Origin of the sequence: Lysinibacillus sp. 54212, assembly GCF_036662795.1 — a bacterium.
In the GTDB taxonomy this organism is placed as follows: Bacteria; Bacillota; Bacilli; order Bacillales_A; family Planococcaceae; genus Lysinibacillus_B.
This window is the reverse complement of record NZ_JBAFWZ010000005.1, coordinates 1-57,671: the sequence shown is the minus strand read 5'-3', so window position 1 is coordinate 57,671 and position 57,671 is coordinate 1. Positions and strand designations below refer to the sequence as shown.

The 57,671-nt window shown below is 35.9% G+C and carries 53 protein-coding genes and 2 pseudogenes (1 of these 55 running past the window's edge); 10 read left to right on the top strand and 45 right to left on the bottom strand.

The genetic code is table 11. The annotated features are described in order from the left end of the window. The 25 genes and pseudogenes from V4T18_RS04920 to V4T18_RS04800 all read right to left on the bottom strand — a co-directional run. Positions 1 to 536, bottom strand: the 5' portion of a protein-coding gene (locus V4T18_RS04920; RefSeq protein WP_332647137.1) for a BRCT domain-containing protein. Its footprint begins 610 nt before the window's first position; 536 of the gene's 1,146 nt are visible here — the first part of the coding sequence; its start codon is at positions 534 to 536; its stop codon lies off the left edge, out of view. Further along, positions 514 to 1,038, bottom strand: a complete 525-nt coding sequence (locus tag V4T18_RS04915; protein WP_332647134.1) for a hypothetical protein — start codon at positions 1,036 to 1,038, stop codon at positions 514 to 516. Before V4T18_RS04915 ends, V4T18_RS04920 begins: the two co-directional genes overlap by 23 nt. 574 nt (positions 1,039 to 1,612) lie before the next feature. Beyond that, entirely contained in the window at positions 1,613 to 2,362 is a 750-nt protein-coding gene (locus V4T18_RS04910; RefSeq protein WP_332647131.1) for a hypothetical protein, read from the bottom strand. A gap of 62 nt (positions 2,363 to 2,424) precedes the next feature. Continuing rightward, positions 2,425 to 3,297, bottom strand: a complete 873-nt coding sequence (locus V4T18_RS04905; RefSeq protein WP_332647128.1) for a tyrosine-type recombinase/integrase — start codon at positions 3,295 to 3,297, stop codon at positions 2,425 to 2,427. 1,006 nt (positions 3,298 to 4,303) lie between these two features. After that, positions 4,304 to 4,498: a hypothetical protein gene (locus V4T18_RS04900; RefSeq protein WP_332647126.1), complete on the bottom strand. Its 195-nt coding sequence runs from the start codon at positions 4,496 to 4,498 to the stop codon at positions 4,304 to 4,306. A gap of 606 nt (positions 4,499 to 5,104) precedes the next feature. Continuing rightward, on the bottom strand, positions 5,105 to 6,295 hold the full coding sequence (locus tag V4T18_RS04895) for a hypothetical protein (RefSeq protein WP_332647124.1): 1,191 nt from the start codon (positions 6,293 to 6,295) through the stop codon (positions 5,105 to 5,107). 172 nt (positions 6,296 to 6,467) lie between these two features. Beyond that, positions 6,468 to 7,247: a hypothetical protein gene (locus V4T18_RS04890; RefSeq protein ID WP_332647122.1), complete on the bottom strand. Its 780-nt coding sequence runs from the start codon at positions 7,245 to 7,247 to the stop codon at positions 6,468 to 6,470. Between the two features lie 29 nt (positions 7,248 to 7,276). Continuing rightward, on the bottom strand, positions 7,277 to 7,807 hold the full coding sequence (locus V4T18_RS04885; RefSeq protein WP_332647121.1) for a hypothetical protein: 531 nt from the start codon (positions 7,805 to 7,807) through the stop codon (positions 7,277 to 7,279). Positions 7,808 to 7,880: 73 nt separating this feature from the next. Next, positions 7,881 to 8,024, bottom strand: a pseudogene (locus tag V4T18_RS04880) (tyrosine-type recombinase/integrase); the annotation flags it as partial. Positions 8,025 to 8,162: 138 nt separating this feature from the next. After that, complete coding sequence (locus V4T18_RS04875) at positions 8,163 to 9,074, bottom strand: tyrosine-type recombinase/integrase (RefSeq protein WP_332647118.1); 912 nt, start codon at positions 9,072 to 9,074, stop codon at positions 8,163 to 8,165. Between the two features lie 111 nt (positions 9,075 to 9,185). Next, positions 9,186 to 10,475 (bottom strand): glutamate-1-semialdehyde 2,1-aminomutase, encoded by a 1,290-nt coding sequence (gene hemL, locus V4T18_RS04870; RefSeq protein WP_332647116.1) that lies wholly within the window; start codon positions 10,473 to 10,475, stop codon positions 9,186 to 9,188. Position 10,476: 1 nt separating this feature from the next. Then, positions 10,477 to 11,457, bottom strand: a complete 981-nt coding sequence (gene hemB, locus V4T18_RS04865; protein ID WP_332647113.1) for a porphobilinogen synthase — start codon at positions 11,455 to 11,457, stop codon at positions 10,477 to 10,479. Continuing rightward, the gene (locus tag V4T18_RS04860; RefSeq protein ID WP_332647110.1) at positions 11,454 to 12,197 is read right to left on the bottom strand and encodes a uroporphyrinogen-III synthase; all 744 of its coding nucleotides are present in this window, start codon (positions 12,195 to 12,197) and stop codon (positions 11,454 to 11,456) included. The genes hemB and V4T18_RS04860 overlap by 4 nt, the downstream gene beginning before the upstream one ends. After that, positions 12,190 to 13,119, bottom strand: a complete 930-nt coding sequence (gene hemC, locus V4T18_RS04855) for a hydroxymethylbilane synthase (protein WP_332647108.1) — start codon at positions 13,117 to 13,119, stop codon at positions 12,190 to 12,192. Before hemC ends, V4T18_RS04860 begins: the two co-directional genes overlap by 8 nt. A 21-nt stretch (positions 13,120 to 13,140) precedes the next feature. After that, a complete protein-coding gene (gene ccsA / locus V4T18_RS04850; protein WP_332647105.1) occupies positions 13,141 to 13,965 on the bottom strand; it encodes a cytochrome c biogenesis protein CcsA in 825 nt (274 codons plus the stop codon). Between the two features lie 127 nt (positions 13,966 to 14,092). Further along, the gene (gene hemA / locus V4T18_RS04845; RefSeq protein ID WP_332647103.1) at positions 14,093 to 15,454 is read right to left on the bottom strand and encodes a glutamyl-tRNA reductase; all 1,362 of its coding nucleotides are present in this window, start codon (positions 15,452 to 15,454) and stop codon (positions 14,093 to 14,095) included. A 236-nt stretch (positions 15,455 to 15,690) separates the two neighbouring features. Then, a complete protein-coding gene (locus tag V4T18_RS04840) occupies positions 15,691 to 18,630 on the bottom strand; it encodes a VWA domain-containing protein (protein ID WP_332647102.1) in 2,940 nt (979 codons plus the stop codon). A 12-nt stretch (positions 18,631 to 18,642) separates the two neighbouring features. Further along, positions 18,643 to 20,076 (bottom strand): S-layer homology domain-containing protein, encoded by a 1,434-nt coding sequence (locus V4T18_RS04835; RefSeq protein ID WP_332647099.1) that lies wholly within the window; start codon positions 20,074 to 20,076, stop codon positions 18,643 to 18,645. Positions 20,077 to 20,141: 65 nt separating this feature from the next. Then, complete coding sequence (locus V4T18_RS04830; RefSeq protein ID WP_332647097.1) at positions 20,142 to 21,788, bottom strand: hypothetical protein; 1,647 nt, start codon at positions 21,786 to 21,788, stop codon at positions 20,142 to 20,144. 190 nt (positions 21,789 to 21,978) lie between these two features. Then, on the bottom strand, positions 21,979 to 22,155 hold the full coding sequence (locus V4T18_RS04825; RefSeq protein WP_332647095.1) for a YjfB family protein: 177 nt from the start codon (positions 22,153 to 22,155) through the stop codon (positions 21,979 to 21,981). A 113-nt stretch (positions 22,156 to 22,268) separates the two neighbouring features. Beyond that, a complete protein-coding gene (yihA, locus tag V4T18_RS04820; protein WP_332647093.1) occupies positions 22,269 to 22,850 on the bottom strand; it encodes a ribosome biogenesis GTP-binding protein YihA/YsxC in 582 nt (193 codons plus the stop codon). 5 nt (positions 22,851 to 22,855) lie between these two features. Further along, positions 22,856 to 25,192 (bottom strand): endopeptidase La, encoded by a 2,337-nt coding sequence (gene lon / locus V4T18_RS04815; protein WP_332647090.1) that lies wholly within the window; start codon positions 25,190 to 25,192, stop codon positions 22,856 to 22,858. A gap of 193 nt (positions 25,193 to 25,385) precedes the next feature. Then, entirely contained in the window at positions 25,386 to 26,651 is a 1,266-nt protein-coding gene (gene clpX / locus V4T18_RS04810) for an ATP-dependent protease ATP-binding subunit ClpX (protein ID WP_332647088.1), read from the bottom strand. A gap of 272 nt (positions 26,652 to 26,923) precedes the next feature. Continuing rightward, positions 26,924 to 28,213, bottom strand: a complete 1,290-nt coding sequence (tig, locus tag V4T18_RS04805; RefSeq protein ID WP_332647086.1) for a trigger factor — start codon at positions 28,211 to 28,213, stop codon at positions 26,924 to 26,926. Positions 28,214 to 28,320: 107 nt separating this feature from the next. Next, on the bottom strand, positions 28,321 to 29,319 hold the full coding sequence (locus tag V4T18_RS04800; RefSeq protein WP_332647083.1) for a tetratricopeptide repeat protein: 999 nt from the start codon (positions 29,317 to 29,319) through the stop codon (positions 28,321 to 28,323). 210 nt (positions 29,320 to 29,529) lie between these two features. Between V4T18_RS04800 and proC the strand changes: the two genes are divergently transcribed. Then, complete coding sequence (gene proC / locus V4T18_RS04795) at positions 29,530 to 30,327, top strand: pyrroline-5-carboxylate reductase (protein WP_332647082.1); 798 nt, start codon at positions 29,530 to 29,532, stop codon at positions 30,325 to 30,327. 197 nt (positions 30,328 to 30,524) lie between these two features. Then, positions 30,525 to 32,177 (top strand): sensor domain-containing diguanylate cyclase, encoded by a 1,653-nt coding sequence (locus V4T18_RS04790; protein ID WP_332647080.1) that lies wholly within the window; start codon positions 30,525 to 30,527, stop codon positions 32,175 to 32,177. Positions 32,178 to 32,223: 46 nt separating this feature from the next. On the opposite strand, the gene V4T18_RS04785 is transcribed toward V4T18_RS04790, so the two are convergent. Then, positions 32,224 to 32,649, bottom strand: a complete 426-nt coding sequence (locus tag V4T18_RS04785; RefSeq protein ID WP_332647078.1) for a hypothetical protein — start codon at positions 32,647 to 32,649, stop codon at positions 32,224 to 32,226. Between the two features lie 134 nt (positions 32,650 to 32,783). Continuing rightward, positions 32,784 to 33,302: a hypothetical protein gene (locus V4T18_RS04780; RefSeq protein WP_332647076.1), complete on the bottom strand. Its 519-nt coding sequence runs from the start codon at positions 33,300 to 33,302 to the stop codon at positions 32,784 to 32,786. Between the two features lie 477 nt (positions 33,303 to 33,779). On the opposite strand from V4T18_RS04780, the gene V4T18_RS04775 reads away from it, so the two are divergent. Then, complete coding sequence (locus V4T18_RS04775) at positions 33,780 to 35,006, top strand: saccharopine dehydrogenase family protein (protein WP_332647074.1); 1,227 nt, start codon at positions 33,780 to 33,782, stop codon at positions 35,004 to 35,006. 1 nt (position 35,007) lies between these two features. Beyond that, complete coding sequence (gene nspC / locus V4T18_RS04770) at positions 35,008 to 36,147, top strand: carboxynorspermidine decarboxylase (RefSeq protein ID WP_332647072.1); 1,140 nt, start codon at positions 35,008 to 35,010, stop codon at positions 36,145 to 36,147. Positions 36,148 to 36,185: 38 nt separating this feature from the next. On the opposite strand, the gene V4T18_RS04765 is transcribed toward nspC, so the two are convergent. Continuing rightward, positions 36,186 to 36,698, bottom strand: coding sequence for a hypothetical protein (locus V4T18_RS04765; RefSeq protein ID WP_332647071.1), 513 nt, complete (start codon positions 36,696 to 36,698; stop codon positions 36,186 to 36,188). A gap of 257 nt (positions 36,699 to 36,955) precedes the next feature. Between V4T18_RS04765 and V4T18_RS04760 the strand changes: the two genes are divergently transcribed. Then, the gene (locus tag V4T18_RS04760) at positions 36,956 to 38,200 is read left to right on the top strand and encodes a polysaccharide deacetylase family protein (RefSeq protein ID WP_332647068.1); all 1,245 of its coding nucleotides are present in this window, start codon (positions 36,956 to 36,958) and stop codon (positions 38,198 to 38,200) included. A 58-nt stretch (positions 38,201 to 38,258) separates the two neighbouring features. Here the strand turns inward: V4T18_RS04760 and V4T18_RS04755 are convergent, their stop codons facing one another. From V4T18_RS04755 to V4T18_RS04740, 4 genes are all read right to left on the bottom strand, one after another. Further along, entirely contained in the window at positions 38,259 to 39,404 is a 1,146-nt protein-coding gene (locus tag V4T18_RS04755; protein WP_332647066.1) for a Ger(x)C family spore germination protein, read from the bottom strand. Between the two features lie 72 nt (positions 39,405 to 39,476). After that, positions 39,477 to 40,628, bottom strand: a complete 1,152-nt coding sequence (locus V4T18_RS04750; protein WP_332647065.1) for a Ger(x)C family spore germination protein — start codon at positions 40,626 to 40,628, stop codon at positions 39,477 to 39,479. Continuing rightward, entirely contained in the window at positions 40,625 to 42,169 is a 1,545-nt protein-coding gene (locus V4T18_RS04745; RefSeq protein ID WP_332647063.1) for a spore germination protein, read from the bottom strand. The genes V4T18_RS04750 and V4T18_RS04745 overlap by 4 nt, the downstream gene beginning before the upstream one ends. After that, a complete protein-coding gene (locus tag V4T18_RS04740; RefSeq protein ID WP_332647060.1) occupies positions 42,159 to 43,259 on the bottom strand; it encodes an endospore germination permease in 1,101 nt (366 codons plus the stop codon). The genes V4T18_RS04745 and V4T18_RS04740 overlap by 11 nt, the downstream gene beginning before the upstream one ends. Before the next feature lie 378 nt (positions 43,260 to 43,637). Here V4T18_RS04740 and V4T18_RS04735 point away from each other — a divergent pair, with 378 nt between their 5' ends. After that, the gene (locus tag V4T18_RS04735) at positions 43,638 to 44,021 is read left to right on the top strand and encodes a CotD family spore coat protein (protein WP_442916900.1); all 384 of its coding nucleotides are present in this window, start codon (positions 43,638 to 43,640) and stop codon (positions 44,019 to 44,021) included. An 88-nt stretch (positions 44,022 to 44,109) separates the two neighbouring features. On the opposite strand, the gene V4T18_RS04730 is transcribed toward V4T18_RS04735, so the two are convergent. The 5 genes from V4T18_RS04730 to V4T18_RS04710 all read right to left on the bottom strand — a co-directional run bounded on the left by V4T18_RS04730 (position 44,110) and on the right by V4T18_RS04710 (position 48,711). Next, a complete protein-coding gene (locus tag V4T18_RS04730; protein ID WP_332647058.1) occupies positions 44,110 to 44,301 on the bottom strand; it encodes a nucleic acid-binding protein in 192 nt (63 codons plus the stop codon). Between the two features lie 187 nt (positions 44,302 to 44,488). After that, positions 44,489 to 45,928, bottom strand: coding sequence for an SLC13 family permease (locus tag V4T18_RS04725; protein WP_332647056.1), 1,440 nt, complete (start codon positions 45,926 to 45,928; stop codon positions 44,489 to 44,491). 4 nt (positions 45,929 to 45,932) lie between these two features. After that, positions 45,933 to 47,111: a glycerate kinase family protein gene (locus V4T18_RS04720; protein ID WP_332647053.1), complete on the bottom strand. Its 1,179-nt coding sequence runs from the start codon at positions 47,109 to 47,111 to the stop codon at positions 45,933 to 45,935. A gap of 173 nt (positions 47,112 to 47,284) precedes the next feature. After that, entirely contained in the window at positions 47,285 to 48,067 is a 783-nt protein-coding gene (locus V4T18_RS04715; RefSeq protein WP_332647051.1) for an MBL fold metallo-hydrolase, read from the bottom strand. A 209-nt stretch (positions 48,068 to 48,276) separates the two neighbouring features. Continuing rightward, a complete protein-coding gene (locus V4T18_RS04710; protein WP_332647050.1) occupies positions 48,277 to 48,711 on the bottom strand; it encodes a hypothetical protein in 435 nt (144 codons plus the stop codon). Positions 48,712 to 49,036: 325 nt separating this feature from the next. Between V4T18_RS04710 and V4T18_RS04705 the strand changes: the two genes are divergently transcribed. Continuing rightward, the gene (locus V4T18_RS04705) at positions 49,037 to 49,414 is read left to right on the top strand and encodes a hypothetical protein (protein WP_332647049.1); all 378 of its coding nucleotides are present in this window, start codon (positions 49,037 to 49,039) and stop codon (positions 49,412 to 49,414) included. Positions 49,415 to 49,670: 256 nt separating this feature from the next. Here the strand turns inward: V4T18_RS04705 and V4T18_RS04700 are convergent, their stop codons facing one another. From V4T18_RS04700 to V4T18_RS04685, 4 genes and pseudogenes are all read right to left on the bottom strand, one after another. Next, positions 49,671 to 49,895 carry a hypothetical protein gene (locus tag V4T18_RS04700; protein WP_332647047.1) on the bottom strand — a complete coding sequence of 75 codons (225 nt, stop codon included), beginning with the start codon at positions 49,893 to 49,895 and terminating at the stop codon, positions 49,671 to 49,673. A 104-nt stretch (positions 49,896 to 49,999) separates the two neighbouring features. Beyond that, positions 50,000 to 50,238: pseudogene (locus V4T18_RS04695) on the bottom strand (DJ-1/PfpI family protein); the annotation flags it as partial. A 501-nt stretch (positions 50,239 to 50,739) separates the two neighbouring features. Next, positions 50,740 to 51,960, bottom strand: coding sequence for an amidohydrolase (locus V4T18_RS04690; RefSeq protein ID WP_332647044.1), 1,221 nt, complete (start codon positions 51,958 to 51,960; stop codon positions 50,740 to 50,742). Continuing rightward, positions 51,957 to 53,204, bottom strand: coding sequence for an amidohydrolase (locus V4T18_RS04685; RefSeq protein ID WP_332647042.1), 1,248 nt, complete (start codon positions 53,202 to 53,204; stop codon positions 51,957 to 51,959). Before V4T18_RS04685 ends, V4T18_RS04690 begins: the two co-directional genes overlap by 4 nt. Before the next feature lie 513 nt (positions 53,205 to 53,717). On the opposite strand from V4T18_RS04685, the gene V4T18_RS04680 reads away from it, so the two are divergent. Both V4T18_RS04680 and V4T18_RS04675 read left to right on the top strand, forming a co-directional pair. Continuing rightward, positions 53,718 to 54,191, top strand: a complete 474-nt coding sequence (locus V4T18_RS04680) for a DUF4279 domain-containing protein (RefSeq protein WP_332647039.1) — start codon at positions 53,718 to 53,720, stop codon at positions 54,189 to 54,191. A gap of 734 nt (positions 54,192 to 54,925) precedes the next feature. Then, positions 54,926 to 55,474: a hypothetical protein gene (locus tag V4T18_RS04675; RefSeq protein ID WP_332647037.1), complete on the top strand. Its 549-nt coding sequence runs from the start codon at positions 54,926 to 54,928 to the stop codon at positions 55,472 to 55,474. 61 nt (positions 55,475 to 55,535) lie between these two features. Here the strand turns inward: V4T18_RS04675 and V4T18_RS04670 are convergent, their stop codons facing one another. The 3 genes from V4T18_RS04670 to V4T18_RS04660 form a co-directional block, all read right to left on the bottom strand. Then, entirely contained in the window at positions 55,536 to 55,868 is a 333-nt protein-coding gene (locus V4T18_RS04670) for a hypothetical protein (protein WP_332647034.1), read from the bottom strand. Between the two features lie 7 nt (positions 55,869 to 55,875). Further along, positions 55,876 to 56,211 carry a DUF1827 family protein gene (locus V4T18_RS04665; RefSeq protein WP_332647031.1) on the bottom strand — a complete coding sequence of 112 codons (336 nt, stop codon included), beginning with the start codon at positions 56,209 to 56,211 and terminating at the stop codon, positions 55,876 to 55,878. Positions 56,212 to 56,353: 142 nt separating this feature from the next. Further along, positions 56,354 to 56,641: a hypothetical protein gene (locus tag V4T18_RS04660; RefSeq protein ID WP_332647029.1), complete on the bottom strand. Its 288-nt coding sequence runs from the start codon at positions 56,639 to 56,641 to the stop codon at positions 56,354 to 56,356. A gap of 179 nt (positions 56,642 to 56,820) precedes the next feature. Between V4T18_RS04660 and V4T18_RS04655 the strand changes: the two genes are divergently transcribed. Then, complete coding sequence (locus tag V4T18_RS04655) at positions 56,821 to 57,213, top strand: helix-turn-helix domain-containing protein (protein WP_332647027.1); 393 nt, start codon at positions 56,821 to 56,823, stop codon at positions 57,211 to 57,213. A gap of 41 nt (positions 57,214 to 57,254) precedes the next feature. Here the strand turns inward: V4T18_RS04655 and V4T18_RS04650 are convergent. After that, a partial coding sequence (locus tag V4T18_RS04650) for a peptidoglycan recognition protein family protein (protein ID WP_442916899.1) occupies positions 57,255 to 57,671 on the bottom strand: 417 nt, incomplete at its 5' end.

Below are 57,671 nucleotides of genomic sequence, written 5' to 3'. Positions count from 1 at the left end.
TCTAAGAAACTCTTAGCTGAAGATTTAAACGCTTTAGGTGATGCTTTATATAAAGGCAACCAATGATTAGGTTGAGCTGCTTCTAATACCTTAAACAATACATGTACATCATCTATTGCTGTATGAGCATTACCTCTTTCTATACCAAAGTAGTTCACCAAGTATTCAAGTGAATAACCAAATAGATATGGACATTCTCTTTTAATCGCTCTTACTGAATCATAGAAAGTAGCTTCTTCACTTATCCAACCAAAATGAACTAAGAATTTTCTATCGAATGAAGCATTATGAGCTATAAAGGGATAAGGATACTTTGTAACAAAGCTTTGAAATTTGGAGATATAGTGTTCATTTTCACTAATACACGCATAACCTGCTCCCATGCCTTGGTGAATCTCATTTTCATCTTCAATTTCCCCTAAGTGAAGTGAAGCCACTATTTCACCATTCTCAATTGCTAAAACTGCTACCTCAAAGATTTCATCCTCTACTTGGAAGCCACCTGTTTCAATATCAAGAAGTAACTTTCTCTCCATCTGATAACTCCTCTCCAATGTCATAATGATAAGTAGTCAATACATGATTCTGCATATCCTTCCATGTTTCAAACACTAGCGAATTATCAGCAAATCTTAAATTCCACGTTGAACTAAACACTTCTTTCCTAATCTCATATACCGCTGTAGCTTTCCCTGACTTATTTTGCCGATTTTCATACATCAAACTTCCATTTTTAACTTTTATATATTTATATCGAGTAGTTTCAACTCCATCTTGTTGCAAGATGATTGTTGCATTTGTTTTAATGTTATGGAACTCTAACTCTTCAAAAGGATACCTACCTGTTGAACTCCAATTCTTCTTTCCTTCTTCTAGGTAAGACATTAATCTATCAGTATGATAAAACCCCATAGTATTAACCAAATCACCTACAACATTCACAATAGCACTATCCAATTCATTGATTCTATCCTGTAACATTCCCATTCCCATATCACCACCAAGAAATATTTGTAAATTAACTATAACATTTTCCATAAAAAAAAGGATATAAACATGTAGTTTATACCCCCTAATTATCGAAGGTTACACTCATGCGAATTTCTTCTAAAGTATAAAACCTTCCATTATATTTTTAATTTCATCATCAATGATTCCAATGCGCCTCAACTTCACAAGGTTGTTCTCGTGTCGCTTCTTTTCCCTTTTGGTGTGCGTGTTGCTGGTAGCCAAGATTCTTCACTCAACATCATCAAAATATCGGAAAATACTCCCTACCTGAGAATTGCCATGTAGCTCTTGAAATAGCTCTGTGACAAGCTTCCTACCTCCACTGTTCAAATTGTATCAACTCGACTTCTAAGAGCTAGCTACGCCACTACGCCCTTCTGACAAGTCTCCTATCACTCTGTATCACAAATAAAACGATGATTTTACCTGTATTTTCAATTTTGAATGAGCTGATTCAAAATCCCAATAAACCGCTCTTTTTTCACTAAATCTCCTATCCGTAACCTTCGCTATTTCAAGCTCCCCCTAATAAACACACAAAAGGAGCATATCAATTTCTGTATGCCCCTCCCTACTTTAACTTATTTAAAAGAATGATTTATCAATAGTTAAATAAAATATCTTGAATTAGTGAAACTTTATTTGAATCCTCAAATTTGGCTTCCCCTATAATTTCATTAGGTAATAAATCAATAGGCTCTTTACTATACACTTTAGAAACCCATCTATCATCTACACCATCAATAAGCCCTAAGACTACTCCAAAAGTGTTTTCTAAAGGCTCTTCGTATACAAATTCAGGAGGTATCTTACCTCTAATAATGAAAATATCTTTTTGATATATGTATTCTAATGTAAACCAACTTGAATCATCCCTCTCTTTATCCTCATCAAATACAATATTATATCTTTCAATTTGAACAATAAAATCAGTGGATTTCAGAAAATACCAAATTACATCTAATAATTCTAAGCATCTCTCTTTAGAAGGTGGTTTATTATCCCTATGTTCAATATCATTTCTAATAACAAGCAATTGTTTCATAAGGAAAGGTCTAACAATACCTAAAATCTCCAGCATTTCCATATATCCTTTTGGTTTGTTTTTAATCTTGATTGCCTTAAAACAATAGATTTCTTCAATAGTATTCAATCGGTGATTTAGCGCCCTTTTTAAATTTGTAATTCCATCAGCTAAATGAAAATCTGATTCATTATTTTCTATAAGCTGTTTCGAATGTTCCCAAATAGCATATGCTCTCTCGCCTTTGTCTTTATCGAGTATTCTCGCACTATCCGAATAACTATACCAATTAAGAACTTCATTACTTACCCACTTTTTCCTTTTCAAGATAGTTTCCTCCTTGTCCTTGAACCACTTCTAAATGTACTTTAGTTCGATACCTTTTATTATTAAAGGTACTTATCAATCGTTCTATCATTAACAGATAGGTAGTGTTTATTGATTGTTTCAAGGTTCTTGTGACCACTTTGTTTAGCTATTGTCGCAAGGTCTGCCCCTGCTTCATGCATTGCTGAAACTTGTGTTTTGCGTAAAGTGTAAGGTGCAAAGCCCAACCACTTGTGAATTGATTTCCTATAGGCAATATCCGATACCTGTGCATTTGTATAGTTGTTGTGCTTGTCCACTTTTCCTACTAGGTAACTATCGGAATCTAATCCATAAGCGTTGATATAATCCTTGATAGCATTGACAACCTCTAGCGTTAATCGCTTTGTATGCCATTCCTTCTGCTTCTTCAAGTAAACATTTACTGAACGATTCTTTAGGTCAATATGCTTCAATTGGATAGCAATCATTTCAGAAGGTCTACAAGCAGTTATCAAATTGAACAAGGCAATTGCTTTGCCTCTTGTATCAAGTTTATCAATCATAGCCACAACCTCATCTTTAGGTTGCGCTACTTGACCACTTACTTGCTTCTGTTCTGCAAACTGAATATCATTGTATTTCTGACGCAATAACGCTACGTTCTTGTTGTTGTCCTCTGTTTCCACTTGACCGAGTTCATTGACTAAGAAGTGTTTAACACTTGCTGACCTACGATTAAAGGTATTTAGTTTAAGACCTATTTTAACTGTATGTAGCAAATATGCTTCAAGTGTTTCAAAGGACAATTCTAAGCCTTCTTGTTCTGCATACCTTTGAAATCGCTTGAAGTCACTCTCATACATTTTAGTCTTTTTATCTATTTGCTCTTGTACCGCTTCATTAACTTCATGTTTCTTGATTGCTTGGTTAAAGTTAATTACTTTTTGTTCCATGTACTTCACAACCTGTCTGTAATTTTTATCTAATTTTAGTATGAATTATAAAGTTATGAAAAGCAACATTTTCAATATTTGAAGAGCATTTCTAGCATCTTCTTCAAAAATATTTTGGCAGTAAAATACAACAATAACGCCACAGCTATTAGGGTTATACATTCTATTGCCTTAACTCAAAAGTTGAGGTACCACACAATTAAAAAAGTCCATCTCGTATGAGATGGATACCTCTTCCTTACACCAATATTTGTGAATATGCTACACTATACAGAACGACCAATTATTCAGTCATTCAACTAACAAGCCAGATAGTAGAGTAAACAATAGTATGATAGTCCAGTCTAGGCAGTTAACAAAGGAGGGATTTTATTTCTAAAACAAAGAGTGTTGAATCCAAGGTCGAGGATATACAACAAGGAATTGCAGTTTCGATTACTTTTTTTATTATAGGAGGATTACTTTATTTTAACCCCTACTATACTGGTTCCATGATTCTTTCGTATTTATTAACCATAGTATCTTTATTTATAGGAATAATTGGTCTTGGAATCGAGTTAAATAAGTTAGGAGACCAAACAGTCAAACTTGGTTTTGAGGAATTAGGGATAGGTTTAGGTCTATTAATTGTTTGGGCAACTATTTATTATTTTTTCCCTATATGGTGGGTTAACTTAATCACTATTTTTTTACTTTTTTTCGGTACCTATGGAACAACAGTAGGAGCTGTTAAAATTTTGAGGAATTTGTTCTCGTCTAAAAAAAGTTTTTTATTTAAACTTCCTATAGTCATTGTTCAGTTTACCGCCTTCGTTGCGGCTATATTTACCATACTTAATATTCTCAAATTTATTTAAATTAGGACTATGTGTAAAAATATCGTTCTATTAATGGACTCTTTAGTTGAAGAGAAACAGGACTTGCCTGCAAGATTAGACTTCATGTATACAAGTCCTTTCGTTATTCTCTCACAGGCTAATGGACAGCCCTAGCCCTGCAACACCAATCATACAACTTGTGTAAATAATGTCTCTACTCTACTATCTAAGCTCACAAGCACGATAAACGCTTCTAAGAAGTTGCTACGATTAGTGTTGTAAGCTAACTCAAAGTTAAACCTGTTGAGCTTTGCTACACGCTTGATTTCAGTTAGTAGCTTGTTCTTGCTCTTACGCTTGTTATATTCATTAATCTTATTCATATCACGCTGTATAGCTTTGAATGACCGCATGAGCAATAGAATAGCTATTGAATCTAAGTCTAGAGGAACAGCAGGGCTTCTAAAACACTCTCACACGCATCGAGAATCGAACAAACGGTCAATCGCTGCTCATCTCGATTGCGTTGGCACTGTACGCAGAACAGGTATCCACAATGTGGTGCTTCCTTAATAGTTGTTTAATGTAATTACAACTTATCCCCAATCATATCAGCTATCGTTAAAACTCTAAGTTCTCTATGAAAATGTCTGTCCCACTCACACGCTTTAGATGATGATACATTTCCCCTTATATATTGTGACTATTTAGCTTATCAATCGAACAAATCGTTTTATTGATATTTTCCCACGAATAGCTGCGCTTTATTGTTCATAAAACTTCTAAACAACTTTGACCTGCTCGTCTCGCTGTTTGGTAACAGCAATGCTTTTCTTTTAGACCTTACACCATTAGAACTGACCTATGACCTATGAGAACAATCCATGCAACCAAGTATGCACCTAGTTGATTCTCGATTCCTCTGAGAGCTGTTTTAAGAAGGCGGTATAGAAAAAGCACACCACGTCATTGTGATGTGCTAATTATCTTTAAAATGGCATCTGTACTTCAAGTTCCTCTTCGCTATAAGGAGAGATTGAGATTAAACCTATTGCTCTTTTTTCTTCTTCTGAAAGTAAGTCTTCATGAAAAGTTACTTGACCAAATCCACTCGAATATCTTTTAAAATAATCCAAACACCAATCAGGAAGCGCCACATCATAACCTTCAATCACTTTTGCAAGGATGAAGCTCCTATATCGCTCAAAAAAACTACCATCCAATGTTGATGAAACTTCAATATAATGCGCTTTTACACGCTTCAAAAGAATATCTGAATAGACCTGTGTAGACAATTTTGGTGGAACTTTAACACTCTCTTTATTAAGAATACGAATAACATTTTTCTTATAGACAAGAATGTCACATTTCTTTTCCATATGCTCCAAAAAATCTCTTTCTTTTTCCTTGAGAAAACGCTTTTCTTTGGCTCTCATCTTCTGATAGGCGTTCAATGTGTATCTAGTATTATTTCTATAATTGAAGTCATCTATTTCAGACTCTATTTGTGCCTTCATAGCAGTATAACCAAATTCATCAACTTCATTGTTTCCTGTTTTGTCAGCAACAAAGTAACGAAATGATAATATTATTCTGTCGCTTTTCTCAAGTGCATTAAGAGAACTTGTTAAAATGTTACGATTCGTATCTCGAATATAAGCTCGAATATACTCAGTGATTTGATGTGCGTAGACTAGCTTCGATTCACCAAAAATGTTATCATGGATTATTTTCAATATTTTTTTATGCTCAATTTCATTTGGATTTATCATAGCATAATGTTGAATAAGCTCTGTTGTTGTGATTTCAACAGTATCTTTTTCATAATTCCAGTATTTTGGTTCTAGCATGACAATTGTTCTAAAGATATGTTCGTCAAGAAGATTTCTGTCTCCTTCTCTGTTAGCCCCATTGCTTCTCCGACCATCTAAACGGTCTGCTCGTTCACTACGTTTCTCACCTAAAATGAATCTACGCTTTTTACCTTTTAAATTCTCGCCTTCTTCATCTTTTTTTAGTTCACAAGTTACATGAATTGTAAGGAGGTCTTTTATCAAAGCTTCTAGAACACTTAAATTATCAATTCTCCCTCTTCGTTCATAGCTTTGTAACCTTTTCTCTGCTCCCTCAATACCTTCATCAATACAATATTGAATAGCTTCTAATGTTGTTAATTCCAATTTAATCTGCTCCTTTTAGCTAATAGTCATTTTTCGAGATGTTCAACTACTAATAGTCTTTCTTTATATTAGTAATTGATTTGCTCGCTAATTCACTAGGCACAAGAGATTCATTAGTCCCTTATTATTTGCTGTAAATGCCTAAAACTAAGCTAAAAGGAGAAATCAAATATTAGCCTACATATTTATCCAGAATATTCAAAGTAGCAGATACACTACCTGTATTATTATAGTTGGTGTTCATTCCACTTTTCTTACCGAATGTATAGTACAGTACATCTCCATAGTGGGTGATAAGTAAATTAATTATATATCTAGGAGCATCAATTATAAACCTAGTCTTTTCGAGTGAATAACTATTTATTAAATCATTTGATTTATAATATTTTAATGCTTGGATAATTGCACTTTTTTGTTCCATTACCTTTTTCATGTCTAATTCAAAGCTAGAATAAATGTTAGTTTTCCCTTTATTAAACTCAGAGTACAAAAGCTCTCGTTGTTCAATAGGAAAATACTCTTCTGCTAAAGGAGCATATTCTTCATTACTATTCAGTCTTTCACTTTCTCTTTGCAAATCTCTCTCATAAATAAATGTTTCAAATATATTTCCTTTTTTAAAAAGACCAAAGCTATTAAGGGCATCATAAATAGCCTCTGGATAATATCTCATCCCATAACTTGTCATCTCTCCACTTTTTTTGTCCTCTTTGTAGAAAGCTACATTTCCTGTGGGTAATGCTACTATATGAATAACAAGATGTTTTTTTATTATTTCAAAAAACTCTTCTTCTTGGTTATAGATATTACCTTCAACTAGACATTGCTCAAATAACATTGTTAGTAACTTGATATGATTTTGTTGAGTAGTATGTTCAGTTGGTAAGCAATTAAAAGAATGCAATGCACTTTCATCTTTAAAAAAACGATTGTACTTCTCATCATAACGCATAATCTATCCATCCCTTCATTTTTTGAGAACTAAAACTCCATAAAGAACAATTCACTTGCCTTCAATTTAAAATCCTCATTAGAGAATTTATTTAATAGTAATGTCGCTAATTCATCATCCGATAAGTGTTTATATTCATTCTCTACTACTTCCATTATTCTCAAAAATGTTACAGGTAATTCTCTACTTTTAAACCTAATTAATTGAGCAACTGCAATTGGATTTTCCATATCATACAACTTGGCTATTTCTTCTGTTTCTTCTTGAAGCAACTCCTCATAAACTTGTTCTAGTTCGCCCAAGAATTTCTCTAGTTCACCTGAATTATAGTCATCTTGCTTCAAGAAAGTAGTTATGACATAAGCTTTTACTACTTCAAAAACATCTTCTGTATCAGATAGACCTTTCCCATAATTGTCATAAAGAAAATCTACTGCTGTTCTGAGTATTAAAGCATTACTTACTTCTCTACCTTCGAAAACACGCTCTTTAATTTTCTCCATTTTTTGTGTCGTTATTTCATCTGTCCTAAAGCTAATAGTTTTTGGGATACTTTCCATAACTAAACCTCCTCGTATTAAAAAATAATACTTATTGTATTAAATATTAATACAAAGTTTTTTGAAAGTCAATCTAAAGAAACTCCCTCAAATCCTTTGCTACTTCCTCTACGTCTAAATCTGAATGTCCCAGAGCTTTACTGATTAAAGCTACACTAGCTCCATTGTTGTGTAGGTTCTTAGCATAGGCTCTCCTAATTGCATGAGCATTGATATTTGCATCAAGCATCGACAACTGCTTGGTGCAATAATGACTGCTTACACCATAGAATCAATTAATCTGATTCTATGACATAGACAGCTGAAGCTATCATTTAAATTATCGCTCTACGTGCTGTCACGTACTCCCCCATCCCTATACGTCTAAATCGTTTAATGGATTATGCTTATCATTTTCTTTTTTTAACTCGTTACCCCACATAGCAACATAGCGCATTGTTGTTGAAATGTCGCTATGACGCATTAACTTTTGGATAGCAAATACTGACGTGCCACTCATTGCAAGTCTGTGACAGAAAGTATGCCTAAACGTATGAGGGCTTACTCTTACATCTTTAAAATTCATCTTATCTTTTAAGTTTCTGAACACTAGCGTAATAGAGTTTGAAGTCATTGGTGTGTTATCACGATTGAGAAAGACATACTCATTGTCATGTCCAAAATGTTGGATGCAAAATGAACGATAAATGCTTAATTCTTTTACTAATTTTTCAGTCAAGAAGACCGTTTCATATCTACGGTTCTTACCATATACATTCATGGTCAAATTTTTAAAATCAATATCAGACCATTTCAACATGATAACCTCTTTTTTGCGTATTCCTGTTCCAAGTAATAATAGTATAAGCATATACCCACGGTAACTAGAGTAAGATAAGTCTCTCCTCCGCAAGCTGCGATAATAAGCGAGCATTTGATAAATCTGTTCATCCGTAAAAACATCAATTTTAACGTCTGTTTTTTGCAATTTAACTTTTTTGGTAATACTTTCATTTACTACTTTTTCATCAACTAAATAGTTGTAAAAGGCTCTTATACGCAAAATGATTGAGTTGATTGTATTAGGTTTATTACCTTTCTCTTGGCATTGCATAAGATAATCACGCAAATGTACATGAGTTACGTCCTCAACATTAATTACACCCTTTTCAAGGCAATATTCAATAAATGGATAGAGTAAATACTTATAATTTTGCACATTTGCCTTAGATGTGTTATTAAATCGTCTATCTGCAATAAAGTCCTCATAAGCAAATTTTAAAAGCATACAAAAAACCACCTCTTATCAAATTTTAGAATTGATAAGAAGTGGTTACTAATTTGTTAATTGATTGAGAATTACACTACTTCATAAAAAGAACGTATTTTCGCTATCACTTTAACGTGCTAATTTTGCAAATACTGTGTGGAATGCTTGTACTGTTTTAGCAATATGCTCTTCTGTATGAGCTGTCGAAATAAACATTCCTTCGAATTGAGATGGTGGAAGGAAAATCCCCTCTTCAGCCATTAGTTTAAAGTACTCGGCAAATAACTCTAAATCAGACGTTTTCGCTGATTCAAAATCAATAACATCTTCATTCGTGAAGAAGAAGCCAATCATTGAGCCTGCACGATTTACTGTATGTGGAATATTGTATTTCGTTGCAGCTTCACGGAAGCCAGCCTCAAGTTGATCTCCTAGCTTTTTAAAGTACTCATAAGAATCGCGGTCTAAGCGTGATAATGTTTCATAGCCAGCAGTCATTGCAAGTGGGTTTCCTGATAGAGTACCCGCCTGATAAATCGGTCCTGCTGGTGCAACACGCTCCATAATCTCACGTTTCCCACCAAATGCACCTACTGGTAAGCCGCCACCAATAACTTTACCTAGGCAAGTTAGGTCTGGCGTAATGCCAAAGTAACCTTGTGCACAGCCGTAATCTACACGGAATCCAGTCATTACCTCATCAAAAATTAACACGGTACCATTGTCCTCTGTTAATTTACGCAGGCCTTCTAGGAAACCTGGCTGCGGTGGAACAACACCCATATTCCCTGCAACTGGCTCTAAAATAACAGCGGCTAAATCATCACCAAATTTTTCAAAAACAAGCTTGGCTGATTCTAAATCATTATACGCAACCGTTAACGTATTTTTCGCAATATCCTCAGGTACACCTGGGCTATCTGGAAGACCTAGCGTTGCAACACCAGAACCCGCTTTAATTAAAAGAGAATCCCCATGCCCATGGTAGGAGCCCTCGAATTTCAATATTTTATTGCGACCTGTATAACCGCGCGCTACACGAAGTGCAGACATAGTCGCTTCTGTACCGCTTGATACGAAACGAATCAGTTCAATGGATGGTAAACGATCCATCACTAGCTCGGCTAATTTGTTTTCCGATAGGGTTGGTGCTCCGAAAGATGATCCTTTTGCAGCTTGTTTAGCAATTGCTTCCACAACCTCTGGATGCGTATGACCTAAAATTAGTGGTCCCCACGATAACACGTAGTCAATATAATCATTACCATCAATGTCTTTCACGATAGCGCCGTGGCCTGATTCCATAAAAATCGGATCCATATTAACAGATTTGAATGCACGAACAGGGCTATTTACACCACCTGGCATCCTATTTACCGCTTCAGCGAAAGCTTGTTTAGATTTTTCATATGAACGCATATTATTTCTCCCCTAACCAACGTGCCACATCTTTTGCATGGTACGTAATAATTAAATCCGATCCCGCACGTTTCATTCCAAGCAATGTTTCCATAACAACAGATTTTTCATCAATCCATCCGTTTATAGCAGCTGCCTTAACCATCGCATATTCACCAGAAACATTGTACGCTACAATCGGTAATGGAAAATTATTTTTCACATCGCGAATAATATCTAAATATGCAAGAGCTGGCTTCACGATTAAGAAATCAGCACCCTCTTCTACATCTGATGTTGCTTCACGAATAGCTTCCATACGATTGGATGGGTCCATTTGATATGTTTTACGATCACCAAACTTCGGTGCCCCGTCCGCCGCCTCACGGAATGGTCCATAATAGCCAGATGCATATTTAACGGCATAAGGCATAATCGGAATATGTTCAAAGCCAGCAGCATCTAGTCCTGCTCGAATAGCAGCAACAAAGCCGTCCATCATATTAGAAGGTGCAATAATATCCGCACCTGCCTCAGCTTGTGAAATCGCTGTTTGTGCTAATAGATTTAACGATGGATCATTTAAAATCTGATTGCCTTCTACAACACCACAGTGACCATGATCTGTATATTCACAAAGACAAGTATCTGCAATAACAATTAAATTCGGATAACGTTCTTTAATAAAACGTGTTGCCTTTTGAATAATCCCGTGATCGTGATAGGCACCAGAGCCCACTGCATCCTTTTCAGCTGGTAAACCGAATAGTATTACTGACGGTATACCTAAAGCAACAACCTCATCGATTTCTGTTCCTAGATAATCTAATGAGAACTGGAAAACACCAGGCATTGACTGTACTTCGTTTTTAACATTTTCGCCCTCTGCAACGAAAATTGGATAAATTAAATCTTCCTTGTGTAAGTATGTTTCCTTTACCATTGAACGTATGCCAGCGTTATGACGTAGGCGACGATGACGTTGAAAATATAATTCTGTCACGATGAAACTCCTCCAATTAATCTTTCAATTACAGCTTGCATTGTATAAACACTAGGCTGCACATCTACTCTTGCACCGTATTCTTTTAATACAGCTGTTGTAATATGACCGATTGATGCTACTGTTACATAACGCCAATGCAAGTCCGGTACTATGTACTTTGCGTATATTCTAACAGCTGATGGACTAGCAAAAATAACAACTGGCTCCTTTTCCTGCAATAAACTTTCGGCGAGTGCTCCAACATGTTCTGTTGTTTCAACCGTTTCATATACTGTCCATTCATCACAGAGAAGCGCATCTCGAATTGTACTTTTAGCTAGTGAGCCTCGTAAAAATAGGCAGTGTACATCTACTGCATTACCAGGGAATTCTTGAACAAATCTATCTGCACTAAAGATTGTTGGCATAAAATCTATATCGAACCCTTCATCCTGAAGTGCCTTCGCTGTTTTGATACCAACTGCAGCGATTTTACATGAAATTGCTGATGGCGATAGATTTGCACGCCGTAGCTTGTTCATATAATGCTCCACTGCATTTTGACTAGTAAAAATTAGCCAGTCATACTTTGCACTGTTACAAATTCTTTCCTCATCATCCCATGAGATTCTCTCTTGTATCGTGATGAGTGGAAAGGCCAATACCTTTCCTCCGTACTCCTCTACCTGCTCCGCAATCGTTTGGATCTTTTGTGTCCCAGTTAGAAAAATCGTTTTACCTGCTAGTGGCTTAGGCATGTTCCTCAGCCTTCACTTTTTGAATTAAATCATATGCACCTTGAGCAGTTAAAAGCTTGGCTACTTCTTTGCCCACTTCATCTGCATTCGTACCTGTAATCGTTTCTTTATAAATAACCGATGCATCAGGGGCCGCTACTAAGCCCGTTAACGTAATCTTTTCACCATTAACATTCGCATATCCAGCGATTGGGACTTGACAGCCACCATCCATTGCCGCCAAAAACGAACGTTCAGCATGTGCAGTTCTCCAAGTGTTTTCATCTGTTAACTTTGCGAGTTGAGCTAGTAGCTCCTCATCGTCGCCACGACATTCAATCCCTAAAGAGCCTTGTGCAACAGCAGGTAAACACACATCAATATCTAAATATTCCGTCACAACATCCGCACTCCAGCCAAGACGTTTTAGTCCAGCAGCGGCTAGAATAATCGCATCATATTCTTCCGTTTCTAGCTTAGCTAAACGTGTATCTACATTTCCACGAATCCATTTAATTTCTAAATCTGGACGAAGCGTTAGGAGCTGTGCACTACGACGAAGCGAGCTTGTACCAACTACTGCTCCTTTCGGTAAATCCGCAAATTTGACATGCCCTTTCGAAATAAAAGCATCTCGTGCATCCTCACGTGGCGGAATACAACCGATAACCAAGCCTGCCGGTAAAACAGCAGGCATATCCTTCATAGAATGGACAGCAAAATCGATTTCTTTATCGTATAAGGCTTGCTCAATTTCTTTTACAAAGAGACCTTTCCCTCCTACTTTTGAAAGTTGGACATCTAAAATACGATCCCCTTTTGTAACAATCTCCTTAATTTCAAACTCAAACGGAACACCTGCAGCCTTTAGCTCATTAATAAACCAGTTTGTTTGTGTTAAAGCGAGTTTACTCTTTCTTGAACCTACAATAATTTTTCTCAAAATAATCCTACCTTTCTGCTTCTACCATAGATGGAAGTTGGACAATTTATTGCCGAGGAAGAAATTAATAACCGTTAATAAATAGGCATACACATGTACCCATGCGTATGTTGTACCAACCAATTTCCCACTGCGATGTAATAATAAAATAATTAAATATATAACAGTAATGATAAATGAACCTACTATTTTCACATCGAAAACAGATAATCCATCCAATGTCATTAATGCCCATTCTAACCCAAGTATTAAGCTAATTAGTAGTAAAGGCACACCGACAAGAATTGAATTGCTCATCCAACTACTTGTTTGCTGTAATGACGGTAATCTTGACCAAATCGATGTAAATTTTTTTTGTTTTAGTATTCGGTATAAGATTAAATAAAGTACCGAAAAAACAAATGATAATGAAAATGCAGCATAAGAAATCATCGCTATACTTACGTGTATAACGAGCATTTCAGATACGAGCGAATCTACCATTGGCTGTACCTTTTCTGCTGGAGCAAATAAATGAATTGTTACAAAAACAAAACCTAATATATTAATAAAAAATACAGGCATATCTACACGAGCAATACAATGCAGACCTATTGAAAGCGTCGTTAACAGCCATGCATAAAAATAAATCCCTTCAAATAACGATAGGATTGGGAATCGTTGTGTTTCAATCACAAATAAAACAATAAAGATTGTTTGAAAAATCCAGACAATACAAACGAGCCAAAATGCAATACGTCGTGCTTTTACGTATTTATATAAATAATCGATAAAATAAAACACAATCCCCAATGCATACAGTATGACCATCAATTCGTATAATCTAGCCATTGTTAATTCTGTCATAGGCAACCCTTCTTTTTGTTATACAAATCACACACTTCATTTCATTCTTTTCCAAACAAAAAGCGCTTTACATATCTATACAATTTTACCATACAGATACGAAAACGCTTGTGAAAATTTCATTTATTTAAAATGACAATTCAGGGCGAACTGTTGAATCCGCTTGGGTTGATTGAGCACGCTGCTTTTCTATCTGTTTTTGCTGAGCAACTTCTTCTTGAACAGCATCATCTATTCCAAAAATTTGTTGGAATAGCTGTAGCCCTTCATTAGCCTTAGATGAATTAGCCATTTCCTTCGCTTGTAAAATAGGCTCTTTTAATAGCTGATTAATAATCGACTTCGTATGCTTATTTAAAATTTTCCGCTCACGGTCCGTTAACTCTGGCATTTTATTTTCAATACTCGCCATTGTTTCCTCTTGAATTCGAGCTGCCTTTTTGCGAAGTGCTGAAATAACCGGTACTACACCTAATGTTGCAAACCAATCTTTAAATTGAATTACCTCTTGACCAATCATTTTCGTAATTTGATCCGCCGCTCGCTGGCGCTCTGCTAAATTTGCATTGACAATTCCTTGTAAATCATCAATATCGTACAGGAATACATTAGGAAGCTCTGCGATTTTCGGATCTAAGTCACGTGGAACAGCGATATCTACCATAAACAACGGCTCACCTTTACGCATGCGCGCTACATATTGCATTAAATCATAATCAATGACATATTCGGTAGCACCCGTAGAGCTTATTAAAATATCTGCCTCAAGCAAAATACATTGCAATTCGTCCATAGGCTTAGCTGCACCTTCGAATTTAGTTGCCAGTGACTGCGCTTTTTCAAAAGTACGATTAATAACCGTAACTTTTCCAACACCGTTTCCGTAAAGATTTTGGATGGCTAGCTCACCCATTTTACCTGCACCCAAAATTGCAACATGCTTACGTTGGAGAGAGCCAAAAATCTTCTTAGCTAACTCAACTGCTGCGTAAGATACTGATACGGCATTCTCACCTATAGCTGTTTCACTGTGTGCACGCTTTGCAAAAGTGACAGCCTGTTTAAATAATTGATTATAAACCGTTCCTGTTGTTCCAATTTCTTGTCCCTGAAGGAAGCTTTTCTTAACTTGCCCTAAAATTTGTGTTTCACCTAATACCATTGAATCGATTCCCGCAGTTACGCGGAATAAATGGTTTAAAGATGCATCTTCTTCACAAATAAATAAGTGGTTCTCAAATTGGTCTACTGGTATATTAAACCATTTCGACAAAAATTGCTTAATATAATAACGTCCTGTGTGTAATTGATCAACGACCGCATAGATTTCTGTCCGGTTACATGTTGATACAATCACATTCTCCAGTATGCTTTTTTCTTTTTGTAGCGCTGACATTGCATTCGGAAGCTCACGTTCAATAAACGACAGCTTTTCACGAATTTCAACAGGCGCAGTTTTATAATTTAAACCTACTACTAGTGTATGCATGAACCCCTCACACCTCACCCGATCTAATTCACAATACTTATTGTAACATAAAGAAAACATAATTCACGCTAAAGTTTGTGAACAAGCTATGAACCGTTTTTTTACTTTATAATAATTCTAATGTAAGTGTACCAAAAGTCTCGGATATATTCAATAAGGATTACTTTTTAATGGTTTTCACTTAGTGACTATAAAAAAACCTCCAGTAATTATTATGTTACTGGAGGTAAAAATCATTATTGAATTTTTACTTTTTTACTATTAATAATGGCACCATTTTTATCATAGGCAAAGAACTCTACTTCTTCATAAATGTCGAAATTTTGTACTTTACGTATATCGTATTCTAGCTCAAACATATTATGTCCGATTGAGAATAAATCATACTGTAGATTTCCGCCAACAGAGTAGAAGTTAACTTTTACTTTGTTTACATCGGTACAGTTTGGATTTAATGCTGCCTCAAAGAAAATTGTATTACGTAAAATCGTAATTTTTGCTTCATTAAACATATTTACGTTAATAGAGCACATTGCAGTTGAACCCGTATAATTACAAATAACTTTGTCATATACCGTCTGGTAAACACCACTAATATCTTCATGGTTAGTTACGTGATAATTCATTCCACCAGTATCATTTGCTAATTTTTTCATTAACGTTTGATTTGTTTCAGATGGTTTCCCAACTGTTATTGTATAAATCTTCACGCCAGCATTTTTAGCAAGCTGAATCATTTGTGAAACCTCTCCAGCCTTTGTATTACCATCTGATACTAGTATTAATGCTTTAGGCATCGTACGGTCACCGGCTGATTCAAAGTTAGCAATAGCCGTTTTTACACCTTCCAGCATATTTGTACCACCATTACGATTACCAGCATTAAATAAATCATCACCAAGGAATAATACTTGATCTACAGTACCTTTCTTTTCTAGCGTACCCTTTGTAGAGAAGGTAGCTGCAATCGTAGGTTCTGCATCCATTTTTTTGATTAACTCCTTTGTTTTAGCTCCAATTAAATTTCTAGGATCTACCTTTTTCATCGACGCTGAATTGTCAACGACGAACGCGATTTCTGCTAAAAGACTACAAGAGCGATCGTCTATAGGAGTCGTAGCAAAAATTTCATTCGAAACGGGCTTATCATATAAACTTGCTAGCAGCTTATGATAACGTGTATCACTATTTGTTTTTGGTAACGTCACCTTTACCTCAGAAGTACCATAAATTAATCCTTCAAAAATAGCGATAGCCTGCTTTGTTCCGCCTGTATTCGTTACATTGTCGACCGTATTTGTATTAAAGTAAGTTTGTTTAACAACACCGTTATACTCAATATTTACAGGTCCACGATAGTTTGTAATTGGTAATCCTCCTGGTGCAACTAATGAAACCATTACTTTTGTAAAGCTACCTTCAAGCTTCTCCCGCTCCGCATCCTTTATATCCTGCAGGGTTTTATCTGCAAGCTCTGCTAGGGCTAGTAAACCATTTAGCTCTGAACGATAATTTGCCAACGCAGAGTTATTTATTTCAGCCTCACTTAATCGAGCATAAATCGCTTGAACAGCTTTAATGCTCTTATAGTTTGCCATTGAGAAGCTATCAATTTTTTTCGGCAACAAATCGATTAAATAAAGAAGTACTGCGTGACTCTGCGGATCATCTGCATTAAAAGGACTCGTATATTTATTCGGAATAGCTGAGAACGGAATGTTGTAACCAGCAAATCCATTGCCATCTAAAAAGTAATCTAGCGTAATCGTAGTAGAGCTACCTTCCTTCAGGTAATCGCTAATAATATGTTCGAATAATTGCTCTGATATATCAAACCCTGCTAAACGAACTGTAGCATGCTCATAAACTGGTTCTGTCACAACAGTCCCTAATGAACTATCTTGATTCGATGAAGCTAAATATAACGTTTTATCATCAGGGTCAATGGCAGAAACAGAAATTGGTCCTGGCTTTAATGTCGGGTACGTTATAGGATATTTCGTCTCATCTCCGTCATCTCCACCAACATATTCCTCGTTATATGAATCATAAATTTCATAGGTTACTTGTAATTCAGGCTGTGGAACATACTGAATCGGAATTTCAATTCGTTTGTTTTTAAATACGGAATAACGAGCTTCATTATTATTAACAAGCTCTAAATAAATTGTATCTCTTACTGATTGTGGAAGCTTCGGCGCTTTAATATAAAAATCTAAATCGCCCCCATCAGAGAATACTGTTGCAGTTGGTGCACCACTTGGCGAGTTGCTCGCAAACCCTCCCTGTATAAGGTTCCCATCTTCATCAGTTTTCCCACTTAATGTGAGCTTTGAGCTAACTTTAAATTGAAGAGATGTTTCATACGGAATTGTTTTACCGTAACCATCCTTTAATTTAATAGAAACAAGTGTTGAATCTTTACCGTTCGCAATTAACTCTGCATTTTCAACAGTAATTTTTTGTACCGCTTTATTAGCTGATGATGTATTATCCGAGACATCATTGTTTCCATCCTGCCCATCACCTAAATCTACCGATGAGCCACCTGATTCAACAAAATTAATTGGCAACGTAATTTTATTATTATCTTTGCCCTTTGCTGGACTTGTTAAGCCATCGACAGCAATCTTACCTTTTTTAGCCATACGATATAAAAATACTGCAGCATCTCCGCGAGTTAATGTCTTTTTAGGCATGTAGCTTTCGTATGTTTTCTTTCCAGAAGTACCTGAAGTAATTTCATTTACATACAAATATTGCACCGCATGAACCTCTGATAGGTCAAGCCCATGCATCGCCGCATATATTTTTGCAAAGCCACCACGTGTAACACTCCCATTACGCTTAGAAACACTTAAAGTTCCATTTAAAGGGATGTGGATTTCACCGTAGTAATTATAGAGCATATCCGTTGAAAGTGAATGCGGATAATTTCTATCTAACTTCGCAAACATACGGACCAATTGTGCCTCTGTAATTGCATTATTGGGATTAAATTTTCTCCCCGTATTTAACGAAATCAATCCGTTATCAACAGCCCAGTTTGCCGCTGTATATTTTGCATCTGTTTTTTTCATATCCGAGATTGATGCCGCTTGTGCTTCAATCGCAAAAGGCAAATACGATGCAAATAAGAGGACAGAACTTATAATAATCGCCATTATTCTTTTCATATTCCCGCCTCCTTACTCAAAAAATAGTATGTCATCACGATAATTTTGTTTTAAATCATTTTCTAAATATAATAAAAACCTTACAATAAGCGATGCCGATTCAGCACGAGTTAATGTACCAGTTGGGTTAAACTTAGTTCCGTCTCCATGCATTAATCCTAATTCTGTTACAACATACACCGCATCACGAGCATAATTCGCGATTTTTGCATCATCGGTATAATGTGTTTTATAGCCTGGATCTGGTGCCTTTCCTTCAAACCCGAGCGCCCTTACCAATATCGTAGCCGCTTGCTGTCTTGTTAGCCTTCCTTCTGGCTGGAATGTTTTAGGACCCATACCAGCGATTACACCTTTATTAACTGCAGATACTAAATAATTGTAATCAACACGAGACGTTCTCACATCATTGAATAAATTAGGCTTTGCAACCGGTTTTTGCGTTTGCTTTTCTAATTCAACACGTCTGTCAGTTGCTTTAGCGACCGCAATGGCAAAATCGTAGCGTAGCATCGGCGTATTAGGTGAGAAGAAATTAGAGTTATCTGTAAAGATCCCTAATGAATATAGCTTTTCAATCGAAGGCTTTGCCCAATGCTTTGATAGATCACGAAACTTTGGTACTATTAATCGTTCAATACGTGGCATATATTCACTATTAAATTCAATTGTTCCTGTTCCTGATGGTAGTTCATATGTGTATTCAGACATCGTGTCTGCATCTGTATTAACTGAATAACCACCATCAAAGCTCGATTGAGAGGCAGGGTTTTCTTCATAATTTAATGTTTTCGATTTTGAATGAGAAACTCGGTTTTTCACAAGTCCCTCCCTGCCATCTGCAAAACTATAAACATACTCCATTATTTGTGTTTCTGTAGCACCCCAATAGTTTTCATATCCTACATTTTTACCATAACCATTCACTGTAATTTCTTGCTGTAAACCATTACGTAGCTTGTACGTATATGTTTTTCTAAAAATAGCATTACCCGAAAAATAATCAGAAGCAGCACGCTTGTCCGTAATGACGCTTTTCGATAATTGATAATCCGCTAAAGTATAGGTAACGCTACCGATTTTAATTATCTCCTTAAATCTAGTGACGTCTCCTGTTGCTGTACTTTGCCCGATCGTATCATAATCACTCACATTGGATACATACGTAAAGTCCCTTGTCAGCGTAGACGAGTTTGGTCCTACTAATTTAATTGAATATTTTTCAGTTATTTTGTTGCCACTTTTTGTTGTCGTTACTTTTACATCTTTACTCGTACCTGTAAATCTAATTGGCTGTCCTGTAAGGAATATGTATTCCTCATATGTATATTCGTTTTTAATACCACCTGTTAAATCAACAAATTTAGCCGATGATTTTTGTGGAATACTGACAACCACTAGTAGAAAGGCTAGCAAGATTATCAATAATCCTTGGCTTTTCCGCATACATAGAAGCCCCTCTCTTATTAATATGTGTAGAAGGCATGCAGGGAATCTACATGCCTTTTCTATTATTCATTTACTAGAATGATATGTGCCTTTAATTGTGAATCCGTCATCAATACGACACGGTCCTTAGGTTTTAGCTGTGAGGCTGAAATGGTCTTACCGTCTTTAATAATGACAGCCTGAGATAAGTTCATCGTCGGAATACGTGCTAGGTCTAACCATGCACCCTTTTGCCATTGACTTACATCCTTGACTTCCATCTCTTCATTTGCAGCATTTACTGAAGCAATGCGACCTGTAATGACCTCTGACGATTCCGTTTGGTCACTGTTTAAGAAATGAACGGCCTGCACATGTCCATCCTTTACATAGAAGTAACCGTATTTATTTGTTTGCGTTGCTAAGCTTGTTACTGCAACTTTCACAGAACCGTTATTTCGAGTAGCTACTGTATTATTACTGAAGGATAATTGCTTTGTCTCTTCATAATTCCAATAGTTATTTTTAAGCTTCATTAAATTATCTGCTTCTAAAATATATTTAGAGCCATTTACTACAGACAATTTACCAAAGTAAAGCTCATGTGACGCTAGGTTCGGTGATAAGAAGCTATCATTTGTAATATTAATCAAATGTGTGTAGTTACTTTTATTAATACCGTCCGTTAAAACAAATGCTGAACCAATTGACGTTAATGTAGATGGCTCTACTAGTCGTCCATTTCGAACTAGAATCGACCCATTATGATAATACATTATTCCGGCATCCTTTAAGCGGAAAAACTTTAATCTTGTATCTACTAAATTAATTTGATCAAAGAATGTACGTTCATAGTTATCTAAAACAATAATCTTTTTTACTATTTCCGAACCGAATGATTTTGTTGTTACATAATACACATCACTGTCTTTATAATTTCGCAGTTGATTTTTTGTGATTCTTTTATTACCAACATAGATGGAAGTTGCATTATTAAACTTAACTGTTTGCTGATCCTTATCAACGGTTGTTCCAAATGACCAATCCGTAAACGGCTGAGCATTAACAACTGTTAATCGATTACCGATCGAGTTTACTGATCGTATTGTTGCTTTATATAAATTTTCAATAATTGCACCCGTCTGAATAATTTCCAGCTCAGAGATTACAGCAGTATTTGGTGAGGAAAACCTAATTTTCACTCGATCGCCTTCGTATAGCGTACTTAAGTCCACACTCGATGAGCCTTTGAAATACGTTGTACTGTTATTAATATAGTATTCCTGCTCTTTTCCTGTATCGAGCTTCACACGAATAAACATCCCATTCGGATCAATTTTCGTGACACTTCCGGAAAGCTCCTTCCCATTTTCAGGGATATTTCCTTCATCAATTTTTGATGTACCTGTTAATTTTGAAACTCGACGTAAATTTACTGTAGCTTCTACCGCCATTCCATATTTAAAGCCCTCAATTGTTGTTGGCGTATTGTTAATATAGAAATACGCACCCTCATCAATATTAAAGGAAACTGTTCTTCCTGAACTATTTCGCATTGTCATCGAGCTTAATTTCCGCTCAACTGTACCATTTTTCCCTACTACCTCTTTATAGGAAGCACTTTCAAATGTCCCTTTATACACAGTGGCTGCCTGTGCCGTATTGGCTATCGGTAGTGCAGTAAAAGTTACTAAAATCGCTATAATATAGATTGCAAGCTTTTTAAACACGTATATTTCCTCCTTTACTCTTGTACAATATCAAAATTATATCAAAAATGAGAGAATAATTCTCTATTAATAAAGTTATGTAATAGAACCATTTTATAGATAAACAAACGGCAGTATATTACTTATAGATCACCTATGTAGAATAAGTGAAATAAGCGGAATGATATTTGAGTCATTCCGCTAATATAAATTAGATTGAAATATCAATACTTTGTCCTAGGCTTGGATGTGGTGCATCCACCATAAGCTCCGTTAATTGTTGTGCCTGTTGTTGCTGCGTTTCCATTACTTTGTTAGTAACAGCTAGTGAGACGTTTTGCATTAATTGAGATTGACTCATTGCCATTGATAATGCTGCAATATCCATAGAAGCACCTCCTATCCTTTTTATCGGATAGATCTAGCGTTCATCAAGTGTAAATTCAAAATAACAAAAAAACGCCGCCAGTTCATTTTAAAATGAACTAACAGCATTGTTTATTACATACGTGCCTCGATTTCTGCCCATGCCTGCTCGAACCCAAGTCCTTTTTCAGAGGAAAAGACGATTAACGGATCCTGCTTATCCATTTGCAGTGTTTCTCTTACAACTTTTTTATGCTTATCCCATTTTCCTTTTGGAATTTTATCAGCCTTCGTTGCAATGACAATACACGGAATATTATAGTGCTTTAAAAAATCGTACATCATACAATCATCATTTGTAGGAGAATGACGTAAATCTACAATAAGGACAACCGCTTTTAGCAATTCTCGTGCTGTGAAATACTTTTCAATCATTTTCCCCCAAGCCGCACGCTCAGATTTAGAAACTTTTGCATACCCGTAGCCCGGTACATCTACGAAAAACAAACTTTCTTCAATTTTATAGAAGTTTAACGTTTGTGTTTTACCTGGCTTAGACGAAATACGCGCTAACGCTTTACGCCCAATCATACGGTTTATAAATGAAGACTTTCCGACGTTTGAACGTCCTGCTAGCGCAAATTCTGGCAGTCCATCTTCTGGATATTGTTCTGGTCTAACGGCACTAATGACCATTTCGACATTATGGACTTTCATTCTTTTTAAAACCCTCCATCAAGTGCCAACTTAAGCACTTCCTCCGCTTGTGACACTAGTTTAAATGACAGCTGCTCGCGAACTTGCTCTGGTATATCATCAATATCGCGTTCATTGTCTTTTGGTAAAATAATGGTCGTTAAGCCCGCACGATGCGCACTTAGTGACTTTTCCTTTAATCCACCAATCGGTAACACACGACCACGCAAAGTTACTTCACCTGTCATACCAACTTCTCGTTTAATCGGCTTTTTCGAAATTGCCGAAACAATCGCAGTAACAATCGTAATCCCCGCTGAAGGGCCATCCTTAGGAACGGCACCCTCTGGAACATGAATATGCAAATCATGTCCATCAAAGAAATCAGCATCGATGCCTAACTTATTCGATAATGATCGAACATAAGAAAGGGCTGTTTGTGCAGATTCTTTCATCACTTCACCAAGTTTACCTGTTAGCTGAAGCTTTCCTTTACCTGGCGTTAATGATACCTCAATTTGTAATGTATCGCCACCAACCGTTGTATAGGCTAGTCCTGTCGCAATACCAATTTGATTTTCTGTTTCTGCTTGTCCATATCGATATCGATGTTTTCCAAGCATCTCAGTTAATGTTTTAGATGACACTGTAACTCGTTTCTTTTCTCCAGAAACGATTATTTTAGCAGCTTTACGGCAAACCGTCGCAACTTGTCGCTCAAGCCCGCGAACTCCAGCCTCACGAGTATAATAACGAATTAAATCAAGAATCGCTTCATCCTTCATAATTAGCTGGGATTTTTTTAATCCATGCTCTTCCATTTGCTTCGGAATTAAATGATTTTTCGTTATTTCTGTTTTCTCTAATTCCGTATAGCCTGCAATTGTAATGACCTCCATACGATCAAGTAGAGGTCCAGGAATAGTTCCTAAATCATTCGCTGTTGCAATAAATAGTACATCTGATAAATTATACGGCTCTTCAATATAATGGTCACTAAATGTACTATTTTGCTCTGGATCTAAAACTTCCAGCATCGCTGCTGACGGATCACCACGAAAATCATTCGACATTTTATCTATTTCATCAAGTAAAAATACAGGATTCGATGTCCCCGCTTTTTTCATCCCTTGAATAATTCGACCAGGCATTGCACCTACGTACGTTCTACGATGACCTCTTATTTCAGATTCATCACGAACGCCTCCTAGTGATATACGGACAAATTTACGGTCTAAACTTTCAGCAATTGAACGCGCTAAGCTTGTTTTCCCTACACCTGGAGGTCCTGCTAAACAAATAATCGGACCACGTAAAGACTTTCTTAATTGACGAACGGATAGATATTCTAAAATACGTTCTTTCACTTTTTCTAAGCCTTCGTGATCACGATTTAAAATCTCCTCTGCATGCGCCGTATCTAATCGATCCTCTGTCTTCTCACTCCATGGGATGGATACTAACCATTCCACATAGTTACGAATAACACCACTTTCAGCACTAGCAGAAGGTAGCTTTTCATAACGATCAAGCTCTTTTAGGGCTACCTTACGTGTAGATTCCGGCATACCTGATTCGTCAATTCTTTTTCGCAGGTCAGAAACTTCCCCCGTTTTTCCTTCACGATCACCAAGCTCCGCCTGAATTGCTTTCATTTGCTCTCGCAGGAAATATTCCTTTTGAGTACGCTCCATCGCCTGCTTAACTTTAGTGTTAATTTTCTTTTCTAAATTCAATACTTCTTGTTCATCGTGTAGACGGATAATTAAATGATCCAGTCGTTTTTTCACATTGAAAATACTTAGGATTTCCTGTTTTTCTCCTACTTTAAAAGGCAAATGTGAAGAAATAACATCCGTTAAACGGCCCGGCTCCTCAATATCTAGGACAGATTCAATCGTTTCAGTTGTTATTTTATTCGACATTTTTGCATACTTTTCAAAATACGTTAGTAACGTACGCATTAATGCTTCTGTTTCAGCATCCTTTGTAACTGGATCTTCATGCAATTCAATCGTAGCCGTAGTAAACTGCTTGCCCTCCTGATAATCAGTCATTTTAGCACGTACAATACCTTCCACTAAAATGCGTAGAGTACCATTCGGCAACTTTAACATTTGCTTTACATTCGCTAGCGTACCTACATCATATAAATCGTCCTGATCCGGTGATTCTACTCGCATATCTTCTTGTGTTGCTAAGAATATTTGGCTCTCGTTTAACATGGCATGCTCTAGTGCAGCAACTGAGCGTTCACGACCAACATCAATATGTAGCACCATTGATGGATAAACAAGCAAGCCTCTTAAAGGTAATAATGGGATATTTTCTTGTATTTTTTTCACGCGGGTATTCACCTCCATCCAAATCAATCCGTACCAACCCGCAATTGTAGTATGTGTTTAAGTTAGTTAGTTTTTTCATTCATTTATCAGATTGTATGTATAAAGAATATGGAATAAAAAGCTGACTACGACTGTGCTATATGTTACACGTACGTAGCCAGCTCATTAAAATAATCATACGCTATTAAAAAGGCGCATTTTAAAAACGATGTTATGCCGACGTTTTATTGTTATCTTTTTCAAAAATCGAGCCATCTGCTAATAATAGCTTTGGTTCAGCTTTTTCTGTAATCGTTTCGGCTGTAATAATACATTTCACAATATCTTCTCTCGAAGGTAACTCAAACATCACATCTAGCATTGTTGATTCAATGATTGAGCGCAATCCACGAGCACCTGTTTTACGCTCGATAGCAAGCTTAGCAATTTCAACTAATGCTTGCTCTTCAAATTCTAGCTCTACATTATCAAGCTCAAGCATTTTTTGGTATTGCTTTGCAAGAGCATTTTTCGGCTCAGTTAAAATTTGTACTAGCGCATCAACATTTAACTGCTCTAAGCTCGCTAATACTGGTAGACGACCGATAAATTCTGGGATTAAGCCAAATTTTAATAGGTCCTCTGGAATTAGCTGAGCTAGTAAGGAGCCTTGTTCCTCTTGCTTACTCGCATTAGAGCCAAAACCAATTACTTTTTCTCCTTGACGACGCTTAATAATTTGTTCGATACCGTCAAATGCTCCACCGACGATAAATAAAATATTTGATGTATCTATTTGTAAAAATTCCTGATGTGGATGCTTACGTCCACCTTGAGGAGGTACACTTGCTACTGTACCTTCAAGAATTTTTAAAAGCGCTTGCTGAACGCCTTCACCTGAAACATCACGTGTAATTGATGGATTTTCAGATTTACGTGCTACTTTATCGATCTCATCAATATAGATAATCCCTTTTTCCGCACGCTCGATATCATAATCTGCAGCTTGGATTAGTTTTAGTAAGATGTTTTCAACATCTTCCCCAACGTAACCCGCTTCTGTTAATGAAGTAGCATCTGCAATAGCAAACGGAACATTTAAAATTCGTGCTAATGTTTGAGCTAATAATGTTTTACCACTACCAGTTGGCCCGATTAACACAATATTAGATTTTGACAACTCAACGTCATCGATTTTCGAATTAGAATTAATACGTTTATAATGATTGTACACAGCAACAGCTAATGCTTTCTTAGCTCGTTCTTGTCCAATTACATACTCATCTAACACACCTAAAATCTCTTTCGGCTTCGGAATATCTTTAAACTCGATTTCTTCCTCTACGCCTAGCTCCTCTACGACGATTTCTGAGCATAACTCAATACACTCGTCACAAATATATACGCCTGGTCCTGCAACCAGTTTACGAACTTGTTCTTGTGGTTTTCCACAGAAAGAGCATTTTAAATTGCCTTTTTCATCATTAAATTTGAACAATTTGTTTCACCCCTATTCAAGCAACAATCTTACAAGATTATGCATGCATTATCAAATATATTGTCTGTAAAAAAGTTACCTTATCAATATTCCTTGCTTCTAATAGATGAATTTATTACTAAGAATATCTCATATATGTATTAATTGCTATTTTTTATTCATTCTATATGTGATAAAACAAGGCACGGTTTATATTCCGTACCTTGTTTTACATTCTTAAGACTATCTTACCAGAATCGGCTATAACGGCCGTTCAAATTTGAAAACCAAAATTATTCTGAGATTTTAGCGTTTTCAACTAAAAGTTCAACTGTTTTCTTCGTACGAATATCGTTTTCAAGAACAGCTGTGCCGCCTAAAGCTGTTTTGATTTGCTCTACAGTCATGTTGAATTGGCCAGCCATAGAATCTAACTCAGCCGTCATATCTTCTTCTGAAACTTGAACGTTTTCAGCAGCAGCGATTGCTTCTAAAGTTAAAGAAACACGTACGCGATTTTCTGCATCAGCTTGCATTTGCTCACGTAAAGCTTCCTCGTTTTGACCAGAGAACTGGTAGTATAAATCAAGATTCATACCTTGCATTTGCAGACGTTGACCAAATTCTTGTAGCATACGATCTACTTCTGTGTTGATCATTGAAGCTGGAATTTCAACTTCAGTGTTTTCTGCTGCTTTTTCAACTAGCTCATCACGAAGAGCGCCTTCTGATTCAGCTTTCTTTTGCTCGGCAGTTTGCTCTTTAATTTTCGCACGTAGAGCATCTAAGCCTTCCACTTCTGGATCGATTTCTTTTGCGAAATCATCGTTTAGTTCAGGAAGAACCTTTGTTTTTACTTCTTTCACTGTTACTTTGAACGTAGCTTCTTTACCAGCTAATTCAGCAGCATGATATTCTTCTGGGAAAGTAACAATAACGTCTTTAGCTTCGCCAGCTTTAACACCTACTAACTGCTCTTCAAAGCCAGGAATGAATGAACCTGAACCGATTTCTAATGGGTAGTCTTCACCTTTACCACCTTCGAAAGCTTCGTCACCAACGAAACCTTCAAAATCAATTACAGCTGTATCACCGTCAACGATTGCCTCGTCTTCTTTAATTTCTAATTCAGCTTTTTTTGCTAATTGTTCTTGAATTTGTGCTTCTACTTCTTCATCTGTTACTTCTGTTGAAAGCTTAGCTACTTCAAGACCTTTGTATTCGCCTAATTTTGGCTCTGGTTTAACAGTTACAGTTGCTGTAAATGTGAAATCTTGACCTTTAGCGAAGTTTTCTGTTCCAGCGATTTCTGGGAAGTCAACTGGCTCAATTCCAGCTTCGTCGATTGCATTAGAGTATGCATCTGGAATGATAATTTCTAAAGCATCTTGATAAAGTGCTTCAGCGCCATACATTTTTTCAAACATTGGACGAGGTACTTTCCCTTTACGGAAACCTGGTACATTAATATTTTTTACTACTTTAGCAAATGCTTTATCTAAAGCTTTGTTTACATCTTCAGCAGGTACTTCGATTGTTAATAATCCTTGGTTACCTTCTTGCTTTTCCCATTTTACTGACATTTAGACGACCTCCAAAATAAGTTTAAGGTTGTTAACCAAACTGTTCGTTTTATACGATTTTGACAACCATTTTAGTATAACATAGATACGATTAGTTTCAACTTTTTTCACATATGTTGTAATTCAGTTAGTTTTTCTAGAGTCTGTAAAAATTCAATTATTTCATCGTCCATTTCCTGCACTTTGCCAAACATCGTGTTCACATAATCGATATAGCTAGCAGCCACATCTTCATCCTCATAGTGTAACCATTCGAAAGGGTATGTGACAATGGCATGCTTTGATATTAAATATTGCACAAGCTCTAATGTTGAAGGCTCTTGCTCAAGCTTCCCCCCAATAATAGCGGACACATTTTGAAAATGTGGTAATCGAGTAGGTAGCTTCAATTCGGCAGGATTCACTATTTGTGAAAGCCCAAATTTTCGAATCGTTATTTCCATAACCACTTCCTGCTCTACTAATAAAATAAGAAGCAGGCTTTTGATAAATGGATGCGTTTCATCATACTCTATTATTTGCTTTAAGCTTTGCGCTATTGGTCTTATATTTGCTAAGGTTAATTCATGAACAAGCATAAGCTGCTCATTCGGCGGCTTGGATAAGAAATGCTCTAAGGAAAAATCACTTTCAGCTAGAGGTGGCTCATTCGAAAATGATTCTTCAAGATGCTGTTTATTTTCAGCAATCTCAGCATTTAATTTTCTTAAACGTTCAAACTTTTCTAGTTGATCATCTGGTATAGCATCCTCTTCTACTAATGATTCAATGATTTTTTCAACCTGTTTAAACTGTCTAAGTTGCATACTAATTGTTAAATAAAGCTCCATTACTTCAAAATACATCGATGGTCCAATAGCAAGCAATCTTTCGCATATTTCCTTCGCTTTTTCAAAATCTTTCGCCTCGTACAACGAGTATGCATAGACACTTAATGTCATTTCGTCGCCTTCCGAATATTTTAATGCCTCTTCAAAAGTCGTATTGGCCAGATCATATTGATAATTTTCCGCATATGAATGCGCCTGCGAAAGTAATCTTTCCACTGCACCAGGAAACATTATGACATTTTCGAATTTCTGTAGCGGTTTTCTCTTTTTCTTCAAAACCTCTTCACTCCCGGTAAGGCAATGCCTTCATTAATTGTATTTTACATAGTATAGTCAAAATGAACAATATTGTTTTATGATAAAACGAAATGTACTCATTCTATGTTTCCCCTCTATTGATTTTATTCGATCAAAAATCTACTTTTTAATCTAACTCAAAGGTTAATATGCTATAATTTACGATATGTAAAATGAAGGAGTTTGAATATGAATTACGGATTTATTGGTCTTGGAAACATGGCACAGGCTATTATTAAAGGGATGATTGGGAGCGGTTCTTTTGATAGTAACTCCATATACGGACTAAATCGCTCACTTGAAAAAACAGAGTCGCTTGTAAAGGAATATAATATACAAGCATGTACAACTATTGAAGAAATACTGTCAAAATCAGAAGTAATTGTGCTAGCTGTTAAACCACAAGTACTACCTTCCATACTCCCCACTGTACGACAAAATTTACGAGACGGTCAGATCATTATTTCGATTGCCGCCGGTAAAACTCTTCAATACTTACAGGGAAATTTAAAAGAGGATACGACTATTTTCCGAGTTATGCCTAATATTAATGCAATGATTGGCGCATCAACAAGCTGCTATTCAACAAGTCCGACTACGTCTTCGGCACATAAGAGGTTAGTTGAAGAAATGTTTACAACCGTTGGATCTATTGTCGAACTTCCAGAAAACTTATTCTCCATCTTCACTACAATCGGCTGTGCTTCTCCAGCTTTTACGTACCTTTATATTGACTCTCTTGCTCGTGCAGCAGTAAGCGAAGGAATGCCAAAACAAATGGCGCTCCAAATTGCTGCAAACGCTGTTTTAGGAAGCGCTAAAATGGTACTAGAATCAAGTGATCATCCGTGGTCATTAATTGACCAAGTTTGCTCACCAGGTGGCACAACGATACAAGGTGTAACTTCACTTCAAATTAATCACTTTGAAAGTACGATTTACGATGCAGTAGCAGCAGTTACAAATAAGGACAAGAGCTTACAATAACAAAAGTACTTTTTACAGAAGAAGTGATGAAGGCATCGAATGCTTATCATCACTTTTTACATTCCTTTCGCTCCATATTTGTTAGCCTACCCATAAAATTTTGAAAATTTCGATTTTTATACTTTTTTTCACGAAAACATAGATTGTAAAAAGTTGTTAAAATTGCTATCCTTTTTTCGGGAGGGATAAAATTGAAAATGAGCAAGCAATTTTTCCGCCTTGATACTATTCGCGACCAACTTCGCAGGTGGGTCGTATTATTTACAATCATCATTAGTTTATTTATTTTATTGCCGACGTTTATTATAGAATACCGCCAAACTTTGAAGGATCAGTCTGAAAAGATGGATTTCTTTTTAGACAGTCAGCATTATTTTTTTGAAAGTTGGCTAACAGAAAGGTCCCGTGATATTCATACACTTGCCAATTTAGAGATGGTAAAAAATTATGAATTTGAAAAATCTAGAGAGGTTTTTATTGAGCATCGTGACCAGTCTGATTTTACAGATATTATATTCGTCAGCAAGGAAGGCTTCGTACAATTTGATACAGTAGAACGTGAATCGATGGATGGAGTCGTTATTGATGTAAATGACCGAGAATATTTTCAGGTGGCTAAGGCAGGGCAGCAACAATTTATTACAGATATACTAATCAGTAAAGTAACAGGCAAGCCGATTTTAGCATTTGCATCCCCTATTTTCGATAAAAATAATAATTTTAATGGCGTTGTTTTTGGTACAGTGAACTTATCTACAATTGATGAGCTTCTTTTTGAATCTAGGGTAGGTTTTTTTGGACACGCTTACATTGTAAACAAGGACGGTATGCTGCTAACTGAGCATATTGCACCTAAAAAAGGTGAAGCTAGTGCCGCTTCCGAAAAGAATTTTACAGAAAACTACAACATCGCCCCACACATATTAGAAATAGCAAAAGATAATAACGGGAAAATTAATTATTATAAGAATTACAATGGTGAATGGGTGCTCGGTGCAAGCAATCCGATTAACCGTGAAAACTGGTACTTAATATCTGAGGTTCCCGTGTTAGAGGCACATACAGCTGTTTTCCAAAAAATGTTTCTACTCATCATTTCGATCTTAGTTGGAGCTTTTGCCACAATAAAAATCATGCTATATTTTGCACGAAAATTTGAAGAGCCTGTTCACAAGTTAATTCAAGGATTACATAACATTCAGCAAGGCGATTACGATTATAAAATCGATGAATCCTCCATAAACCGTTATGCAGTTGAATTTCAGGAGCTTGGCAACGCTTTAAATCATATGGGTTCTAAAGTAAAGGAAAATGTTAATTTACTAGAGGCATTATCCTTATCTTGTCCACTTACAAAGCTCTATAATCGTCGTTATTTGATGGAGCAGGGAGAGGTACTATTACATCAAGCTATACTTGATAATCAGTCCTGTGCATGCATTGCAGTTGATATCGATTTCTTTAAAAATGTAAACGATACATATGGACATTTAGTCGGTGACGATGTGTTAAAATTCATCGCAAAGCTCATGCAAAAAACAGTTCGTAAAACCGATATCGTGACTCGCTACGGCGGTGAGGAGTTTATCATCCTACTACCAAACACGACTTTGAAAGAGGCTAGCATAGTGGCAGAGAAGGTTCTACGATCAATTGAAGAAAATCCATTCGCAAAAAATGAACTCTACATTCCAATAACTGTTAGCATTGGCGTAGCAGAACGACTAGAAGTAGGTGCTGTTACGATTTCGCAGCTTATCCATTATGCTGACCAGGCACTTTATACCTCAAAAAATAATGGACGTAACAAAGTGACTCTTTACGAATCAACTGTTATAAATAATCAATAGAAACCCGGAAATGTTAGTTCATGTTCTAACATTTCTCGGGATGTTTTTATTGTAAGAGCTCATCACAATGTGAATAAAAATACGTCTCAACGATTTGCTGAAAAGAATTCATCGTCCAATATGCCTCATCTGCTTCTCTCACTACTTGGTAAAAAGCCTCTTCGCAGCCTTGATTTCGCTCTAGTAATTCGTAAAGACTTACCATTTCTTGACCATACTTATCTATAATGTCCATATAGCAAATAGCCTTAGCTTCTACTAATGTATTCAATATAACATTCAGTGGTTTATCTATATTTTTTTCATTAAACAGCCAGTTTAATACATCCTCGTGACCACCACTCTCCATTTGTGAATAGTATTGAAATAAAATATATGCACGATTTTTTACCGGATGTTGTGATGGATAATCGATATCACTAATTCTTTCAACAATGGCATTCCAAATATCTTCTTTCGATTTGTATTTCATTCTGACCACCCCCTACTAGGCGTTCATCTCAACCCTTTGTACAAAAAAGAAGCTGTCTCAAGTGGGCTATGAGACAACTTCATATATTAGTAAGATCAAATTAAATATTTTAGTCTGCTGGAGAAAGTTAACGCTTACAATGTGTCATCGATAAAACCGATGTTTTTCTTAAACTTTTCTCTTCCTAAAACACCAACATAAAGAGAAAGCAAAATTCCTGTAAACAATAACGAGATTAACTCAAAATAACTAAGTGCATTATTTTGAATAAAATTTGTTATTCCGACCTCTAGACTACCAGGCAATCTGACAATAGGTAAAGCATTCATACAAAAGAAGGTAAAAGTTTGAACTACTGATAAAGCAATTAGTAAGCCTAATGTTGAAAGCTTAACAATGTACTTTCCTTCAACAATTACGCGATATATAAAGTTTGTTAAAAATACAACAATCATGATATGAGCTATAATGCTCGTCATTAAAAGTGGTAAATAATACGGGTTCATCACTTCAGCGAATCCATGTAGCATCACTTGCGGTATTATGCCACCAGCACTAATACTGACGACGACAAAAAATAAAATAAAGACTGAGTAACTTAATGGATTAAGCATTCGACTTAAAATAAAACCTAGCATAAATACTCTTGACATCGTCTTCACCTTCTTTTCTTAAAGTATGATGGAATAGGAAGTAGACTCGGGTATTTTGTCCCTAATACATTCATTCCCACAATTAAAAACACTATTTACCCTTAGAAAAATAAATATATTCTCTTTTAAACGATATTTCTCTAAATTATACATTATTCTCACTGGAAAATTCTATTAAATTTTTTCACTTTAAAAACCCTAAACACAACTTATGCCTCAATAAAATTTAGGTTAAGCAGCTTTATATAGTATATGCATGAGCCACTTTTTTTCTAACCTCCTACCGGCATTTTTTAGGTAGTCATTTTCATCCTTTAGATAAATTACTTAGCAATAACTAAAAATCAGTCTATGTTTCTATTTTTAGCCTATTACGCCCAAGAAATTTCTCTTAAAAAAATGATTGATAGCACGGATTCTATTCTGTATAATCAATCTTGTTTTAAATACTGAAACATTAGGGAGCGTGACAAGAAATTGGGTAAAGCATTGATTATTGGAGCTGGCGGTGTTGCTAGCGTAGTGGTACACAAATGTGTACAAAACTCTGAAGTATTCGAAGAGATTATGATCGCGAGTCGAACAAAATCGAAATGTGATGCTTTAAAAGAAAAATTAGACGGCGGTAAAACAATCATCCATACTGCACAGGTGGATGCGGACAATACGGACGAGCTAATTGAACTAATCAATGGATTTAAACCAGATGTGGTAATTAACGTAGCTTTACCATATCAAGACTTAACTATTATGGATGCATGTTTAGCAACAAAAACGCACTACGTAGATACTGCTAACTACGAGCCGTTAGATACTGCTAAATTCGAATATAAATGGCAATGGGCTTATAAAGAGCGCTTTGAAGAAGCAGGTATTACTGCACTTCTAGGCTCTGGTTTCGACCCAGGTGTAACAGGCGTATTCTCAGCGCATGCACAAAAACACCACTTCGATGAAATTCACTACATCGATATCGTTGATGCAAACGGCGGTGACCACGGTCTTCCGTTCGCAACAAACTTCAACCCAGAAATTAACATCCGTGAAATTACAGCAAACGGTCGTTTCTGGAAAGAAGGCGAGTGGGTTGAAACTGAGCCTTTAGAATATAAAATGGTATATGATTTACCGGAGATTGGTCCTAAGGATTGCTACCTACTTTACCATGAGGAGTTAGAATCTTTAGCGAAAAACATTAAAGGCTTAAAGCAAATTCGCTTCTGGATGACTTTTGGTGAAAAATATTTAACGCACTTACGCGTTTTAGAAAACGTTGGAATGACGTCAATTGAGCCAATCGAATTTGGAGGCAAAATGATTCAACCAATTCAATTCCTAAAAGCTGTTTTACCAGACCCAGCAACTCTAGGTCCACTAACTAAAGGTAAAACAAACATCGGATGTATCGTTCGTGGTATTAAAGATGGCAAGGAAAAAACTTACTATGTTTATAACGTGTGTGACCATCAAGAATGCTACCATGAAGTCGGTTCACAGGCGATTTCTTACACAACTGGTGTACCAGCGATGATTGGTGCAATGCTTGTAATGAATGGCGAATGGCAAAAGCCTGGCGTTTGGAATGTAGAAGATTTCAATCCAGATCCATTCATGGATGGGTTAAATAAATGGGGTCTTCCATGGCAAGAAACTGAAAACCCAGCACTAATCGATTTAGACTTCACTTCAAAAGAGGCGAAATAAAATGAAGCAAATCGATTGGAAAACGGCACCGTCCCCTGCTTTTGTAGTAGACGAGCGCTTATTAAAACGCAACTGGGAAATTTTAAAATCCGTACAGGATCGTACAGGCTGCGATATTTTACTTGCGTTAAAAGGCTTTTCAATGTGGTCAACTTTTTCACTAGCTCGTAATTATCTTGCAGGTATAACGTCTTCTTCCTTATTTGAAGCAAGACTAGGGTTTGAGGAGTTTGGCAAGGAAGTTCATGCCTATGCCCCTGCATATGCAGAGCATGAAATTGATGAATATTTAACGTATGTGGACCATATTGTATTTAACTCATTTGACCAATTGAGCAAATATAAAGAAAAAGTCTTAAATCACGAAAAAAATATCTCAATTGGTTTACGAGTAAACCCTGGATATTCCGAGGTAGAAACGCCTCTTTACGATCCTTGTTATATTAACTCTCGTCTTGGGATTCCGTTCGAGTCGTTTCGTCCCGATGAGCTCCATGGTGTTGAAGGTATTCACTTCCATGCAATGTGTGAACAAGGTGCAGATGTACTAGAGCGCATTTTAGTACACTTTGAGGAAAAATACGGACAGTACTTACACGGAATGAAATGGGTGAACTTCGGTGGAGGTCATCACATTACACGTGAAGACTATGATGTAGAATTATTAGTCCAACTGATCAATCGTATTCAGGATACGTATGATGTAAAGGTTATTTTAGAGCCTGGTGAAGCTTGTGCCTTAAATACTGGATACCTTGTCTCTACTGTACTTGATTTAGTTCAAAATGGTATGGATTTAGCGATCTTAGATACATCAGCCACTTGCCATATGCCTGATACACTTGAGATGCCATATCGACCAATGATTATTGGTTCTGGCATGCCAAATGAAAAGAAATATACGTATCGTTTAGGTGGTATGACATGTCTAGCTGGTGATGTTATTGGTGATTATTCATTCGATGAGCCATTAAAGCCTGGTGACCGATTAGTATTTACCGATATGGCGCACTATACGATGGTGAAAACGCATATGTTCAATGGTGTTAACCTACCGAGCATCTGCTTATACAATGAAGAAGAAGGCATGAAGGTTATTCGTACATTCCAATATGAAGATTACCGTAACCGCCTATCCTAAAAAGAACCTGCTCTCGATTTGAGAGCAGGTTTCTTTATTTATTCGTTTTTTGGGGCAGCCAGTACAACATCCCCATAAAAATTACTACGAGATAGCGCTCCGATATAAAACGCTAGAATATATCCTGTTAAAAATAATGCAGTATTTTCAATGATACTCGTTTTATACATTTCGGAAAATGTATTTAAATTCATTAGTTGCTCTGTTTTTTCACCTACTAATGGCAGGTTTGTATAACAAAAGTAGCTAAAAAATTGGATTACACTAACTGCGATAACAAATGATAATACATTTTTACGTATAATATAGCTTTTCCTATTTACGTACTTCCAAATAAAACGAATCGCCATAAAGCATATCATTAAATTTAGCGAGAAGCTGACGTAGCGAATTGGTACATAATAAGGATTTACTAATTGTGATAAGCTTCCAATGCTTGCACCTGGAAAAACATTTAATATAATCATATAAAAGACAGCAAAATAAAGGATAAACGTGATGAATCCCCAGCGGCTAAATATTATAAAGAGTAATGTTGTAAATCTTTTCATGCTTGCTAGCTTCCTTTCTTACAAGAGAACATCTTAATCACCCTATTATAGCGCTAAATCTAGACGAAAAAAAGTTGCTTAATTATCACCAATGCCTTTTCATTTTGTACGATAGTATATTTTTATTTTTAGTTCAATTTTTCAGGATTTACCCATACAATAAAATGATTTAGCTTCCCGTGAGTATTAGATCTTTCTCTCTTCAATATCTCACAGGATCCATTTAATTCATTGTACGAAGACCAGGAGGGTATGTGTTGATAAGATATTGCAGCCTCGTTCTATTAAGCTTATTATTTTTTATCTTCTTTTCAACAGAAATTTCTGCTATTCAAAATACAGAAGTTAATGTCATTACAAAACAGGTCAAATTAATTATTAATAAAGAGTTGGGACAATGTATTACACTAAATGTAAATGATCTAGTAATTGTTCATTCGCAAGAAAACAATAGACTTAAAGTTACATATAAAACACATACAGGCTACATTTCTAACCAATCCGTAAAAAAAATCATCCCAACGATTAGTTTAATTAGTAGAAAGGAAGATCTAGTAGTTCGAACAGGTAATAGTCCGATAGCAACCCCTGCAGGAAAAATAAACCCCAATTTAATCGTGAATGTTTATGGCACTGCCGCTGGAGGTTGGTCCTTCATAAATTATGGAGATATTTACGGTTATGTACCAACAAGCTCGTTAAAAGCTCCTCAAGCTAAAAAGATGATGGTCAGCCATAGGGACGGCGTGATCGTCAGAGGTACCGCTAGTCATTCTGATAAAAAAATTGGCACGATCTCAAACAAAACGAAAGTAACAGTCTATACGCAAAAGAAGGATTGGAGCTATATAGAAGGAGACAATATAAAAGGCTATGTTGTATCCGAACGTTTAAAGGCACTAGTTGTCACAGGTAATAAAATATATAATAAAGGCATTTCGGGTGTGCCAAAGAAACGTGTAGCCTTAACATTTGATGATGGTCCTCATAAATCAGTAACACCTCAAGTTTTAAAGTTATTAAAGAAATATGATGCAAAAGCAACTTTCTTTATTACAGGAAATAGAGTGCAGGCGAATAAGGATATCCTTAAAGCTATTTATAATGATGGCCATGAAATAGGCAATCATACGTGGGACCATGCTAAATTAACCTCTCTTTCCTCAAAGAGCGTGAAAACACAGATTACGAAAACTAATAATATTATTTACGCTACAATAGGCGAGTATCCTACTGTATTTCGACCAGCCTATGGATCAATCAACAAAACCGTTCAAGCACAACTAAATATGCCAATCATTCTATGGACAATTGATACTCTTGATTGGAAGCATCGGAATGCAAAAAAGACATTGCAATATGTAAAATCACAAGCTACGGATGGCAGTATTATTTTGCTGCACGATATTCATCAAACAACCGCCGATAGTCTAGAAAGCATCCTGCAATACTTAACAAAGGAAGGCTATGAGCTCGTTACGGTCACTGAAATATTACTATAAATAAAACCAGCCGTATTTGTCCAATATGGCTGGTTTTACGTTCTTATTCAGTATTTATTCAGTCCTTTTCTTTAATCGTCTCGGTAAATTCCTTCCGAGCTGCACTTAGCTTTTCAATATAGATCTCAATAGAAGCTATCGAATCCTCATCGAGCGGAATTCTCCCCTGTTCCTCTACTTTTTTCCAGTGCTTTACGTTTTGCTTATAGGCGTAATTTGATAAATTGTAAATATCAACATCTTTTTTTAACCCCGCTAAATACGTTTCCTTAATCTTTTTTTCAACTTCTTCTATAACCGTATCTCTAATTTGCTTTTTTGTTATCTCTTTATGAAAGTCACTAGCTATTGCTGTTAGTCCTACTTTAATATCAAATAAAAATCGTTCATTTTTTACTTTTGCTTTTACATCTACCTTAATATTTTCTACAGTAATTGTAACAGGCGCACCTTCAATATCGTATGTTATCTCTCCTCGTTGTGTTTCCTCCTTCATAAACCGCAAGCCTGTAATTTCTTCTTCTTTAAAAACTTCCTTTAACCCGTCGCTCTCAATGATTGCAATTTCGTTAAAGTGAACTGTCTGCTGCTTTTTCTTTTCTGATGCCCAGTTATTACTTATTTCAACATAAGGTATCGGGATACTATAGCTCGGCTCATTAAGTCCGATGATAAATTTACGAAAATCCACAGGTACAATAAATGATTCTTGATCAAAGGAATTTAATGGCTCCGTTAATTTAGATAGTGTAATGGATTTATTTAGCACAGGTGTTATTAGCATAAATTCTTCTAAATTTTCTTTTGTACCATACACCCATACTTGATATCTTGTTTCTCGGTATCGACTAAAAGAATCCACCACTAAATTCGCTCTGCCATCTTCAAGGGTCGATTCAGACATAACAACAAAAGCCAAATGTCCCCAAAATAAACGCATATCTAGTGAATGATATAAATTAAAAAATGCTTCAGCTATTGTATGACCAGATGCAGTCCCGACTTCAGCTTGAACAACATTTGGGTTAGGCTGCTCACTTTTCGCGACATTGGTAAAATCAATCAGCTGTACATAGATTTTGTATTGATCATCTTCAAAATCTACACCTACTCCATACACATAGTACATTCTTTCTGGTTCCGTAAAATCCCAGCATCCTGCTAAAAGGACTGCACTTAGAATTATCGCCCACCATTTTTTCATTGTGTATCATCACTTCTTGTATCATAATTTTGTTTAAGCATACAGTTCTTTTACAAACGATATAAAGGAAAATTACTCTTCTTTAATCGTTTTTGTAAATTCTTTTCGAGCCGCGCTTAGTTTTTCAATATATACATCAATAGAGGAGATCGAATGTTCATCCAGCGGTACTTGACCATCTTCATGCAACTTTTTCCACTGCTTTACATATTTCTTGTAAGCGTAATTTGATAAATTATACAAATCAATATCTTTTTCAAGTGCGGTTTGATACGTTTCCATTACTCTCTTTTCAACTTCCTTTTTCACTGTCTCTCGTACTTGTTTCTTAGTAATTTCCGAATGAAAATCACTGGCAATAGCATTTAGCTTTATCGTGACATCAAATTTAAACTTTTCGTTTTCTAACTTAGGCTTTACATCCACCTTAATGTTTTCAACTACTACTGTTACAGGCGCTCCATCAATATCATAGGTTAGCTCTCCTCGCTTTGTTTCTTCCTTCATAAATGGTAACCCGTCTATTTCATCCGTTTTAAAAATCGCCTTTAATCCACTAGTGCCAGTGACAGCTACGCCTTCAAATTCAATCGTCTTTTGTTTCGACTTTTCAGAAACCCAATTTTCAGATATTTTGATATATGGAATTGGAATACTATAGTTTGGTTCATTTAATGAAATAATAAATTGACGAAAATTAACTGGTACGAGCAAAGACTCCTGTTTAAAGGAATTAAACGGCTCTGCTAATTTTGATAGCGAAATAGACTTATTTAAGACAGGCGTAGCGAGCATAACCTCCTGTAGATTATCCTTTGTTCCATACATCCAAATTTGATATCTTGTTTCACGGTATCGATTAAAAAGGTTCACTATCGTGTTCGTTCTTCCATCTTCTAAAGCAGACTCTGACAGCATCACAAAAGATAAATGTCCCCAAAAAACTCGCATATCCAATGTATGATACAAATCAAAAATCGCTTCATCTAATGTTTCACCTTTACCCGTTCCTATTTCAGATTGAATCGCCTCTGGATTCGGTTGTTCAGTTTTCGCCACATTTGTAAAATCAATAAGTTGTACATATATTTTATATTCTTCATCTACAAAATCGACACCTACGCCAAATACGTAGTACATTCTTTCAGGCTCATTTACATCCCAACAGCCTGTTAATAGGAGCGAGCATAATAATAGTACTTGCCATTTATACCACTTTCTCATTTCTCATCATCACTTCTTGTATCATCTTTTGTTTTTAGCATACTCGGTCGCTTTTTATATGTTTTCGGTCCTAATCTAAAAAGCGTTTTTCCAATTGATTTAAGATTTAAGTCTGCCGAGATATTAATATAAGGGACGCCAAATACTCTGATATGACTTAAATACATTAACGTAAAATGAAGCGAAACAAAAAATCCAAACAAGCCAAAAAATGCAGTAATTATGACAAAAGCAATTCGAAGTAAGCTAATTGTAGCCATTAAGGATTGATTTACAAGCGTAAAACCAGCAATTGTGGAAATGGCGATAATCACGACCATCGCCGGACTAGTAACACCCGCTCGAATAGCTGCATCTCCAATGATTAACCCGCCTACTACGCTTATTGTTCCACCAATAACAGATGGTAAACGCAAGCCGGCTTCCCTAAATAGCTCAAAGAACAGAAGCATAATTAGCATTTCAAGTGCAGTAGAAAAAGGTAACCCTGTATTCGCCTGAACGATTGTCGCTAATAGCTGAAGCGGAATTTGATTTTGGTGAAATGTTGTTAGTGCGAGCCAAAAAGCAGGAAGCAATAATCCTAGAAATAGACCTAGTAGACGTAGGAAACGTTCAAATGAGCTATAAACGACAGAGGTTTCATTATCCTCTCCCGATTTAAGAAGTAAGAAAAAATTTGTAGGTAAAATCATCGCATACGCTGTACCATCAACAAAAATGATAAGGCGTCCTCTTGATAAAGCTTGTACAACGGTATCTGGACGACCTGTATTATCTGTGCGAGGAAAAGCAAACATACCGTTATTTATATTTTCCATTAATATATTTCCTGAAAATACAACATCATTATTAACCTTTTCAAGTTGCTGCTTTATTTCTGTTAGTATCTTTTTATCAACAATATCGTCAAAATACATAATCGCAATATTAGTCTTTGATCTAGCACCAAGCTGTAATTTTTCTACAATCAATGACTTTGTAGGGAGTCGCTTACGGACAAGAGCAATATTTGTAGCAAGATCCTCAATAAAATTATCTCTTGGTCCACTAATTGCGACCTCAATATTCGTTTCTTCCGGCGTTCTGTTCGGTCTACTTGAAATATTTACTGCTAGCAGCAGTTCTTGTTTAGTGAGATAAATTAAACAATTCCCACTAAATAGGAGAGAAATACAGCTATCGATATCTGTTACCTTCTGCAATTGAGGCAGTGGTAGCATATCTTCAATACTTTGCTTATTCCCTGACTGCTCTTGACCTTGACTCTGCTTTTGTTGCTGTGCCTTATCCTGTACACTCGCTGGCTGACTTTCACTTTGTTGCTGTGCATTGTCTCCCTTCTCATTTTGAAAGGATTCTATTCCCTTTTTCAATTCAGGAATAACAAGCTCATATAATAATCGTTCATCAATCATCGCTTCACATGTCAATATATGCACCGTTTCATTTTGAAAAGCAAAATGCTGAAACGCTACATCAGCAGTTTTTTGAAACGTTTGCTTTAATTCGTTAAATGTAACACTATTTTTATTTTGCATGTTTTACATCCCCCTGCTTACCTCCTTTTTTTCGCCAAGTAAGTACAGCCAGTACAAAGCCAAGCAGTATTATTAAAATACAGGTTGAAATTAAAATATGATAATTATTCATATTTAAAAATACTTGCTCATCTACAAGTAATAAAACTAAACAAAACACGGCAAATACTGGAGCAATATAGGTCCATATTTTTTTGGGTTGCTGCTCAATCCCCCAAAGATCTGTAATCAAAAAAACATAAAATCCTATACGAATAAACGCCCCCGTCATCCATTGATAAACAGATAAGAAATCCATGTGATTGACAAATTGACCTAGTGCCGCCAAACCCCATTCCTCATAAGCTGGATATCGCTGCTTTGAGGCTTCTTCTGGCCCAAACTCAACAATTGCTCCAACTAAGGGACCGATTGTAAGAAATGCAAGAAGCAAGAGCATCACGACAAAATGATTAAACTTAATTTGCTTTTTTACATGATGCTGTATAAAAACAAACATTAAAAGTTCCACAAAGCCGGCTGCCGGAAAAACTGTCGCTAATAAAACCGGCTCCATCCCATGCTCTAGTACCGGTTGAAGTAAACTATAATCCTTAACCCTCATATTAATAAAAGCAACGAGGAAGCCAAAAACAAGTACCCCAAAAAGAACAATGACATTTAGAATAACAATTGTTTGAATTCCCCTTACCGCTAGTGAAATGCAAAGGATAAAATATAGGAAAAATAGGATTAGTATTGGGGTTGTCGGCAAGAAAGTTGTATTAACCCACTGCAGCATTTCGACCATTGTAAACGCACTAAATAATAATAAAAGCAACGTAATTATCACTTTAAAAACGTTTGTTAATTTAGGATTTTTTTGTCCTATGAAAAGTATAAATGGTTGGTCCTTTATCCTTTTAGTGATACTTGCTAGGAGCAGTAACCATGGCATAACTATAGCAGCTGCAATTATTAAACTGATCCATCCATCACGTCTTGCCACTTCTAATATAGGCGGTAAAATTGTCACATGTGTTTTAAGTCCAATAACTGTCATACATAAAAATACAACGTGTAAAATACTTATTTTCACAGATTTGTTCATTATCTCTACCTTACATTTCTTTTCATTAAAGTATTGGCAGCAGAGCAAAAGAATATTCAATACCTCAAAAAATCCATCCACTACTATCTTTATCCTTTAACACTTTAAAGACAAAAATTGTTGTTACATTCTTGAGTTTTGATAAGGTAAGATGCTTGAAGATCAAACGAGGATAAATAAAAATTGGGTATATATTTTTTATTCCTACAGTTACATAAATCATTCAATCAAAAAGGAGATGCTTTGACTTATTAGGTCATATTACTAGATAAAAAATTCTTATAATTTTTTCTAGCATAGGTATATAACTATTCCAACCTATGCTCTTTTTCATATGTTAATAAGGAATTACACTTTATAATAAAAGGAGGATAAAGCATGGTTAATAGATTTTGGAATGGACCATCTGGTAATAGCAATGGATTTGGCATGACACAGGGTGGTTGGGGTACTGCTCCTGGTATGGGTCCTGGTATGGCACCCGGTGGTTGGGGCACGTCACCCGTTCGTTTCCCACCTCAAACGTTCCCTACTAGATACGCACCACCACAAGTTGCACCAAGACAAGAATTTGTTAGAACAAATATCTTCCCAACAGTCGTCCCACATATACAACCTTCCCATACTACAACTGTCAATAGAAGAGTCATTGAAAATCAATTTTACTTCCCACATACAGAATCCGTCGTCAATGAATGCTGCGTAAAAAATACAATGTGCGGTACGCCACATATGCCTTGCAAATGCGGTAGAAGAAGATAGTTAATATAAATAAATAGACCGTCCTTTTACCATATTGGTCTAGGCGGTCTATTCAATCTACTCTTGATACGTAAAATAACAGGATGCATTATTCATTATAGGACTCATAGTTTTCTACATATAGCGCAACATACCCACATGTAGGGCACACCGCTGCAAATGGCTTACTTCTAATACTTCTAAAAAATCCTTTACGCTTTTTCAATATTTCAACGCCATAAACACTTCGCACTTCACAATCCTCTATCATCTGTGATTTACATTGACTACAAGTCTTCACCATCAAGCCCTCCCCTTCCTACAACCAATACGAGTACTTAACAGAAAAAGGTTTTACTTATTATATGCAGCTCCCCCCAATATTGGGCGGAAATCAGGGTTATTTTCATTAGTCTTGATGGATGGTTAGAGAGATTGTGCATAAGCCTCAGCCTATATCGTCTAGGCCGAGGTTTCGATGATGCTCCTTACAATTGCATCCCCATCCACTGCCAATAAGTGAAATAGAACAACATCATGATTACTATATAAAGCGGCATTAAGAACAGACTAATTTTTATAAGTTGTTTTGCGTCGTATGAAATTTCTCCCTCTTCATAAAAAAGCAATAACGCCTTCGAGCTGACAGGGACGGTCACACAATAGTTCATGCCTAGTAAGCTTAAAAATACGACTGTTGTAGGATCAACCCCTATTGTTTCGCTAAATAATAGTAAACTAGGGATAAAAACAATGGCGCGTGTTGTATGTGAGGTAATATATAAATGGCTTGTGACCGTTACAAGTAAGATGATAAAAACAATGAGCCACTCGGGTGCATGAACAAATAACTGTAAAACACTTAGCATCTCTTTTTCAATCCACGCAACGACCCCTGTATCTACTAACACTCTTCCTAGAGCAGTCGCTGCTGCAATAAATATAATTAAATTCCATGATACTGACTTCATGCCTGTTTTCCAATTGAGAATTCCATATCCCGGAAGCATAACAATAACTGCTCCGACCATCGTGACAAACGCTATAGGATAACCATGTATCCCCTCTGTCATCCAACCTACAATTAACATTCCAAGTAATATCAATGTCTTTTTTTCTTCGCTATTCATCTTTTCAGTAAGATCAGCTTGCTCTTCTATTCCTATGTTTTCTATTTGTCTCGTACCATCTTTTGGCCATAACATCCAGTTTATAACAGCATACGAAATAAGCGTGATGACCATTGCAAATGGCACTCCCCAGATGAACCATTGGATATAAGAAATAGATTCACCGACCGTACTTTCTAGCAAACTGACACCAATGAGATGGGAGCCTGCGCCGATTAATGTTGCAGATGTACTCATTAATATAATCACGGGTGCTAGAATAGCAAGCACACTTTTTTCATTCCGTGAAAATTTCTGACCGAGCTGATTGATTATCGGCATCGCCATCGCCGCTCTTCCAGACGTAGATGGAACAAAAAAAGCGGATGTAAATAATACCGAGGTCATGCTCAATAGTATATTATTTTTACTAGTAGTCCTCCGTAAAATAGCAAGGGTTATCCGCCTAGCTAGCCCAGACTGTTTGACAGCCTCACCAATGATAAAAGAACCTATCATTAGCCAAACAACTTCCTCAGATAACGAATGGTATAACAGCTCTGGTTCTGCTGCCTTCATAATGATAATGAAAGCAATGAGCGCCAGCGCGACATATCCGGCTGGAATTTTCGTCGTGACCCATAGGATCATCGCAGATAGGAATGCAAATAACGCTATTTTTGCTGAGTAGTCGAGGTCATTGATCCATAAGATCACGATAATTAATAGAATATGTACACTGATGATTGCTTTTGACTTTCCAGAGAATTGATCCATCCATGTATGCTTTGCCTTTAATTTCTCTATCCTTGTGCTCATTGTGTCAAATACTTTCCTTATAATACATTTTTGCTGCGATGTCTAATCCAATGGAAACCTGCCTAAAAGCGGACTCGGTACTTTCTTCTATCCATAGCGGGGCTTTTTTTATCGCATTTTCTAAGGAAGTTGGTCTTTGAATAATACTGCTAAAAGCATCGATTCCCGCGTCATAGTTAACTGCTGCACCTTTTCCAATCGTACCTGTAATCGCAATAACCGGAACATGATTCTGTTTAGCAATACGTGCTACCTCCGATGGAATTTTACCATTCGGTGTTTGAAAATCTAAACTACCTTCTGCTGTAAATACAATATCTGCTGTTGAAATTTTTTCTTCTATACTAATATAATTCATGATGATATCGAATCTTGGATATAATGTTGCACCTGTAAAGGCGATTAGTCCTGCGCCAAGCCCACCTGACGCTCCACTACCTGGTAATGAACGAACATCAATTCCGATCGCTTCTTGAATGCATTTCGCATAATGCTCTAATCCCTTTGCCAATTGTTCGACCTGCTCTGGCGTTGCTCCTTTTTGTGGACCAAATACATGTGCAACACCTTTTTCCCCACATAAAATATTCGTCCAATTGCAGGCTACTTCTATCGTCACTTCTTTTAGTCTCTGATCTACATTTCTCGTATTAATCGAGGTAGCTTTTATCAGATCCTCTCCACCGGTGACCCTAATAGGCTGACCTTGCTTATCGATAAACTGGACACCTAATGCCTGTGCCATGCCTGCTCCGCCATCGGATGTCCCAGAGTCCCCACAGCCAATTAATATGTTATCAACCTCAGCGTCGAGTGCTGCCTGTATTAGCTCTCCCACCCCGTAGGTAGTTGTTTTCAAAGGGTTTCGTTGATGGTGTGGCACAAGCTTCAAGCCAGCAACTGCTGCCATTTCAATGACTGCTGTTCGTTTACCATGCTCTTCGAAAATTCCAAAAGAGCTTTTAATTTTTTGACCTACCGGACCAGTGACCTCTTTTTCGATTAATGTTCCACGCTTTATATTAACAATAGTCCGCGCAAATCCTTCTCCGCCATCAATCATCGGAATCACGTCTACTTCCATTGAGTGATCAACACGTCTCACGCCTCGTTCCATCGCCAAAGCCACCTCTTCAGCATCCATGCATTCTTTAAAGCCTGACGGTACAATTACAATTTTCATTTCTTTACTCTCCTCTAACTTCTTAATACATCAAATTTACATTAAGAAAATGAGTAGACTCTTAGAGTTATATTAGAAAGAGATTAGAAAAAACTGGTCTCACATCACAAAAAACCCATCATGACATTTCAAAAGTCATCATGGATTTCTATATATTCTTTCAAATGAAATTGTTAAAACTGTACACTAAACCCTTTAAATTTATGAATTCCTGTACCGAATCGAGTAAGTTGATTTTCCCTCAAATACTGAGCTGCAGACTTTACTTCTTCTAAAATTCCAGGTTCAAGCCCTAAAGTGTTATGTGAACCGTAGATCATTGAAATGTTTGGGATTTCTGAAATCCTTTCCAATGAATTAACTAAATCGACAGGGTTTGTTGACGGATAAAAAGCGTAAATAGGGGTTTCATCATATAATAAATCTCCGGTAAACAAATAACCGTTCGTTTCATCCAAAACACAAATATGCCCTGGAGAATGTCCAGGCGTATGATAAATAGTTAATTTACGATTACCTAAATCGATACTATCCCCGTCAATTAATACATATGTTGGTTCACCTTGAAACGGTTGATAGGTTTCTGGATTAAATGTAGCTGGAGTAGGCAGGGTTATATCTCTACTAATTTCTTTTCTTATTTGTTCAATTGATAGTCCCTTTATTCCATGCACTAACCAATCCCGATCTCCCTCATGCACATAAATTCTTTCAAATTCGCCATGACTTCCGATATGATCAGTATGGACATGAGTCGTAATAACATCAATTGGTAAAGTAGTTAAACGGTCCGTGATTCTCTTTATATTATCTATCCCTAGACCAGTATCAATTAGTGCCGCCTTCTGATTACCCAATAATAAAAAGGAATGTACCTTCTCCCAATGTCCATATTCACTAATTGCGAAAGTATTCGGATCAATCCTCTGTACCGTAAACCACGAATCTTGAAACATAAATTGCCTCCTTTACCGATATCCAAACTCATGCTTTTTTACCACAACTCGAATGCATTATGATTTTTCGCTACAAAATTATTCGATATGAACCCCCTAAGATATTTTTTATACAAAGGAACCTTACCTTTGCCCTCCATTGACCACTAAACTACTTTTGTTAAAGGTCCTTCTTTTGATCGACCTCTGTGCCTAATAAAAAGTATAGTTCACTCAATTATATTTTCTTTCTTTACATATTTACCATCCTCGGAATTAAATATATAGACATTTTCTTTTGTATAAATATAATACATCCTTAATTGTCCCTTTATTTCATTTTCTTTAGTATCATCAATTTCTTCAGCTGTTTCTGACAGTACAATTTCTTTAGCTTCTTTATAAGTAAAATTGGGTAGATGATTAAATACTATAAAACCAATTACAACTAATCCTAATGGATAAGCTATCAACAGAGAATTGGGTATTATTTGTCTGTTCTTTCTGACACTGAAAGCAATAAGAAGTAATACACTAACAAAAAAATTCATTACCCAAACGTTCGAATACTCTACTGCATTTTCATATTCTCTTCCAACAATAAAAATAGCAAACGATAAAAAAACATGACCTATTGCTAATCCTATTAATATCGTTTTCTTCATTCTAGCACCTCGAAAATTTAAATTAGTTTACAAAGACTCTCGAGACAAAACAGTAATAGCTTTTTAAAATATTTAACTATTTAAGCGACCCTCTTTTTCGGAAAAAATTATACAAGGAAATGTGATCGCAAACTCAATAAATAGGACATTATCCTAACTCCGCTTTTATGTACATACAAAAAAAGGACATCCCGATGTGGACATTTGTATACATTACAATTAACATATTATGTAATCACTAAAAATACAAGGGGGGATTGTCATTCAATTTTTTAAAATAATCAGTCTCATTGCTCTAATTGTAGTAGCATTTTTTGGTGGATATATGACTGGAAATGTAAACTCTACTGAGGCTTCACGGGAAATTAGAATTGGCTATGATAACTTAGAAAATGTAGGTCAAATTGATATTAAAAAAATTATAACAGACACCGAAGATCAAGATATAGTTGATAACATTATGATGATTTATCTCAACAAGGAGAAAATTTCTAATCCAAATGTAGAGTATCCTGATGTTCATATTTCGGTACTTAGTCCGAGGATGTCTTCTGGCTTAATTGATTCCAGATTGTGGTTTACGGATGAAGGTGCCATAATTGGTATGCGTTCTGGGGAAAGCTGGGACCGAGTCGATTATTTCAAAATCAATAAAAATGATGCCGATTACATTAAAAAGCAAATTCATTATGAAGCAGAGTAAATCCTTACTTAAACTAACCGCGGCTTTAGTTGAAGAAGGATTTATTAAAGCATAGATGCTTTGCGATATAATACCAAATTCAACAAAAGAAAAAAGCGCCTCAAATCCTCGATAACGAAGGATTTGAAGCGTTTTTAATTAGTTCAAACTGTGACGTCTCAGGAGACGCACTCTTCAATAGTAATCACATGAATATTACCAAATTCTATTTATCTTTAGCCCAACGCTTATTATCAGTTAGCGTATAATTTACTTATTAACCATAATGTTCATTAGTTGATGAACTATTTGATTTTTTACTAGCATCAAGCTTTCTTGAAATGTTGTAACATAATAACCCGGAAATGAAAGAAATAAGAAAGGGAACGATTGCTAATCCAGGCATAATAATTGTCCAAAACAATAAATATGCACTAATAGCAAATATAAACCAGCTAACTATAAGTAATATGCTTGATGCAAACTCTTTAATGATCGACAAAATATCCGCCTCCATTTGGGATTAACCATTCTTGTTCAAAATCCCTATACAGCTCGTTCAATAATACCTAGTATCCGCGTAATTGCTCTAGAAAAATAGTTTTTTAGCTCTAAAGCATCGCCAATTTTATGTAATACAGGTTGATGAATAACTTCTCCCCAAGTATTACCTCCAGGTAGAATTACAAGATCTTCACGATTAAAGTACACTCATCAACTGAAAAATCAGGTTTTATACTCAGGTCCCCCGTAGATGTTATAGTTTTTACATTCTCTCCTACTGTAATTACTTTTAACCTTTCTAAATCCTTTTTGAAGTATCTACCTGAGTTGAGTTCAGCAATTAAATATCCATATCCTCAATCTGACATTGTGCTAAAGACATAAAGATATACTTTATTTGTATTCATCTACTAGTACTCCAATCATCATTTATATAGTTTATTCTTATTCATCAAAACTCTTCCTCTACGAAAGAACGTATATTCCTATAAATAAAGTATACCTTAAAAATACAATAATATAATGATTAGTGATAAACACTAAATTTTTATAATATTTTTCATTTGATTGCACTTATCCTCAATTAAAGATTAATAATTCTATATGTTAGTGATTAGTACTTGTACTTAGCCCATCGTATTACAGACAATATTCGTATTCAAACAAAACTAAACAACCAGTCCCCGGTGAATTACCGTCGACTGGTTGTTACTTACTGTCTCCAAAATAACATTCAATGCCTGATTATCGATACAGGCTCTTTTTTATTGGATATTTGCATACCCATTATTGCTATTAAGCGAAAAGAAAGAGGAAGTAAGCTGGACTGTTATCTACCACACCTACTTCTGTTTGAATAACTTACCTTTATGCATTAACAGTCTTTTTTTCGGCAGTCTTGCAACGGCTTCTGCACTGCAGCTGGCATCTACAAATACAAAACTAGCATCATCCCCAACCATAGGCCACACTTGTTCACCTTCACCATTCAATGGTGTTACTCCTTGGGTGATTAGGCATAAACTTTCGCGTAACGAGCGTTCGCTTGATTTCCCTGTATAGTCGCAAAAATTATGCACTTTTTCCAAAACATCTCCAGGAACAAAAGGACTCCAAGAATCAAAAAAACCGTCACAACCTAATGCAACTTGAACGCCTTCCCCTCTCAAAATATCAATAGGAATGAGCTGAGAGTTAATAGAAATAGGGATCGTAGACATAATCTCTACATTATGCTCTGCTAATTTTTTGGCAAATCGCTTTTGCATATGAGGCGTCAAATTACTTAAACCAAATGCATGACTAAAAGCAGTAGTTCCCTTATAGTCTTGTTCTTTCACCATGTCCAACCATTTATCCATTGTATAGAAACCTACTTGTCCTCTATCATGGAGATGCATGTCGACATCCACATTGTACTCTTTAGCTATATCCATTGTAACTTGCAGTGATTTTTCGATGTCTTTATCAATGCCTGCGGGGTCAAGTCCTCCTAAGATGGTTGCACCAGATTCCAATGCTTGTCTTAATAAGTCAGGCATTTCTTCATGAGGGAGTAAGCCATGCTGAGGAAACGCAACAATTTCATATGTTAAATATTGCTGGTAAGCTTTCAATGCTTTTTTAACGCCTTCTAAATTTCTCAATCTAATGAATGGGTCGATATTTACATGTGTTCGAATATGATTGACACCATTACGCAAGTGCAGTTCAATCATGGCAGATGCTCTTTGTTCCACTGTTTCAGCAAGTTCCTCTAACTCAGCTGCTTCAAGAGCTAATCTCTCGGATAAGCTTTTCACAGGACGACAAGCTCTCCATCCTAATGAAAGATAGGTCTTATCCAAATGATTATGCATTTCTTTGAATGCAGGAAGTGCTAATTTTCCTTCCATATCAATGGCATCTGTTTCCGAGATATCTTCAGTTGCGGGAATAATCGTCTGAATGACACCTTCTTTTGCAACTCTAATATGAAATAAATCGGTTCTTGTTTGAATGCTGCCATCCTCATATGTTGTTTCACCAATTTCTAGTCGAACGTTCCGTAGCCATGTACTCATCGGAACTCCCCCTTTAGCTCTATCTCTTCTTCATGGATTATGTTCCCTTTTGAAATCACTGTCGATATAGGACATTGTCTGGCAATCAGATGCGCAGAACTTACTGCATCGACGAGTAGCGCATTAGCTGCATCTCCAACTTTTGGCCACTGTTGCTCGCCATCCTCATTTAATGGTGTGATTCCGCCTGTAGCATATTTCAAGGATCTTCCAATATGCCACTCATCAATGTAGCTAAAACGTTGTACAAACCTATTTAATTTATGGATCGTATCGCCACTTCCAAAAGGAGACCAGTGATCCATCAGGCTATCATGCCCAAAAGAAACTTTTACGCCCCGGTCAACCATATATTTCACAGGAATTGTAATCGAACCTGCACCAATTGGAACCGTTGTTGTCACCCTAACATGGTTTGCAGCTACCCGATCTATTAGATTGTCTAAGGACTGTTGTGGTAAATCTGCAAATGCGAATGCGTGACTAAGGGTTACTTCCTTATTGAATGATCTTAGTTCGATTTCATTCAAAATTTGATGGATTTCAAATTCCCCTAAGGTGTTTTGCTCATGTAAATGAATGTCAATTCCTACATCGTATTTTTCGGCTAATGCAAAAGTTGTTTTTAACACTTCCCCGCTATTACGATCGACTAAAGCAGGGTCGACCCCTCCGATATGTGTAGCGCCCATTCCTAATGCTTCCTCAAGGATCGTTAAAAATTCTGGACCATTACGTAATACACCATGCTGCGGAAATGCGACGATTTCATACGTGATTCTATCTTGATAACTTTCTAAAACACGCTTCGCTATTTCCATATGCTTTGTCTTAATATGAGGGTCAACATTCACATGTGTGCGAATATGTGTATGTCCATGTTTTATATAATGCTGCACCATTCCATGTGCTCTCTCTTCAGCTACTTCCAGTTGTTGAGGTAATAAAATCGCTTCTTCTTTAAAACGAGTAAAAATTCCCTCTGTAGCTGGAGATGGTGCTTTCCATTCACCACCGAAGTAAGTTTTATCGATATGTGTATGCATTTCTTTAAACGATGGAACGAGTAGTTGCTCTTTGGCATCTACAACAACTGCAGCGCTTGCTTGAATCGTTGGGGCTATTTCAACAAACCTACCATTCTCAATCAAGATATCTACTATTTTCGTTTCTGTAGCTGTGACAAACGATTGATCATAGGAATACCCCGTTTCCAAGCGCACATTCTTTAATAATAATGTCAAAACAATCTCTCCCCTTTATGAATTTCTTTGTTTAAATAATTAAACTCTAGAGCTGTTGAAATTTAAGGAGCCTATGTACAATAACGTAAGTGACGAGGACCCTCTTAATAAACATGGAATACATCAGTTAAATAATAGCTATAACTACGGCAAAGGTATATGCATTTTGGATTCCAAAAATAGGGCCCTCTTCCTCACAAGGGCAACTATAAATATAGTCTAACAGCTTATTAATTATATGATAAAAATTTTGAATAATTATCAGGATGACCTTTTAATATAATGACATATTTTTAATAAGCTCACAGAATGATTATTTCAAAAGTACGGTCACTTATTATAGGGTGGTCTTTATATTATCATAAACATTATTGCCTTCCACACAGTTATTCATTTTTGTTATGATTTATAGGAAATGTAATTGTAGAAGAAACGCTGCACAACATGTAAAAGATTACGAAATTGGACTTCAAACACGTGGGATAGATGTAATTTTTTGAAAAGAGGGATTCTATGAATAAAGATTCAGCAATATTTATATTTAATAGAGATTGTGCTTCTATCAGATTTAGTATCGTAGCAGAAGAGTGGCCAATAGATAAATTTATAAAAGAAATAGGAATAACGCCAACCGAATCCTATAAGAAAGGAGATGCTTATAGTCGTGGAGTCAGAAAATTGAGCAGATTTGAAACTGTATGGAGCTTACATACTGGTGACGTTTTTTTACGTTATGAAGAAGATGAGGATAAAAAAATTTTTGATTCTATAATTGTCCCTTTACAACCCAAAATTAATGTAATCAATGAATATCGAAAGAAATATAATCTCACTTGTATATTCTTCGTCCATTACAACTTTTATGATGCCCAAACACCTGGAATGCGAATAGATCCTAGTGTCATTGCTTTTGCAAATAGCATTGGTGCCATAATAGATGTGTATATTGATAATGAAACATTATTAGATAATCAAAAAAAATATTAAAATTATATGCAAAAAGCCTGCTACCATTGTAATAATGATAACAGGCTTTTCTTTGGCCCTTCAAACTTATTCTATCTGAAGCTGATTACGTTCAAGGATGACATATAATAATATAGGTATACCAATAGTTCACTCTTGTAATGCTTACCTTTTGCTTACCATGTTCTTAGACCACACGTTAAATACAATAGGTTGGAAAAGAAAGGTAAATTACGGTAGCATTAAATTTAGTTCAATAACAAAAAGAAAATACATAATAATTAGAATTTTACATTTACGCAACACTTTGTAAAACGATATATTAAGCTTGACCTTGTTTACATTTTGATTACCTAATTTAAATTTTATATGTTATTTAATGCGATACTCGATATTCTCTATACAACATAAAAAAACGCTTGAAACCTTGTATTAATAAGGTTTCAAGCGTTTTTCTTTTTGGTTTTATAACAACCAACGATTTGTAAATTACGTCCCAGGAGGGATTCGAACCCCCGACCGACGGCTTAGAAGGCTGTGGAAAATATTATATACACTTATTTGAATTAATATAATCACATAAATACAGTGATTATAATCTTAGTTTGTAAAAGACTAACTATTATATTTATGTTTATTTATATATTCATATCTGAATTTGGGCACTTTTTGGGCACTTTTCTTTCTATATGAAAAATATCAATGACAACTGTCTTCGCAATAGGTAATATTTAACTAGAAAGGGGATATTATATATGAAGAAACTAATTTTTAGTGCTGCACTAGTATTAAGTTTAGGATTGGCCGGATGTGGTGGAGATACTACAAAAGATAAACCAAAGGAAAATAAAACAGAAGCTACTGATAGTAATAATAATTCGGATTTTGTTAGTGATGCTAGCTTACCTAACGACCTACGTGTTACAGAGTATATCAATAAAGTACTTGGAGAGAAAACAAATACTGATGAAACTCGCGTCGTAAGTGTCACAAATGACGCTGAAGGTCTAACAGTATTATTAAATATTGACGAAAATTTAAGTATGAAGCTTATACGTACATCTATGCTGTCAGATGCTCGTGGCCTATTCAATGAAATTTCTCAATACGAGAATTTAAGTGTAGTGACTATAGGGTATATTGATCAGTACAAATTAGACAATAAAACAAATGATGTGCGTGTCATGAGTATTAAATTTGATGCAGACAAAATAAAATCCATTGATTGGGATAAATATCTAAATGACAACTTTGAAAAAGATGCTAAATCTTATTTTATTCACCCAGATTTCAAAGAAGATTAATTGAAACGTTATTATAGAAAAAAATCACTCATTTTTTAGATGAGTGATTTTCTTTTTATTGTTACTTCTTTTCGATAATTCTACCACTACCGGTCCACTCATACTCACCTTCCGCACTCATAAGATCTTTTAACCTTTGTAATTGTTTAATTACAGCATCTATACTTTCGACCTTATTAAAAATAAACGTTACAGGAGCATCGTCAATTTCCATCTTATTTTTATCACCAAAAAATTCTTCTCCTATTGGTCTAGGTTCTATTTCTGTAAATTGAATAGCACCCGAACTTCTATCACTCAGACACCCTACCTGAGCTGAAATATCTCCTGTTCCAAATACAACTTGAACACTTTTATTTATTATTGGCACTAAAACTTCCCCTTTATTTTTCACTATTTCTTCAGTTTACAAGTGAGTTAGCCTCTTTTGTCTGTAAATATATAACTCCGTTTGGACTGACGTACATAACCACATTTTCATTACTTTCTTTTAAGATATGATCTAACATATATGTAATTTCCCATTCTTGAATAAAGTCACAACCTTTACTGTTGGATATACTGGCGCGATTAGTTTTATCATTCTTGCTATGAATAATTCTAGATTCTCCACATTCATAAATCTTTATTATTTCATCCGATGGTGACGTACTTAATACAGCCTGTACTACATCTGGTCTTAATTTCGTTATATCTCTAAATGTTCGTTGTTTCGAACCTGTATAATTAAATAGCACTGTTTAAACACTCCTTAAAATTAGAACATTCGTTTGCAATTATTATAGAACAAGTGTTTGTGTTTTTGCAATAAAAAATAGCCGCCTACATTTTACATTGTGGACGGCTTTAGTATTTACTCATCGTATCCTCTTTTCACTATCAATGACTTTGATTTTTTAGGTACTCCATAACCATCGGAATGGTTATACTCGCATCGCTTAATTCTAAGTACTTTCGTTCTGCTTCCGCTAAATCGGAGCATTCAAAACTTTTTATGACTTCTAGTTTGTCTAAATCAATGTCAATCATTTCATCATCTTCCGCCCTGAAGTATAGTACTTTTACAACTAATTCATGACGATCTATCGATACTACAGCGTATTCTGGAATTTCACTTAAGCTAAAAAATACGTTAACTTCAATGCGTTTAGTATTATTTGTTAGCATGTTATCACCTCCTCCTTTACGACATAATTCGATACAAGGGAGCGAATACCTTCTCAATGTTCCAAACTCGAAATTTGGAACATTTAGTAGAATGATTACTGCTATAACAGCGTTTTCGGATTGTAAGTTACTGTAAAAATTTAATTTAAACCCGATAAGATTCAAAAAGGGGGATGCACGTGGGTATTATTCGTTTTGGTGATTTAATAAAAAAGTATAGGGATGAGAATAAAATAACTCAAAGTGAGTTTAGTAAATTAATTGATAAGAAACAAGCAACCGTTTCAAATTACGAAAATGGGGTCCACTTCCCAGATGATGCAGAAGAAATAAAAATTATTTCAAAAATCATTAAGGTTCCTATCGATATAGTTATTGATTCCATTCTCTATACAAGAGATGGCTGTGTTGTTCAACATGAAACGATTATAGAATTGGATAAAATAGAATTACAAAGTCGTTATAAATTTACTTTCAACAATAAAGAAGTAACAAGTGAAGAATTAGGAAAAATGCTAGATATATTACAGTTTGAACGCTTTAAAAGTAACCAAAAAATAAATAATGAATAAACGCAAAAAGCCCGCTACCAACGAAGGTATCGGGCTTCAAATTAATTAATATTTGATTTTCGGTCGATATAAGCAAAGCCGTAACTGATTAACTCGCTATCACTATACTTGTCCACATTTTCATGTTTACTAGTGAATAATTTTTCCTCTACGCCTTTTTTAATCATGTTTCGTGCTGCTTTACGACCTGTTTCATTCAGTAATTGTGTAACTTTTGGTTCCTCCTTTTTAACTGGGTTTTTCAAATTATTTAAAGAGACTTGCACACGCTGCTTAAATGACTCCCAGCGACCTTCAGACAAGATTCGATGGGGACAGTATTTCCCCGACCAATCTTGATGCTTTTTCACGCGATCAATTCCCCATCCGTGCTGATAGAGTAATTTAGCAATATATTGTACTGCGTTTTCTTCAGCTTTTTCATATCGCTCGCCACCACTTTTGCTGTAGCATATCTC

What these genes read in the sequence shown, in the direction of transcription:
- nspC (WP_332647072.1), top strand. Translation starts at nt 35,008, where the DNA reads ATGAAGCAAATCGATTGGAAAACGGCACCGTCCCCTGCTTTTGTAGTA.
- V4T18_RS04890 (WP_332647122.1), bottom strand. Translation starts at nt 7,247, where the DNA reads ATGCGTTATGATGAGAAGTACAATCGTTTTTTTAAAGATGAAAGTGCA.
- V4T18_RS04780 (WP_332647076.1), bottom strand. Translation starts at nt 33,302, where the DNA reads ATGTCAAGAGTATTTATGCTAGGTTTTATTTTAAGTCGAATGCTTAAT.
- V4T18_RS04835 (WP_332647099.1), bottom strand. Translation starts at nt 20,076, where the DNA reads ATGCGGAAAAGCCAAGGATTATTGATAATCTTGCTAGCCTTTCTACTA.
- V4T18_RS04720 (WP_332647053.1), bottom strand. Translation starts at nt 47,111, where the DNA reads ATGAAAATTGTAATTGTACCGTCAGGCTTTAAAGAATGCATGGATGCT.
- V4T18_RS04735 (WP_442916900.1), top strand. Translation starts at nt 43,638, where the DNA reads ATGGTTAATAGATTTTGGAATGGACCATCTGGTAATAGCAATGGATTT.
- V4T18_RS04705 (WP_332647049.1), top strand. Translation starts at nt 49,037, where the DNA reads ATGACTGGAAATGTAAACTCTACTGAGGCTTCACGGGAAATTAGAATT.
- V4T18_RS04915 (WP_332647134.1), bottom strand. Translation starts at nt 1,038, where the DNA reads ATGGAAAATGTTATAGTTAATTTACAAATATTTCTTGGTGGTGATATG.
- V4T18_RS04900 (WP_332647126.1), bottom strand. Translation starts at nt 4,498, where the DNA reads ATGAATAAGATTAATGAATATAACAAGCGTAAGAGCAAGAACAAGCTA.
- V4T18_RS04790 (WP_332647080.1), top strand. Translation starts at nt 30,525, where the DNA reads ATGAGCAAGCAATTTTTCCGCCTTGATACTATTCGCGACCAACTTCGC.
- V4T18_RS04725 (WP_332647056.1), bottom strand. Translation starts at nt 45,928, where the DNA reads ATGAGCACAAGGATAGAGAAATTAAAGGCAAAGCATACATGGATGGAT.
- yihA (WP_332647093.1), bottom strand. Translation starts at nt 22,850, where the DNA reads ATGAAAGTCCATAATGTCGAAATGGTCATTAGTGCCGTTAGACCAGAA.
- V4T18_RS04905 (WP_332647128.1), bottom strand. Translation starts at nt 3,297, where the DNA reads ATGGAACAAAAAGTAATTAACTTTAACCAAGCAATCAAGAAACATGAA.
- V4T18_RS04715 (WP_332647051.1), bottom strand. Translation starts at nt 48,067, where the DNA reads ATGTTTCAAGATTCGTGGTTTACGGTACAGAGGATTGATCCGAATACT.
- V4T18_RS04690 (WP_332647044.1), bottom strand. Translation starts at nt 51,960, where the DNA reads ATGAGTACATGGCTACGGAACGTTCGACTAGAAATTGGTGAAACAACA.
- V4T18_RS04885 (WP_332647121.1), bottom strand. Translation starts at nt 7,807, where the DNA reads ATGGAAAGTATCCCAAAAACTATTAGCTTTAGGACAGATGAAATAACG.
- V4T18_RS04785 (WP_332647078.1), bottom strand. Translation starts at nt 32,649, where the DNA reads ATGAAATACAAATCGAAAGAAGATATTTGGAATGCCATTGTTGAAAGA.
- V4T18_RS04755 (WP_332647066.1), bottom strand. Translation starts at nt 39,404, where the DNA reads ATGAAAAAATGGTGGGCGATAATTCTAAGTGCAGTCCTTTTAGCAGGA.
- V4T18_RS04860 (WP_332647110.1), bottom strand. Translation starts at nt 12,197, where the DNA reads ATGCCTAAGCCACTAGCAGGTAAAACGATTTTTCTAACTGGGACACAA.
- hemL (WP_332647116.1), bottom strand. Translation starts at nt 10,475, where the DNA reads ATGCGTTCATATGAAAAATCTAAACAAGCTTTCGCTGAAGCGGTAAAT.
- tig (WP_332647086.1), bottom strand. Translation starts at nt 28,213, where the DNA reads ATGTCAGTAAAATGGGAAAAGCAAGAAGGTAACCAAGGATTATTAACA.
- V4T18_RS04745 (WP_332647063.1), bottom strand. Translation starts at nt 42,169, where the DNA reads ATGCAAAATAAAAATAGTGTTACATTTAACGAATTAAAGCAAACGTTT.
- V4T18_RS04675 (WP_332647037.1), top strand. Translation starts at nt 54,926, where the DNA reads ATGAAGAAACTAATTTTTAGTGCTGCACTAGTATTAAGTTTAGGATTG.
- V4T18_RS04710 (WP_332647050.1), bottom strand. Translation starts at nt 48,711, where the DNA reads ATGAAGAAAACGATATTAATAGGATTAGCAATAGGTCATGTTTTTTTA.
- V4T18_RS04825 (WP_332647095.1), bottom strand. Translation starts at nt 22,155, where the DNA reads ATGGATATTGCAGCATTATCAATGGCAATGAGTCAATCTCAATTAATG.
- proC (WP_332647082.1), top strand. Translation starts at nt 29,530, where the DNA reads ATGAATTACGGATTTATTGGTCTTGGAAACATGGCACAGGCTATTATT.
- V4T18_RS04680 (WP_332647039.1), top strand. Translation starts at nt 53,718, where the DNA reads ATGAATAAAGATTCAGCAATATTTATATTTAATAGAGATTGTGCTTCT.
- V4T18_RS04740 (WP_332647060.1), bottom strand. Translation starts at nt 43,259, where the DNA reads ATGAACAAATCTGTGAAAATAAGTATTTTACACGTTGTATTTTTATGT.
- ccsA (WP_332647105.1), bottom strand. Translation starts at nt 13,965, where the DNA reads ATGACAGAATTAACAATGGCTAGATTATACGAATTGATGGTCATACTG.
- V4T18_RS04750 (WP_332647065.1), bottom strand. Translation starts at nt 40,628, where the DNA reads ATGAGAAAGTGGTATAAATGGCAAGTACTATTATTATGCTCGCTCCTA.
- lon (WP_332647090.1), bottom strand. Translation starts at nt 25,192, where the DNA reads ATGGAGGTGAATACCCGCGTGAAAAAAATACAAGAAAATATCCCATTA.
- V4T18_RS04660 (WP_332647029.1), bottom strand. Translation starts at nt 56,641, where the DNA reads ATGCTAACAAATAATACTAAACGCATTGAAGTTAACGTATTTTTTAGC.
- V4T18_RS04765 (WP_332647071.1), bottom strand. Translation starts at nt 36,698, where the DNA reads ATGAAAAGATTTACAACATTACTCTTTATAATATTTAGCCGCTGGGGA.
- hemA (WP_332647103.1), bottom strand. Translation starts at nt 15,454, where the DNA reads ATGCATACACTAGTAGTAGGTTTAAATTATAAAACTGCGCCTGTTGAA.
- V4T18_RS04840 (WP_332647102.1), bottom strand. Translation starts at nt 18,630, where the DNA reads ATGAAAAGAATAATGGCGATTATTATAAGTTCTGTCCTCTTATTTGCA.
- V4T18_RS04875 (WP_332647118.1), bottom strand. Translation starts at nt 9,074, where the DNA reads ATGCTTTTAAAATTTGCTTATGAGGACTTTATTGCAGATAGACGATTT.